This window comes from Blastococcus haudaquaticus (genome assembly GCF_900230285.1).
GTDB classification, from domain to species: Bacteria; Actinomycetota; Actinomycetes; order Mycobacteriales; family Geodermatophilaceae; genus Blastococcus_B; species Blastococcus_B haudaquaticus.
In genome coordinates this window covers 169947-227029 of the sequence record NZ_OCNK01000005.1, presented here as the reverse complement: position 1 = coordinate 227029, position 57083 = coordinate 169947, and the positions used below count along the sequence as shown (strand labels likewise).

At 73.4% G+C, this 57083-nt stretch carries 53 protein-coding genes (2 of these 53 cut by a window edge); 28 read left to right on the top strand and 25 right to left on the bottom strand.

The genetic code is table 11. From position 1 onward, the window contains the following. Positions 1–469: the start of an NAD+ synthase gene (locus CRP30_RS18980; RefSeq protein ID WP_200814856.1), read on the bottom strand. 1382 nt of this gene lie to the left of the window's left edge; only the first 469 of its 1851 coding nucleotides appear in the window; the start codon lies at positions 467–469; its stop codon lies beyond the left edge, outside the window. 131 nt (positions 470–600) lie between these two features. Between CRP30_RS18980 and CRP30_RS18975 the strand changes: the two genes are divergently transcribed. The 8 genes from CRP30_RS18975 (at position 601) to CRP30_RS18935 (ending at position 11629) form a co-directional block, all read left to right on the top strand. Further along, a complete protein-coding gene (locus CRP30_RS18975) occupies positions 601–1827 on the top strand; it encodes a L,D-transpeptidase (protein WP_097185567.1) in 1227 nt (408 codons plus the stop codon). Between the two features lie 2 nt (positions 1828–1829). Then, a complete protein-coding gene (locus tag CRP30_RS22580) occupies positions 1830–2228 on the top strand; it encodes a DUF4345 family protein (protein ID WP_159961801.1) in 399 nt (132 codons plus the stop codon). An 89-nt stretch (positions 2229–2317) separates the two neighbouring features. Beyond that, positions 2318–3658, top strand: coding sequence for a type I glutamate--ammonia ligase (gene glnA, locus CRP30_RS18965; RefSeq protein ID WP_097185680.1), 1341 nt, complete (start codon positions 2318–2320; stop codon positions 3656–3658). 611 nt (positions 3659–4269) lie between these two features. Further along, positions 4270–6327, top strand: a complete 2058-nt coding sequence (locus CRP30_RS18955; protein WP_143278500.1) for an acyltransferase family protein — start codon at positions 4270–4272, stop codon at positions 6325–6327. Positions 6328–6376: 49 nt separating this feature from the next. Beyond that, positions 6377–7117 (top strand): type 1 glutamine amidotransferase, encoded by a 741-nt coding sequence (locus CRP30_RS18950; RefSeq protein ID WP_097185564.1) that lies wholly within the window; start codon positions 6377–6379, stop codon positions 7115–7117. Then, the gene (locus CRP30_RS18945) at positions 7114–10224 is read left to right on the top strand and encodes a bifunctional [glutamine synthetase] adenylyltransferase/[glutamine synthetase]-adenylyl-L-tyrosine phosphorylase (RefSeq protein WP_097185563.1); all 3111 of its coding nucleotides are present in this window, start codon (positions 7114–7116) and stop codon (positions 10222–10224) included. The genes CRP30_RS18950 and CRP30_RS18945 overlap by 4 nt, the downstream gene beginning before the upstream one ends. Before the next feature lie 79 nt (positions 10225–10303). Further along, the gene (locus tag CRP30_RS18940) at positions 10304–10621 is read left to right on the top strand and encodes a CDGSH iron-sulfur domain-containing protein (RefSeq protein WP_200814855.1); all 318 of its coding nucleotides are present in this window, start codon (positions 10304–10306) and stop codon (positions 10619–10621) included. A gap of 123 nt (positions 10622–10744) precedes the next feature. Beyond that, positions 10745–11629 carry a bile acid:sodium symporter family protein gene (locus tag CRP30_RS18935; protein WP_097185562.1) on the top strand — a complete coding sequence of 295 codons (885 nt, stop codon included), beginning with the start codon at positions 10745–10747 and terminating at the stop codon, positions 11627–11629. 9 nt (positions 11630–11638) lie between these two features. Here CRP30_RS18935 and CRP30_RS18930 read toward each other — a convergent pair whose 3' ends face one another. Together CRP30_RS18930 and CRP30_RS18925 are read right to left on the bottom strand one after the other, a co-directional pair. Further along, positions 11639–13159 carry a methyl-accepting chemotaxis protein gene (locus tag CRP30_RS18930; protein WP_235003544.1) on the bottom strand — a complete coding sequence of 507 codons (1521 nt, stop codon included), beginning with the start codon at positions 13157–13159 and terminating at the stop codon, positions 11639–11641. Between the two features lie 143 nt (positions 13160–13302). Beyond that, entirely contained in the window at positions 13303–14316 is a 1014-nt protein-coding gene (locus CRP30_RS18925; RefSeq protein ID WP_097185678.1) for an iron-containing redox enzyme family protein, read from the bottom strand. Positions 14317–14390: 74 nt separating this feature from the next. Between CRP30_RS18925 and CRP30_RS18920 the strand changes: the two genes are divergently transcribed. Then, positions 14391–15236 (top strand): SDR family NAD(P)-dependent oxidoreductase, encoded by an 846-nt coding sequence (locus CRP30_RS18920; protein WP_097185560.1) that lies wholly within the window; start codon positions 14391–14393, stop codon positions 15234–15236. Between the two features lie 30 nt (positions 15237–15266). Here the strand turns inward: CRP30_RS18920 and CRP30_RS22575 are convergent, their stop codons facing one another. Beyond that, positions 15267–17141 (bottom strand): hypothetical protein, encoded by a 1875-nt coding sequence (locus CRP30_RS22575; protein WP_097185559.1) that lies wholly within the window; start codon positions 17139–17141, stop codon positions 15267–15269. A gap of 262 nt (positions 17142–17403) precedes the next feature. Between CRP30_RS22575 and CRP30_RS18910 the strand changes: the two genes are divergently transcribed. The 10 genes from CRP30_RS18910 to CRP30_RS18865 all read left to right on the top strand — a co-directional run bounded on the left by CRP30_RS18910 (position 17404) and on the right by CRP30_RS18865 (position 26753). Beyond that, positions 17404–18327, top strand: coding sequence for an FAD binding domain-containing protein (locus CRP30_RS18910; RefSeq protein WP_097185558.1), 924 nt, complete (start codon positions 17404–17406; stop codon positions 18325–18327). A 2-nt stretch (positions 18328–18329) separates the two neighbouring features. Further along, positions 18330–18800 carry a (2Fe-2S)-binding protein gene (locus CRP30_RS18905; RefSeq protein ID WP_097185557.1) on the top strand — a complete coding sequence of 157 codons (471 nt, stop codon included), beginning with the start codon at positions 18330–18332 and terminating at the stop codon, positions 18798–18800. A 29-nt stretch (positions 18801–18829) separates the two neighbouring features. Continuing rightward, on the top strand, positions 18830–21133 hold the full coding sequence (pucD, locus tag CRP30_RS18900; protein WP_235003543.1) for a xanthine dehydrogenase subunit D: 2304 nt from the start codon (positions 18830–18832) through the stop codon (positions 21131–21133). A gap of 117 nt (positions 21134–21250) precedes the next feature. Continuing rightward, complete coding sequence (locus tag CRP30_RS18895; RefSeq protein WP_097185555.1) at positions 21251–22552, top strand: choice-of-anchor I domain-containing protein; 1302 nt, start codon at positions 21251–21253, stop codon at positions 22550–22552. Between the two features lie 58 nt (positions 22553–22610). Further along, complete coding sequence (locus tag CRP30_RS18890) at positions 22611–23153, top strand: DUF1353 domain-containing protein (protein WP_097185554.1); 543 nt, start codon at positions 22611–22613, stop codon at positions 23151–23153. Between the two features lie 43 nt (positions 23154–23196). Continuing rightward, positions 23197–24321, top strand: coding sequence for a 5-methyltetrahydropteroyltriglutamate--homocysteine S-methyltransferase (locus CRP30_RS18885; RefSeq protein WP_097185553.1), 1125 nt, complete (start codon positions 23197–23199; stop codon positions 24319–24321). Between the two features lie 58 nt (positions 24322–24379). Next, positions 24380–24961 (top strand): hypothetical protein, encoded by a 582-nt coding sequence (locus CRP30_RS18880; protein WP_143278499.1) that lies wholly within the window; start codon positions 24380–24382, stop codon positions 24959–24961. Beyond that, positions 24958–25263, top strand: coding sequence for a transcriptional regulator (locus tag CRP30_RS18875; protein ID WP_097185551.1), 306 nt, complete (start codon positions 24958–24960; stop codon positions 25261–25263). The genes CRP30_RS18880 and CRP30_RS18875 overlap by 4 nt, the downstream gene beginning before the upstream one ends. Positions 25264–25292: 29 nt before the next feature. Next, on the top strand, positions 25293–26021 hold the full coding sequence (locus CRP30_RS18870) for a glutamine amidotransferase (RefSeq protein WP_097185550.1): 729 nt from the start codon (positions 25293–25295) through the stop codon (positions 26019–26021). Between the two features lie 42 nt (positions 26022–26063). Then, the gene (locus tag CRP30_RS18865; RefSeq protein ID WP_143278498.1) at positions 26064–26753 is read left to right on the top strand and encodes a Pr6Pr family membrane protein; all 690 of its coding nucleotides are present in this window, start codon (positions 26064–26066) and stop codon (positions 26751–26753) included. Here CRP30_RS18865 and CRP30_RS18860 read toward each other — a convergent pair. Beyond that, complete coding sequence (locus tag CRP30_RS18860) at positions 26723–27142, bottom strand: hypothetical protein (protein ID WP_097185548.1); 420 nt, start codon at positions 27140–27142, stop codon at positions 26723–26725. The two genes, CRP30_RS18865 and CRP30_RS18860, sit on opposite strands and share 31 nt — an antisense overlap. Positions 27143–27575: 433 nt before the next feature. Here CRP30_RS18860 and CRP30_RS18855 point away from each other — a divergent pair, with 433 nt between their 5' ends. Next, positions 27576–27782 carry a hypothetical protein gene (locus CRP30_RS18855; RefSeq protein ID WP_097185547.1) on the top strand — a complete coding sequence of 69 codons (207 nt, stop codon included), beginning with the start codon at positions 27576–27578 and terminating at the stop codon, positions 27780–27782. Positions 27783–27860: 78 nt separating this feature from the next. Here the strand turns inward: CRP30_RS18855 and glnA (CRP30_RS18850) are convergent, their stop codons facing one another. Then, entirely contained in the window at positions 27861–29294 is a 1434-nt protein-coding gene (gene glnA / locus CRP30_RS18850; RefSeq protein ID WP_097185546.1) for a type I glutamate--ammonia ligase, read from the bottom strand. A gap of 176 nt (positions 29295–29470) precedes the next feature. Between glnA (CRP30_RS18850) and CRP30_RS18845 the strand changes: the two genes are divergently transcribed. Then, a complete protein-coding gene (locus tag CRP30_RS18845) occupies positions 29471–29878 on the top strand; it encodes an RDD family protein (protein ID WP_235003542.1) in 408 nt (135 codons plus the stop codon). 53 nt (positions 29879–29931) lie between these two features. Here CRP30_RS18845 and CRP30_RS18840 read toward each other — a convergent pair whose 3' ends face one another. The 3 genes from CRP30_RS18840 to CRP30_RS22570 all read right to left on the bottom strand — a co-directional run bounded on the left by CRP30_RS18840 (position 29932) and on the right by CRP30_RS22570 (position 33064). Next, positions 29932–30777 carry a DUF4191 domain-containing protein gene (locus CRP30_RS18840; protein WP_097185544.1) on the bottom strand — a complete coding sequence of 282 codons (846 nt, stop codon included), beginning with the start codon at positions 30775–30777 and terminating at the stop codon, positions 29932–29934. 62 nt (positions 30778–30839) lie between these two features. Beyond that, positions 30840–31814 (bottom strand): lipoyl synthase, encoded by a 975-nt coding sequence (lipA, locus tag CRP30_RS18835; protein WP_097185677.1) that lies wholly within the window; start codon positions 31812–31814, stop codon positions 30840–30842. 80 nt (positions 31815–31894) lie between these two features. After that, a complete protein-coding gene (locus tag CRP30_RS22570) occupies positions 31895–33064 on the bottom strand; it encodes a hypothetical protein (protein ID WP_097185543.1) in 1170 nt (389 codons plus the stop codon). 52 nt (positions 33065–33116) lie between these two features. On the opposite strand from CRP30_RS22570, the gene CRP30_RS18825 reads away from it, so the two are divergent. Then, a complete protein-coding gene (locus tag CRP30_RS18825) occupies positions 33117–34046 on the top strand; it encodes an LLM class F420-dependent oxidoreductase (RefSeq protein ID WP_097185542.1) in 930 nt (309 codons plus the stop codon). A gap of 7 nt (positions 34047–34053) precedes the next feature. On the opposite strand, the gene CRP30_RS18820 is transcribed toward CRP30_RS18825, so the two are convergent. Next, positions 34054–36351, bottom strand: a complete 2298-nt coding sequence (locus CRP30_RS18820) for a putative bifunctional diguanylate cyclase/phosphodiesterase (protein WP_235003541.1) — start codon at positions 36349–36351, stop codon at positions 34054–34056. Positions 36352–36622: 271 nt separating this feature from the next. Between CRP30_RS18820 and leuS the strand changes: the two genes are divergently transcribed. Continuing rightward, a complete protein-coding gene (gene leuS / locus CRP30_RS18815; RefSeq protein WP_097185541.1) occupies positions 36623–39514 on the top strand; it encodes a leucine--tRNA ligase in 2892 nt (963 codons plus the stop codon). Between the two features lie 10 nt (positions 39515–39524). Here the strand turns inward: leuS and CRP30_RS18810 are convergent, their stop codons facing one another. The 4 genes from CRP30_RS18810 to CRP30_RS18795 are packed head-to-tail and all read right to left on the bottom strand — an operon-like array spanning position 39525 to position 42562. Further along, the gene (locus CRP30_RS18810) at positions 39525–39911 is read right to left on the bottom strand and encodes a PPOX class F420-dependent oxidoreductase (protein WP_097185540.1); all 387 of its coding nucleotides are present in this window, start codon (positions 39909–39911) and stop codon (positions 39525–39527) included. Continuing rightward, the gene (gene lipB, locus CRP30_RS18805) at positions 39908–40564 is read right to left on the bottom strand and encodes a lipoyl(octanoyl) transferase LipB (RefSeq protein ID WP_235003540.1); all 657 of its coding nucleotides are present in this window, start codon (positions 40562–40564) and stop codon (positions 39908–39910) included. The genes CRP30_RS18810 and lipB overlap by 4 nt, the downstream gene beginning before the upstream one ends. Positions 40565–40586: 22 nt before the next feature. Continuing rightward, positions 40587–41321, bottom strand: a complete 735-nt coding sequence (locus tag CRP30_RS18800) for a Type 1 glutamine amidotransferase-like domain-containing protein (RefSeq protein WP_097185538.1) — start codon at positions 41319–41321, stop codon at positions 40587–40589. Then, positions 41321–42562 carry an NAD(P)/FAD-dependent oxidoreductase gene (locus tag CRP30_RS18795; protein WP_097185537.1) on the bottom strand — a complete coding sequence of 414 codons (1242 nt, stop codon included), beginning with the start codon at positions 42560–42562 and terminating at the stop codon, positions 41321–41323. Before CRP30_RS18795 ends, CRP30_RS18800 begins: the two co-directional genes overlap by 1 nt. A 123-nt stretch (positions 42563–42685) precedes the next feature. On the opposite strand from CRP30_RS18795, the gene CRP30_RS18790 reads away from it, so the two are divergent. Then, positions 42686–44293 carry a serine/threonine-protein kinase gene (locus tag CRP30_RS18790; RefSeq protein ID WP_097185536.1) on the top strand — a complete coding sequence of 536 codons (1608 nt, stop codon included), beginning with the start codon at positions 42686–42688 and terminating at the stop codon, positions 44291–44293. Positions 44294–44303: 10 nt separating this feature from the next. Here the strand turns inward: CRP30_RS18790 and CRP30_RS18785 are convergent, their stop codons facing one another. From CRP30_RS18785 to lpdA, 3 genes are all read right to left on the bottom strand, one after another. Continuing rightward, positions 44304–45215: a TIGR01777 family oxidoreductase gene (locus CRP30_RS18785; RefSeq protein ID WP_200814854.1), complete on the bottom strand. Its 912-nt coding sequence runs from the start codon at positions 45213–45215 to the stop codon at positions 44304–44306. Between the two features lie 87 nt (positions 45216–45302). Next, positions 45303–47183: a 2-oxoglutarate dehydrogenase, E2 component, dihydrolipoamide succinyltransferase gene (sucB, locus tag CRP30_RS18780; RefSeq protein WP_097185535.1), complete on the bottom strand. Its 1881-nt coding sequence runs from the start codon at positions 47181–47183 to the stop codon at positions 45303–45305. Positions 47184–47231: 48 nt separating this feature from the next. Beyond that, on the bottom strand, positions 47232–48611 hold the full coding sequence (gene lpdA / locus CRP30_RS18775) for a dihydrolipoyl dehydrogenase (RefSeq protein ID WP_097185534.1): 1380 nt from the start codon (positions 48609–48611) through the stop codon (positions 47232–47234). A 161-nt stretch (positions 48612–48772) separates the two neighbouring features. On the opposite strand from lpdA, the gene CRP30_RS18770 reads away from it, so the two are divergent. After that, positions 48773–49129 (top strand): oxidoreductase, encoded by a 357-nt coding sequence (locus CRP30_RS18770; RefSeq protein WP_097185533.1) that lies wholly within the window; start codon positions 48773–48775, stop codon positions 49127–49129. Positions 49130–49215: 86 nt separating this feature from the next. Here the strand turns inward: CRP30_RS18770 and CRP30_RS18765 are convergent, their stop codons facing one another. Beyond that, positions 49216–50730: a leucyl aminopeptidase gene (locus CRP30_RS18765; RefSeq protein WP_097185532.1), complete on the bottom strand. Its 1515-nt coding sequence runs from the start codon at positions 50728–50730 to the stop codon at positions 49216–49218. A 36-nt stretch (positions 50731–50766) separates the two neighbouring features. Here CRP30_RS18765 and gcvT point away from each other — a divergent pair, with 36 nt between their 5' ends. Continuing rightward, complete coding sequence (gcvT, locus tag CRP30_RS18760; protein WP_097185531.1) at positions 50767–51885, top strand: glycine cleavage system aminomethyltransferase GcvT; 1119 nt, start codon at positions 50767–50769, stop codon at positions 51883–51885. Positions 51886–51960: 75 nt separating this feature from the next. Here the strand turns inward: gcvT and CRP30_RS18755 are convergent, their stop codons facing one another. From CRP30_RS18755 to CRP30_RS18740, 4 genes are all read right to left on the bottom strand, one after another. Then, entirely contained in the window at positions 51961–53109 is a 1149-nt protein-coding gene (locus CRP30_RS18755) for a YihY/virulence factor BrkB family protein (protein ID WP_097185530.1), read from the bottom strand. Positions 53110–53172: 63 nt separating this feature from the next. Beyond that, a complete protein-coding gene (locus tag CRP30_RS18750; protein ID WP_097185529.1) occupies positions 53173–53475 on the bottom strand; it encodes a DUF4235 domain-containing protein in 303 nt (100 codons plus the stop codon). Continuing rightward, on the bottom strand, positions 53472–53747 hold the full coding sequence (locus tag CRP30_RS18745) for a DUF3618 domain-containing protein (RefSeq protein ID WP_097185528.1): 276 nt from the start codon (positions 53745–53747) through the stop codon (positions 53472–53474). The genes CRP30_RS18750 and CRP30_RS18745 overlap by 4 nt, the downstream gene beginning before the upstream one ends. Next, positions 53744–54193: a phage holin family protein gene (locus CRP30_RS18740; RefSeq protein WP_097185527.1), complete on the bottom strand. Its 450-nt coding sequence runs from the start codon at positions 54191–54193 to the stop codon at positions 53744–53746. The genes CRP30_RS18745 and CRP30_RS18740 overlap by 4 nt, the downstream gene beginning before the upstream one ends. A 108-nt stretch (positions 54194–54301) precedes the next feature. Between CRP30_RS18740 and CRP30_RS18735 the strand changes: the two genes are divergently transcribed. Continuing rightward, a complete protein-coding gene (locus CRP30_RS18735; protein WP_097185526.1) occupies positions 54302–54514 on the top strand; it encodes a hypothetical protein in 213 nt (70 codons plus the stop codon). A 17-nt stretch (positions 54515–54531) separates the two neighbouring features. On the opposite strand, the gene CRP30_RS18730 is transcribed toward CRP30_RS18735, so the two are convergent. The 3 genes from CRP30_RS18730 to CRP30_RS18720 form a co-directional block, all read right to left on the bottom strand. After that, on the bottom strand, positions 54532–55515 hold the full coding sequence (locus tag CRP30_RS18730; protein WP_097185525.1) for an aldo/keto reductase family protein: 984 nt from the start codon (positions 55513–55515) through the stop codon (positions 54532–54534). A gap of 11 nt (positions 55516–55526) precedes the next feature. After that, on the bottom strand, positions 55527–55787 hold the full coding sequence (locus CRP30_RS18725; RefSeq protein ID WP_097185524.1) for a hypothetical protein: 261 nt from the start codon (positions 55785–55787) through the stop codon (positions 55527–55529). A 379-nt stretch (positions 55788–56166) separates the two neighbouring features. Next, a complete protein-coding gene (locus CRP30_RS18720) occupies positions 56167–56784 on the bottom strand; it encodes a DUF3043 domain-containing protein (RefSeq protein WP_097185523.1) in 618 nt (205 codons plus the stop codon). A 154-nt stretch (positions 56785–56938) separates the two neighbouring features. Between CRP30_RS18720 and CRP30_RS18715 the strand changes: the two genes are divergently transcribed. Further along, on the top strand, positions 56939–57083 hold the beginning of the coding sequence (locus CRP30_RS18715; protein ID WP_097185522.1) for a HesB/IscA family protein. The gene runs 227 nt beyond the window's last position; the window shows 145 of its 372 coding nt (coding positions 1–145); the start codon lies at positions 56939–56941; its stop codon lies off the right edge, out of view.

Genomic DNA, 57083 nt, shown 5'->3' with positions numbered 1-57083 from the left:
CGTAGTTGGGCAGGTGGCGCTTGTAGTAGCGGGCCACCACCTCCCCGCCGTGCAGCAGTGCCGCCGCGTTGCGGGGATCGCCGGTCCTCGGGTTGGCGTCCCCGGGCAGCTCGGCGTCGTCCTCCTGCTCGACCGGGGTGCCGTCGCCGGCAGGCGCGGGCGCCCCGTCGGAGCTGTGGGCCAGGTAGCCGACGACCACGGCGACGTCGCCGTGCCCCTGCTCCGCCAGAGTGCGGGCGAGGTCGGTCAGGGCCCGCTCGCTGGCGCGGGCGAAGGACTCCCGCAGCACCAGGTCCTCGGGCGGGTAGCCGGTCAGCGTCATCTCGGGGAAGACGACGAGGTGGACGCCGTCACCTGCGGCCTTCGCCGTCCAGGTGGTCACCAGCTCGGCGTTGCCCGCGAGGTCGCCGACGCGGGTGTCGACCTGGGCCAGGCCGACCCGCAACTGCCGCGGCTGCTGATCGTTCACACCGCACAGTCTCGCCGTCGTCGCATGCCCCCGGCCAGGTGGGCCGGGCGCCGGCGGAGTGCGGCCTGTCACACTCGGGGGCGCCCCGGCCGATACTGAACGTGTCGTTCCCTCTAGACCTGAGGTCCCTCATGCCCGGTGCCCGGCTCTCCCGGTCCTCCTTCGTCCTGCCCTCGGTACTCACCGTGCTCGCGGTCCTGGCGCTGTCCGGCTGCGGCGGCGCAGACCCGACCGAGCAGGCGGCTCCGGCGACCACGTCGGCCGCTCCCTCGGAGCCGGACGTCGTGGAGCCGGCGGTGATCAGCACCGATCCGCCGCTCGGCTCGGTCGACGTCGCACCGGTGACGCCGCTGCACGTCGCCGCAGGGCACGGCACGCTCACCGACGTGACGGTCACCGATCCGGACGGGGCGGTGCTGCCCGGCTCGCTCGACCCTTCGGGCGCGCGCTGGGTCGCCACCGCGGACCTGGACTACGGCACCACGTACACGGTGGCGGCCACCGCGGTGGACGCCGGCGGCACGTCGACCGCCGCTACGGGCTCGATCTCCACCGTCTCCCCGCGCACGCTCACCATGCCCACGGTGTTCCCGACCGAGGACAGCGGCACTGTCGGCGTCGGCCAGCCCGTGTCGATCACCTTCGACGAGGACGTCACCGACCGCGCCGCGGTGGAGCGACGGTTGCGGGTGACGACGACCCCGGCGGTCGCCGGGGCGTGGTCCTGGCTGTCCGACCGCACCGTCCAGTACCGGCCCGAGCAGTACTGGCCGGCGGGCACGCACGTCGTCGTCGACGCGGACGTGTACGGGGTGGACGTCGGCGGAGGCATCCGCGGCCAGGCCAGTCCACACGTGGAGTTCGACATCGGCGCCAAGAAGGTGGCGGTGGTGGACGCCACGGAGCTGGTGCTGCGCCTCTACGTCGACGACCAGCTGGTCCGCACGATGCCGACGTCGCTGGGCAAGTCGTCCAGCCCGACCCCGACCGGCACCTACGTCGTCATGCAGCAGTCGCGGAACTACACGATGCGCTCGGCCAGCTACGGCGTCCCCCTCGACGCCCCCGGTGGCTACGAGACGCCGGTGGAGTACGCCTCGCGGCTGTCGAACTCCGGGATCTTCGTGCACGGCGCCCCCTGGTCGGTGCGCGACCAGGGCCGGCGCAACGTCTCCCACGGCTGCCTCAACGTGTCGGTCGCCGACGCCGGCTGGTTCTACGCGAACTTCGGGCGGGGCGACGTCGTCGAGGTGGTGAACGCCGGCCCGAGGCTGGACGTCGGGGACGGCTTCGGCGCCTGGAACCAGAGCTGGCCGGAGTGGCAGGCCGGCTCCGCGCTGGCCCCGCCGGTGGCCTGATCGTGGGGGAGCGACGCGTCCTGGAACGCTTCGTCGTCGCGGGCTACGCCGCCATCGGCGCCGGCGCGGCAGTGCTGCCGGCGGCCGTGCCCGCGGTCTTCGGCGGCAGCGCGGGCACTCCGGAGGCCCGGACCGAGGTCCGTGCGGTCTACGCCGGCATTCCGCTCGCGTTCGCGGTGTCGATCCTCCGGGCCACCCCGGGGGAGCGGCGCGGAGTGCTGGCGGCCGTCCGGGACGCCAGCGCGGGGATGGCGCTGGCCCGGCTCTGCGGGGCCGCCGTCGAGCGCCGGCTGCCGCTCTGGCCGACCGGCGCCTTCGTGGCGCTGGAGGCGGCCCTCGCTGCCGCCGCCCATCGTGCGGACGACGACGCGGGCAACACGCGGCGACGTCCGGGACGTTGAGCTCCCACAGCAACCCCTGACGAGGCAGGCTGGGAGCAACGGAAGACGCTGTCACATCCCGGAAACGAGCGGACGCGATCATGGCGAGCATGGACCGACAGCAGGAGTTCGTCCTGCGCACCCTGGAAGAGCGCGACATCCGGTTCGTCCGGTTGTGGTTCACCGACGTCTCGGGCTACCTCAAGGCCGTGGCGGTGGCACCGGCCGAGATCGAGGCGGCGTTCGCCGAGGGCATCGGCTTCGACGGCTCGGCGATCGAGGGCTTCGCCCGCGTCTACGAGTCCGACATGCTCGCCAAGCCCGATCCGGGCACCTTCCAGGTGATGCCGGCGACCAAGGGCAGCCCCAGCGACACCGCCCGCATGTTCTGCGACATCACGCTGCCCGACGGGACCCCTGCCTGGGCCGACCCGCGGCACGTGCTGCGCCGCACGCTGGCCAAGGCCGCCGACATGGGCTTCACCTTCTACACCCATCCCGAGGTGGAGTTCTTCCTGCTGAAGAACCTGCCGTCCGACGGCACGCCGCCGGAGCCCGCGGACAACGGCGGCTACTTCGACCTGTCCACGCACAACGTGGCCCACGACTTCCGCCGCGAGGCGGTCTTCGCGCTCGAGGCCATGGGCATCTCGGTGGAGTTCAGCCACCACGAGGTCGCCCCGGGCCAGCAGGAGATCGACCTCCGCTACGCCGACGCCCTGTCGATGGCGGACAACATCATGACGCTGCGGCACGTGGTGCGGGAGGTCGCGCTCGCGCAGGGCGTGCACGCGACGTTCATGCCCAAGCCCTTCACCGAGCTGGCCGGGTCGGCGATGCACACGCACGTGTCGCTCTTCGAGGGCGACCGCAACGCCTTCCACGACGCCGCGGACCCGATGCGGCTGTCCACGACCGGCAAGCAGTTCATCGCCGGGCTGCTCACCCACGCCCGCGAGTACACCGCCGTCACCAACCAGACGGTGAACTCCTACCGCCGGCTGCTGGCGGGCACCGAGGCGCCGACCGCCGCCACCTGGGGGCGGGCGAACCGGTCCGCGCTGGTGCGGCTGCCCTCGTACAAGCCGAGCAAGGCGCAGTCGTCCCGCGTGGAGATCCGCTCGCCCGACTCGGCCTGCAACCCGTACCTGACCTTCGCCGTGCTGCTCGCCGCCGGGCTCCGGGGGATCGAGAAGGGCTACGAGCTGCCGCCCGAGGCCGAGGACGACGTCTGGTCGCTCACCGACACCGAGCGCCGGGCGGCCGGCTACGAGGACCTCCCGGTCTCCCTCGGTGAGGCGCTGTCCGCGATGCAGGGCAGCGAGCTGGTCGCCGAGACGCTGGGCGAGCACGTCTTCGAGCACTTCCTGCGCAACAAGTGGGAGGAGTTCAACTCCTACCGGCAGAACGTCACGCCCTTCGAGCTGCGCCGCTATCTACCCGGCCTGTGAGGCTCGGGCGGCGCCGGGATCCCGCCGAGGAGCCGTACACCTGGCCGTACCGGGGCACTGTGCGGTGGCTGCCGAGTGACGAAGGCGGGCGGACGACGGGGCCACCGCGCCCGGGGCCGGACCGGGAGTCCTTCGCGGCGCCTGCCTTCGTGCGCCGGCATGCCGAGGACGCCCGGACAGACACCTTCCTCGTGCGTGGCTTCGACTCCGACGTGACGTCGTCTCCCGCGACGGGACGGTGGTTGGTGCCTGGCCTGGGCGCCCACCAGGAGATCCGTCCGGGTGACGAGGTCGTCGTCACCGACGGGGGCCGGGCGGTGGCCCACTTCCTCGTCGAGGACGTCGACGACTGACCGCTACTGCGACTGTGCGCCAACCGGCGTGATGCATCGAGTTAGACCACGGTTCGGGCACAGTCGTCCGCTCGTGTCGGGGTCCTGTCCCGCCCCTGGCGAGGGAGCAGCGGCCATCCGGGTGGGTGACGTGCCCGGCGCGGCGCGTTCACCAGGCACCGACGCTCAGTAGTCTTCGTCGCCGGTGATCGGCGCGGGGGTGGACGAGGCGGGGGTGGACGACGTGCTGCGGTGCCGGCCGGGGTGCGGGAGCACCCGATGACGGTCGTGGCCGAGCCGGTCGCTGCCCAGCCGCAGGCGTCGCCGCCCGGGTCACGGGCACGCCGGCCGGAGATCGAGGGTCTGCGTGCCCTGGCCGTCGCGCTCGTCGTCGTCTACCACGTCTTCAGCGGCCGGGTCTCCGGCGGCGTGGACGTCTTCCTCACGCTCACGGGCTTCTTCCTCGTGGTCACCCTGGGGGAGAGGTTCGCCCGGACCGACGGCTTCAACCCGGTGCGACCGATCGCCCGCTCGCTGTCCCGCCTGGCGCCCGCGGCGTTCGTCGTCCTGGCCGCCACCGTGCTCGCGGCGATGTGGGTGGCTCCCCGGACCCGGTGGCGCGAGGTCGTCGACCACCTCGTCTCGTCGGTCACCTTCACCGAGAACCTGCGGCTCGTGGACGAGTCGGTCAGCTACGCCGCCCTGAACGCGGCCACGAGCCCCATGCAGCAGTTCTGGTCGCTGTCGATCCAGGTGCAGGTGCTGCTGGCCGCCCCGTTCGTCGTGGCCGCGGTGGGGCTGCTGCTCCGGGCCACCGGCCGGCTCCGGCACGGCCGCCGCGTGGCGATCGCGCTGGTGGCGGCCGGCACCGCCGCGTCCTTCGTCTGGGCCCTCGTCGCCGTGCGCGCCGACCAGCAGGCCGCCTACTTCGCGTCGCTGCCCCGCCTGTGGGAGCTCGGAGCGGGCGCGCTCGCCGGCCTGCTGCTGGTGGACCGGCGTCCCGGCAGGACGCTCGCGGCGGTGCTGGGCTGGGTGGGGGTCGTGGGCCTCGTCGTGTGCGGGGCGGTGCTCGACGGCGCACGGACGTTCCCGGGCTGGCAGGCCGCCTGGCCGGTCCTCTGCGCGCTCCTCATCCTGTTCGCCGCGGATGCCGGCGGCCGGAACGGTGCGCACCGACTGCTGTCGCTGCGGCCCCTGCAGTGGGTCGGCCGGCGGTCGTACGGCATCTACCTGTGGCACTGGCCGATCCTGGTGCTCTACCTGGTCCGCACCGGAGGGGGCCGGCCGAGCCTGGTCGACGGGACGGCGGTCATCGCGGCCGCCGTCGTGCTCGCGGCGGTCACCTACCGGCTGGCCGAGCGGCCGGCGCTGGACCTGCTGCGCTCCCGTCGTCCGGCCTGGGCCGTGGCCCTGGTCATCGCCTGCGCCGCGCCCCTCGTCGTCGCCGGGGCCACCACCACTGCCCAGCTGGACCGGGAGCTGGCCGGCTTCGTGCCCGCTGCCGACGACCCGGACTACCCCGGCGCGCGGGCGCTGCTCCGACCCGCGCTGATGGCGGAGGCGGGCGACGTCGAGGCCATCCCGCCCCTGTCGGTCATCCGCGACGACTGGGCCCGCCTCTCCGACAGCCGCTGCGTCCTGGAGGGTGACGAGGACGGCGGGACCCCGCTGGAGCCCTTCAGCTGCGTGCGCGGGCCCGCCGATGCCGAGCGCCGCATCGTGCTCGTGGGCGACTCGCACGTCGCGCACTGGCTGCACCCGGTGGCGCAGCTGGTCGACTCCCGCGGCTGGCAGCTCGTGGCCCTCATCAACCCGGGGTGCAACCTGTCGACGGAGTCAGAGTTCCGGGCCGACCGGTCCCTGCTGGAGCAGTGCGAGCAGTGGCGGTCGCGGATCGTCGAGCGGATCGCCTCGGTCAACCCGGGCGTCGTCCTCGCGCTCGGCACGCGCATCGCCGAGGGGGAGCGGGAGGTGCTGCCGAAGGGGTTCGTCGAGGCGTGGCAGCAGCTCTCCGACCTCGACATCCCGGTCATCGGTCTCCGGGACAACCCACGTCACGAGCGGGACGTCCCGGACTGCATGGCCGAGCTCGGGGACCTGGCACCGGAGTGCACGGTGTCGCCCGCCGACATCTACGACGACGCCCTGCTCGAGGCGGACCTGCCGGCGGGCGTGCAGCTGCTGGACACCCGGCCGTACTTCTGCACGAGCACCGAGTGCCCGTCCGTCGTCGGCAACGTGCGGGTGTACCGCGACGACTCGCACGTCACGAACATGTACATGCGCACGGTCGGTCCGGTGCTGGAGCCCGACCTCCTCGCCCTGACCGGTTGGTGAGCCTGCGAGGCGCGGGGGCTCCGATCCTCCGTCAACTAACCTCGTCCGCGTGGCCCGTCTGCTCGTCGTCGTCGTGCACGAGACCGATCCGCCGGCGCGACTCGGCGAGTGGCTGCGGGACGCCGGTGCCGAGCTGGACGAGCGGCGCCTCGGCTCCGGCGACCAGCTGCCGGACGGCCTCGACGGGTTCGACGGGTTCGACGGGATGGTCGTCCTCGGCGGTCCGCAGTCCGCCCTGGACGACGAGGGAACCAGCCCCGAGCTCGTCGGTGTGCGCGGGTTGCTCCGGCAGGCACTGGATGCGGACCTCCCCACGCTGGCGATCTGCCTCGGCGCCCAGCTGCTGGCCCAGGTCGGTGGCGGGCGCGTGCGCGAGGGCATCGACGGCCCGGAGGTGGGCGCCTCGCTCGTCGCCAAGCGCGACGCGGCGGACGGCGACCCGTTGTTCTCCCCGCTGCCGCTGACCCCCGACGTGCTCCAGTTCCACCACGACGAGATCTCCGAGCTGCCCACGGGCGCCACGCTGCTGGCCAGCAGCCCGATGTACGCCCACCAGGCCTTCCGGGTCGGCCGGCACGTCTACGGGCTCCAGTTCCACATCGAGACGGCGCCGGAGATCATTCACGAGTGGGCCGAGCGTGACGTGGTGGGCGTCGCCGCCAGTCCGTACGACCGCGAGACGATCTGCCGCCTCTCCGACGAGGCCCATCCGCACGTGGAGGAGGCCTGGCGCCCGTTCGCCGGCCGGTTCGTCGAGCTGGTCCGCACGCGCGCCCAGCAGCCGGCATGACCGCTGCCGAGGCGGAGGTCCCGCGCCGGGCGGTCGTGCGGCTGATCCGCTTCGGGTTCGAGGACGGCGCCCGCGCGGCGCTGCTCCTGTCCGACCCGGCGCTCGGCCTGTGGGACATGGAGCGCAACGAGCCCGCCGATCCCGAGGCCGGCCCCGTCGTCGCCGCGCTGGCCCGCGCCGGTGACCCCGACCTCGCCCTGCGCTCGCTGCACCGGCTGGTCGAGGCCCTCGACAGCTCCGACCCGCACGGCGGCGCGGCAGCGTCGCTGCTCGCCGGGTTGCGCGGCTCCGGCCTGCTCCGTGGCCGCCTGCTCGCCGTGCTCGGCGCCAGCTCGGGGCTGGCCGACCACCTGGCCGCCCACCCGGCCGACTGGGCCGTCCTCGACGAGGACGGCGACGGCATGCCGCGCGGCCACGACCGGCCGTCCCCGGACGACCTGCGCCGGCAGATGCTGACCGCCGTGGGCGCCGACCCGGACGACCCGCCGTGGGGTGTGCGACTGGGCAAGGGCGCGCCCGACGCCTCGCCCGAGCGCATCCGCGAGCTCCGGCTGGCCTACCGCCGCGCGATCCTGTCCCTCGCCGGGCGCGACCTGGGCGACGGCGTCCCGACCGAGGACGTCGCCGCGGAGCTGGCCGACATCGCCGGGGCCGTCCTGACCGCCGGCCTCGCCCTCGCCGTCGCCGAGCAGCCGGCATCGGCCGCGCCCTGCCGCCTCTCGGTCATCGCCCTGGGCAAGACCGGTGGCCGGGAGCTCAACTACGTCAGCGACGTGGACGTCGTCTTCGTGGCCGAGCCGGTCGACCCCAGCGATTCCGAGAGCGCGGCCCTGTCCAGCGCGACCCGGGTCGCCGCGGCGCTGATGCGCATCTGCCACGAGGCGGCCTGGGAGGTCGATGCAGCGCTGCGGCCGGAAGGGAAGGCGGGCGCCCTGGTCCGCACCGTCGCCGGGCACGAGGCCTACTACCAGCAGTGGGCGAGCACGTGGGAGTTCCAGGCGCTGCTGAAGATGCGGCCGGTCGCCGGGGACCCCGACCTCGGGCTGGCCTACGTCGACGCGCTCTGGCCGCTGGTGTGGAAGGCAGGCGACCGGCCCGGCTTCGTCGGCGAGGTGCAGGCCATGCGGCGGCGGGTGGAGGCCAACATCCCGCCCGCGCAGGCCGAGCGGGAGCTCAAGCTCGGCCGCGGCGGCCTCCGGGACGTCGAGTTCGCCGTCCAGCTCCTGCAGATGGTGCACGGACGCGCCGATCCGACGCTGCGGGTCGGCGGCACCCTGCCGGCGCTGCAGGCACTCTCGGCCGGTGGCTACGTGGGCCGGGAGGACGCCGCCACGCTGATCGCCTCCTACCGCTTCCTGCGCACGGTCGAGCACCGCCTGCAGCTGCTGCGGCTGCGCCGCACCCACCTGCTGCCCACCGACGAGCAGCAGCTGCGGTGGCTCGCCCGCTCGCTGGGCTACAAGCCCGACCACCGTGGCGAGGCCACCGACGTCCTCGACGCCGAGCTGTCCCTGCACACCCGCGAGGTGCGGCGGCTGCACGAGAAGCTCTTCTACCGCCCGCTGCTGTCGGCGGTCGCCCGGGTCCCCGGCGAGCACCTGGCCCTCGGGTCGAAGGCGGCGGGGGACTGGCTCCGCGCGCTCGGCTTCGCCGACCCCGACGGCGCGCTCCGGCACCTGGCCGCGCTCACCGGCGGGGTGTCCCGCTCGGCGTCGATGCAGAAGTACCTGCTGCCGGTCCTGCTCCAGACCTTCGCCGCGTGCCCGAACCCCGACGCCGGCCTGCTGGCCTACCGCCAGGTCAGCGAGGCCCTCGGGGGCAACCAGTGGTTCCTGCGGCTGCTGCGTGACGAGGGCCAGGTCGCCGAACGCCTCGCCCAGCTGCTGGGCTCCAGCCAGTACGTGGCGTCCCTGCTGACCCGCACCCCGGAGGCGCTCCGGCTCCTGGCCGACGACGAGCAGCTGGAGCCGCGCGGGGTCGCGACGCTGGCCGGCGCCTGGCGCCAGGCGGCCGGCCGGGCGCCGGATCCGCAGGCGGGCATCCGGGTGCTGCGCGGGCTCCGCCGGCAGGAGCTGCTGCGGGTCGCCGCGGCGGACCTCCTCGGGAGGCTGGACGTCGTCCGGCTGGGTCAGGCGCTCACCGACATCGCGGCCGCCACCCTGCAGGTCGGACTGGACGTCGCGACGCGGGCGCACGCGCTGGAGGTGGGGCTGGACGTCGCGGACATGCCCACGGACCTCGCCGTCATCGGCATGGGCCGGCTGGGCGGGGGAGAGATGGGCTTCGGCTCGGACGCCGACGTGCTCTTCGTCCACCGGCCGCGGGAGGGCGCCGACGAGGCGAGGGCGACGGCGACCGCGAACGCCGTCGCCCACACGCTGCGGCGTCTGCTGAGCGAGCCGGCGCCGGACCCGGCCTTCGAGATCGACGCCGATCTCCGCCCGGAGGGCCGCCAGGGGGCGCTGGTCCGGAGCTTGTCGGCGTTCCGCGAGTACTACGAGCGCTGGGTGTCGGTCTGGGAGATCCAGGCACTGGTGCGTGCCGTCCCGGTGGCCGGCGACCGGCAGCTCGGCGAGGACTTTGTCGCGATGATCGACCCGATCCGCTACCCCGTGGACGGCCTCAGCGACGAGCAGGTGGCCGAGATCCGGCGGATCAAGGCCCGCGTGGAACGCGAACGGCTGCCCCGGGGGGCCGACCCCGCCACCCACACCAAGCTCGGGCGGGGCGGTCTGGCCGACGTCGAGTGGACGGTGCAGCTGCTCCAGCTGCAGCACGCGGCCGGGGAGAGCGAGCTGCGGGTGCAGCCGACCGTCGAGGCGCTCGGCGCGCTGGGCGACGCCGGGCACCTCACCCCGGAGCAGGCCCAGGTGCTCCGCGCGGCGTGGGAGCTGGCCACGCGGGCCCGCAACGCGATCTTCCTGGTGCGGGGGCGTCCCAGCGACCAGCTGCCGCGCCCCGGGCTGGAGCTGGCCGGCGTCGCCCGGGCCTGCGGCTACGGCCCGGACACCGATCCGGGACAGTTCATCGACGACTACCGCCGGACGACCCGGCAGGCCCGCTCCGTCGTCGAGCACGTCTTCTACGGCCGGGCCACCGACGGCTGAAGACCGCCACCGGTCACCCGTGCGGGCCGGGATCCCCGCCCGGCGTGTGCCGGTCGGAGGTCCGGGGCAGTGCAGGACCGTGTCGCCCTTCCTGTCCGCCGAGCCCGAGCTGCCCGATGACGTCGAACCCGGACCTGACGCGGGTTCGGGCGCGACGATCACGCCGTACCGGGACGGTCCGCTGATCGTGCGCGGGGACTTCCGGCTCCTCGACCAGGACGGCAACGAGATCGATCCCGGCCGGGACACCATCGCCCTGTGCCGGTGCGGGAAGTCCGGTATCAAGCCGTTCTGCGACGGCTCGCACAAGCGTTCCGGATTCTCGGCGCCCAGCGCCCCGAGCCGGCCACGTCCGGCTGCCCAGCTCCTCCGGGAAGCGCGCGCCACCGGCGACTGACCGGCGACGACGATTCACCCGGGCGTGTCCGGTGATCGGCAATGTGACCTGGATGACGCAGGATGCACGCGACGTACTGCTCGACGGCCCGCCGGGCTGTCCGTCGCCTGATCGGAGCGCCCCGTGGATTCCCCGCTCGCCACCGTCCTGTTGCCCGCGGCCCTGGCCATCGTCATGCTGGGCCTCGGCCTGTCCCTGACCCCGGGCGACTTCGGGCGGGTGGGGCGGCAGCCGAAGGCGGTGGTCATCGCGCTGCTGCTGCAGCTGCTGGTCCTGCCGGCGATCTGCTTCGGGCTGGTCCTCGCCTTCGACCTGCCGCCGATCCTGGCCGTCGGCATGCTGCTGCTGGCCGCCTCGCCCGGTGGCACGACGGCCAACCTGTTCAGCCACCTGTTCCGCGGCGACGTCGCCCTCAACATCACCCTGACCGCGGTGAACTCGCTGATCGCCGTCGTGACCCTGCCGGTCATCACCAACCTGGCGATCGAGTACTTCGAGCCCGCCGACGCCGGCTCCCTCGGCCTGCAGTTCGGCAAGACGGCGCAGGTGTCCGCCGTGGTCCTCGTGCCGGTGGCCATCGGGATGCTGATCCGCCGGCGCGCACCGGAGTTCGCCGACCGCATGGACAAGCCGGTGCGGATCCTGTCGGCAGTGGTCCTCGCGCTGGTGATCGTGGGCACGATGGTCGCCGAGCGGGAGAACATCACCGGCTACCTGCGCGACATCGGGCTGCCGGCGGTGCTCTTCTGCGTGCTCAGCCTGACGGTGGGTCTGCTGGTGCCCCGCGCGCTGGGCGTGACGCAGCGGCAGGCGATCGCGAGCGCCTTCGAGATCGGCATCCACAACAGCACCCTCGCCATCGCGGTGGCCATCAGCGTGCTCGGCAGCGTGGAGCTCGCCGTGCCCGCCGCCGTCTACGGCGTGCTGATGTTCCCGGTGGCGGCGGCGTTCGGCTGGGCGATCACGCGCTCGACCCGTCGGGTGGACGAGGTCGCCGCCCGGGGCTGACCCGCCGGGTCAGCGCCCGGTGTCGAACGCCTTCGCCATCTCCACCTGCTGCTCGAGCACCTCGCCGATCCGCGCCTGGACGGCGTCCAGTTCGCCGATGACCTCGCTGGTCGCGTGGATGCCGGCCGACACCGACCGGCTGCTGGACTGGATGCCCGCCACCTGCTCGGAGACCCGCTGGGTGGCGCCGGCGGTCTCCCGGGCCAGGTCCTTGACCTCGCTGGCGACGACGGCGAAGCCGCGGCCGAGCTCGCCGGCGCGGGCCGCCTCGATGGTGGCGTTGAGAGCGAGCAGGTTGGTCTGGTCGGCGATGGAGCCGATGATGCGGATGACGTCGTCGACGGCGGCCGAGGCGGTCCCGAGGGCCTCGACCTCCGCCGTCATCGACGACGCCTGGGCGACGGCCTTCTCGGCCACCCGTCCCGCGTCGTCGGCGGCCTGACGCAGCCGGTCGACCGTCTCCAGCAGCGCGCGCGAGTTGACCGCGTCGGCCTCCGCGCGGCGCAGGATGTCCAGGCGCTGGGAGACCAGCTGGGCCACGTTGCGCAGCGCCGAGCCGCGGGACTCCGACAGCTCGATGGTCGCGGTGGTGAAGAAGTCCATGGTCCCGATGACCCGGCCACCGGCGGTGATCGGGAAGCAGACGCCGGAGCGCACGCCGGCGCGCTGGGCGGCGGGTGCTCGCACGCAGTCGGTCACCTGGGCCAGGTCGCGGACGAAGACGAGGTCCCGCTGACGCCACGCGCGGCCGGAGAGGCCGACGCCCTCGGCGAAGCTGGCGCTGAGCGTCACCTTGCGGAACTCCTCACCCGCGGAGCCCGACTCGACGTCGAAGCGCAGCACGTTCGTCGTCTCGTCCAGCGCCCAGAACGAGCCGTACGCCCAGCCGAAGGCCGTGCGCACCGTCTCCAGCGCGGTCCGCAGGGCGGTCGCCTCGTCCCGTGCCTCGCCGACCTTGCCGACGACGGTGGTGACCGCCAGCCGGTCGTCGAGGTTCTCCCGCAGCTGGGCGGTGGCCAGGGCGCTCCGGCGGGCGTGGCCGACGAGTCGGCCGATGGCGTCCCACTTCTCGGCGCGGCCACCGAAGAACGGCAGCTCCCGGCGGCTGTAGTACTCCAGTACGGCGGTCACCCGGCCGTCCTCGACGACGGGGAGGAAGCAGCCCTGCCGGGCGCCGGCGGCGGCGGCGGTCCGCCACCGGGGGCAGCCGGAGGTGTCCGATGCGCTGTCCATGAGGACGGGGACCCGGTCGCGGAGCGCCTGGCCGCCGTAGCCGGCGCCGGACACCATGACGGTGCCGTCGGTCCAGGCGTCGGCCATGGTCGGGGCGAGGTCGCCCTGCGTCACCCGGATGGTGAAGTCACCCTCGCCGTCGGGCAGCCAGGCGGCGCCGTAGGCGAGGTCGAGCGAGCCGACGAGGCTGCCCAGGATGCGCTCGTGGGCGACCACCTCGTCGCCGACGTCGGTGCCCAGCGCGGCGATCACCCGCTCCAGCGCCTCGACGTCCTTCGGTGCAGCCGTCGCGGCCACCGACACTCGTCCGGCTGTGCCCTGACGACTCCACATATGCACTCCTGCTGTTCCGAGACCGCCGATTCCCGCCTGAGGGGTCTTCGGCATCGGAGCGCCCGACTTCAGTCGTACGCAACAGGTCTGGGGAGCGCTCCGGGGGATCAGGCGGCGAGCCGGCCCTGTCCGCGCAGCGCCGAGTGGCCGGTCTCCCAGGCACCCAGCAGCTGGGTGGCCGCCAGCCCGTCCATGGCGAGCGAGCAGGCGGCGCCGAACAGGACGTCGACGGCGAGCTCCGGCTCCTCGGCGACGAGCGAGCCGCACATGTCCACCGAGGCGATCTGCTCGTGGACGGCGTCGGCCTCCACGTGCTCGTCGTAGAAGACGGTCACCCGTGCGTCGTAGCCGAGCCGGCGAAGGCCGGCCGAGTAGCGCCGGCTCGGCTCGGACGAGGTCATCTCGACGGCGGTCAGGTGGCCGAGCGCAGCTCCGCGCCACCGTCGGTGCAGGCCGAAGAGGGACATGGTGTTCACCGAGGCGAACGCGACGGCCGGAGCGTCGTCCCACAGCGCCCCGTAGGCCGCATCGAGGTCGAGGGAGGTCATGAGCCCGGCGAAGAGCTCGCTGTGCATGCGTGCGGCGCTGCCGCCGCCGTACTCGTCGGCCTGGATCTCCACCATCGCCGCCTTCGCCCGTCCGGACAGCCGGGGGATGGCGAAGGTGTGCGGGTCGGCCTCCTTGAGGTGGTAGACCGACCGCAGCGTGAGGTACTCCCGCCACTGGTCGAGGGTGCCCTGCTTGGCCATGAACGAGGACAGCGACGGTCCGTCGTCGGCGGCGATGAGCGCGGTGAGCTGGCGGTCGATGGCGTCCTCGCCCACCTGGATCGGGCCGACCAGCTCGCGCAGCGCGGCCAGGTGGCGACGCTCGAGCCCGGCGCGGACGCTGAGCAGCGCCGGGTCCCACTCCCAGTCCTCGGAGACGCCGTCGAAGCCGCGGTAGTGCAGCTCGTACAGGATCGCCAGGCTGATCTGCAGGTCTTCGTCGGTGAGGGCGTCCGAGCCGCCCGCGGCGACGCGGTCGGCCTGCTCGGTCGTGGTGGCGGACGGCGAGGTGCGGTCGAGCAGGTCGCGGCAGAGCGATTGGCTCAGCGGGCCACGGGGTTCGGGCAGGCGCATGGTTCCGATCATGCCCGGTGAGCCGGCTTCGATGCCCTCGGGAATGTGATGTCGCCCGTGGGTAGTAGGCAGCCATGACCGCTCCGGAGAACCGCGTCGTCCTCGTCACCGGCGGCAGCGCCGGTATCGGCCGCTCGACGGTCACCCGGCTCGCCGGAGAGGGCTACCGGGTGGTGACCTGCGCCCGGGGCGGGGACCGGCTGGACGAGGCCGTCGGCAGCCTGCCCGGGGTCAGCACGGTGGTGGCCGACGTCGCGGACGCCGCCGATCGGGCCCGGTTGCTCGAGCGGGTCCTCGCGGAGCACAGGTCCCTCGACGGGATCGTCCTCAACGCGGGGCTGGGCTGGGCCGGTCTGCTCGAGGACATGCCCGGAGAGGTGGTCGAGGGGATCGTGGCCCTCAACCTCACCGGCGTCATCGAACTGACCCGGCTCGCGTTGCCGCACCTGCTCACCTCGGCGCGCGAGCACGGCCGGGCCGACGTGGTGGCGGTGTCCTCGGCGGCGGCCTGGTCGCAGGTGCCCCCGCTGACCGTCTACTCGGCCACCAAGGCCGGGGTGCACGGGTTCGTCAAGGGTCTGCGCCGCGAGGTCACCGCTCGCGGGGTGCGGGTGCACACGGTGAACCCGTTCTTCGTCGAGACCGAGTGGCTGGCCCGCGGGCACGGGCACCCGCCCGAGTCCGACGCCGATGCCGCCGGTCGGCTCTCCCGGGGCATCGCGCCCGACCGGGTCGGCGAGCAGATCGCCCGGTGCCTCGACGCCCGCGGTTCCCGCACGGTCGCCGTCCCGCGGTGGGCCGGACTGGCCCGCCTCGGGGAGCTGCCGCCGATCGGCCGGACCCTGGACCGGGTCCTCTCGGCGCGGTCCGGGGGGATCCGTCGCCTGGCCGCCCGGTCCGTGGAGCGGCGCACCCGCTGAGGGTCCCGGTCGCGCACCCCGTCGGTCCGGTCAGTCCGCGGCCTCGAGGACGCCGACCATCGCACGGTCGATGCACAGCGCCATGCCCGGCGTCTCACCGCTGACGCGCAGCCGGTCGCCCTCCCCGCGCAGCGACAGGTAGACGGCGTTGACGCCCTTGCGCACCGGGGCCACCTCTCCCTCCCCGCTCCCGAGCGAGACGAGGATCCAGCCGTCGCTGCCGGCGAGGTAGTTCAGCTGGACCGTCCAGTCGGCCTCCCCGGCCGGATCGGCCAGGGGGACGTCCGTCGTCCCGAGGGGGCGGACACGGTGACCGCACGCGGGCTCGGGGCCCGGCACTGACGCGTATCCGCCGGCCACCCGGGCGTCGACGAGGTGGCCACCCGCGCCCAGCACCTTCGGGTCGTCCGTGCTGGCCGACGTCCGGACGCCCGCCGGGGCGAAGACCCACGAGACCCGGTTGTAGGGAGCGGACAGCCCCCAGACGACGGAGCTCGCGACGGCGTGGTCGAGGACGGGTGCCTCGGCGGTCAGCAGGCTGCGCTGCGCGGTGGCCAGGTAGTCGCGTGCCGGCTGGGTGTTCCGGGTCTGGTCGTAGCTCGCCGTCGACCACAGGCTGAGCCCGACGAAGAAGATCGTCAGCAGGACCGCGGCGTCCCGGCGTTCGGTGCGGTCGAGGAACCCCGTCCGGGTCCCGTCCCGCACCGGTGCGCGAACCAGGAGCGCGACCGCGATCGCGGTCACGAGCGCGATGTCGGCGAAGGAACGCAGGTCGAGCGCGAACTCGGCCGTCGCGCCGCTGGTGAGCCGGCCGACGACGAGCACCAGCACGCTGAGGAGGATGTAGCCGGCGAGCAGCAGCCAGACCAGGCCGCCTCCCTCCCGCCGCCGCGCCAGCCAGCCCGCGACGGCGACGACGACCACGGCGGCCGCGACGAGCGCGGTCGGCGGATCGGCCCAGGTCCCGAAGTCGCGCCAGAACAGCGGCCCGCCCAGGAGCGCGGGCAGGATGCCGTCGGTGAGGGTCGTGCCCACGGCGTCGACCGCGGTGGCCAGTGTCCCGGACTGGTCGTCCGGGACGGTGCGCGGCAGCACCGCGGAGCCGGACCGCCACACCAGCGCGGCGGACGTCGCTGCCAGGCCGATCCACAGCCACAGCCCCCGGCGGGCGGTCGCCAGGACGGGTGTCGTCTCGCCGGACTGGCGGAGGACGACGGCGAGGACGGTGAACGCGACCACCGGGATCGCCGCGACCGCCGGGATCACCACGGCCTGCTCACCGAAGGAGAGCGCGATGCCGAAGGCGAGGGTGCCCGACACGGCGTACCGGATCCGCCGCCCGGTGCGGTGCAGGGCGAGGGCGTCGCCGCAGACCCAGGCCAGGCCGGCCTGGAACGGCACCGCGGTCACCGCGGCGGACCAGTTGTCGAACGCGGCGAGGGACAGGGGCGAGAACAGGTAGAGCGCGAGGGGGAGCAGGAGGACCGGGCGGTCGCCCAGGAGCAACCGCAGCAGGCGGAGCACGGCGAGCAAGGCCAGCGCCTGCAGGACGACGAGGGCCGCAGCCATCGGCCAGTACTCGAGGGGAGCCATCCGGGTGAGCGCGGCGGTGAGCAGGTCGGCCAGCGGGGCGAAGCGGTCGGCGTCAGGGAAGAGGAACTCCGCCGAGAAGAGCGGCAGCCGGGCCGAGCGGCCGGCGACGACGAGGTCGTCCTGCGAAAGCGCGCCTGCGAGAGCGATCCAGCCGCGCACCAGCAGTTGCCCCACGATCAGGACCGCTGCGGCCAGCTGGACCCGGTGCGACGGCGACAGCCGGCGCCGGGGACGCGGCTCGGGGGACCTCGTCGACCCCTGCGTCTCGGCGACCACGTGCGGCGCCGTGGGCGCCTCCACGACCTCGGTCACGCGATCCTCTCCTGACGCACGGGCGAGATCGTAGGCGTCCGGACACGGGGGCCCGTCCGCCGCGCGGGAAGTGCCCCCGGACGGGTAGGCCGCCCTCGGCGCACGGACCGGCCGTCGCCTGTCGATCCAGCGGAAACAACGGCGTCACATACGCGGGGCAGGTTGACCGGCAGTCGGGTAACAGAGGTCGCGGCGCCCTTGCCACGCCCGGTCCGGCGCGGTTGTCTCCAGGAAGACTGCCGGTGCGCGGCGAGGAGGATCGATGGACTTCCTGCAACCGACGTCGTGGGCCGACGCCCTCGCCGTACGGGCCGAGCGGTCGGACGCCGTCCCGATCGCCGGCGGTACCGACGTCATGGTGGACCTGAACTTCGACCGCAGGCGTCCCGGCGCGCTGCTGGATCTGGGGCGGGTGCCGGAGCTCCGGGAGTGGACGGTCGAGGACGGCACCGGTGGGGTGGGTGCCACCGGTGGGGTGGGTGGCAGCACGGTCCGGCTGGGTGCCGGCGTGCCGTACTCCCGGATCATCGACGACCTGGGCGCCCGGCTGCCCGGGCTGGCGATGGCCGCCCGCACGGTCGGGTCCCCGCAGATCCGGATCCGGGGCACCGTCGGCGGCAACCTCGGGTCGGCGTCACCGGCGGGCGACGCCCACCCGCCGCTGCTGGCGGCCGGTGCCGTGGTCGAGGTCGAGTCGGCCGCCCGGGGCGTGCGCCGGATCCCGGCGGCGGAGTTCTTCACCGGGGTGAAGCGCAACGCGCTGGAGCCGGACGAGCTGATCGCGGCGGTGCTGGTGCCGGAGGCGGTGGGGCCGCAGCAGTTCTGCAAGGTGGGGACGCGCAACGCGATGGTCATCGCGGTGTCGGCGTTCGCCTGCGCGCTGCACCCCGACCGTCGGGCGGTCGGCACCGGGATCGGCTCGGCCGCACCCACGCCGCGCCGGGCGCCGGAGGCTGAGGAGTTCCTGGCCGGCGAACTGGAGTCCGCCGGCCTCTGGGAGTCCCGGGGCGACCTGCCGGACGGCCTGGCCCGCGCTTTCGGCGAGCGGGTGGCCGCCGCGGCGTCCCCCATCGACGACGTCCGGGGGAGCGCTGCCTACCGGCGGCACTCCCTCGCGGTGATGGCGCGGCGCTCGGTGACCTGGGCCTGGGCCGAGTACCAGCAGGACCTGCGGAAGGCGGCCTGAGCATGCGCATCACCACCACCGTGAACGGGACCGAGCACGAGGTCGACGATGTGTGGGCGGGCGAGAGCCTGCTCTACGTGCTGCGCGAGCGGATGGGCCTGCCCGGGTCGAAGAACGCCTGCGAGCAGGGGGAGTGCGGGTCCTGCACGGTCTACCTCGACGGGGAGCCGGTCTGCGCCTGCCTGGTCGCGGCCGGGCAGGCGATCGGCCGGGAGGTGACCACGGTCGAGGGGCTGGCCACCGAGGGGGAGCTGCACCCGGTGCAGGAGGCGTTCGTCGAGGCGGGCGCCGTCCAGTGCGGGTTCTGCACGCCGGGTCTCCTCGTCGCCGCCCACGACCTTCTGGAACGGGTGCCCGACCCGTCCGACCTGGAGATCCGGGAGGCGCTGGCCGGCAACCTCTGCCGCTGCACCGGCTACGAGAAGATCCTCGACGCGGTCCGCCTGGCCGCTGCCCGGCAGGCCCGGCCATGAGGGGCCGAAGTGGCCACTCCGGCCCCTCCGTGAGCACCGACGCCGGCACCCGTCCCGCGACGACGGCGACCACCACGCCGGGGCGGATCGGCGACAGCCCGCTCCGCCCTGACGGGACGCTCAAGGTCACCGGCGAGTTCGCGTACGCCAGCGACCTCTGGCACGACGACATGGTCTGGGGGGTGACGCTGCGCAGTCCGCACCCGCACGCCCGCATCCGCGGCATCGACATCACGGAGGCGCTGACGGTCCCGGGCGTCACCGCGGTGCTCACCGCCGATGACGTCCCCGGCGAGAACGCCTTCGGGCTCGAGCACGCCGACCAGCCGGTGCTGGCCGTGGAGTTCGTCCGGTACGAGGGGGAACCTGTCGCGCTCGTGGCGGCCGACCACCCGGAGACCGCCCGTCGGGCGGCCGCGCGGATCCGGGTCGAGTACGAGGTGCTGCCCGCCGTCACCGACCCGCGGCACGCCATGGACGACGACGCCCCGGCCGTGCACCGCCCCGGCAACCTGGTCCGGCACCTGCAGCTGCGTCGGGGCGACCAGTCGGTGACCGCGCCGGTGGTCGTCTCCCTCGACGTCGAGGTCGGCATGCAGGACCAGGCCTTCCTGGGCCCGGAGTCGGGGCTCGCGGTACCGGCCGAGGACGGCGGCGTCGATCTCTACGTGGCCACCCAGTGGCTGCACGTCGACCAGCGGCAGATGTGCCTGGCCCTCGGGATGCCGCCGGAGAAGGTGCGGCTGCACCTCGCCGGGGTCGGGGGCGCGTTCGGCGGGCGGGAGGACCTCTCGGTCCACGTGCACGCCTCGCTGCTGGCCCTGCGCACCGGGAAGCCGGTGAAGATGAGCTACAGCCGCGAGGAGTCCTTCTTCGGGCACGTGCACCGGCACCCGGCCTGGCTCACCTACGAGTTCGGCGCCGAGCGCGACGGCACGCTGGTGTACGCGCGGGCGAGGGTCCTCCTGGACGGCGGCGCCTACGCGTCGTCCACCGCCGCCGTCGTGGGCAACGCCGGCACGCTCGGCCTGGGCCCCTACCGGATCCCGAACGTCGCGGTCGACGCCTACGGGGTGTTCACGAACAACCCGCCCTGCGGCGCCATGCGCGGCTTCGGCTGCGTGCAGGCGGCGTTCGCCCACGAGGCGCTCATGGACGAACTAGCCGACGCCGTCGGCCTCGATCCGGTGACCGTCCGGCAGCGCAACGGCATGCGCGAGGGCGACCGCAACATCACCGGGCAGCTCATCGACTCGGCGGCGCCGGTGGCGGAGCTGCTGCAGATCGTGGCCGACCTGCCGCTGCCGCCACAGCGGGACGCGGACGCCGACCTACGGGCGCTGCCCGGCTCGGTCGGGAACACCACGCACGGCGAGGGCGTGGTCCGGGGGGTCGGCTACGCGGTGACCTACAAGAACATCGGGTTCTCCGAGGGCTTCGACGACTACTCGACGGCGCGCGTCCGGTTGGAGATGACCGGTGGCGAGGCGGTGGCCACCGTGCACACCGCGGCCGCCGAGGTGGGGCAGGGCCTGATCACCGTCGAGCAGCAGATCTGCCGCACCGAGCTCGGCGTCGAGCGGGTCGTCGTCCATCCGAAGAACACCGCCGTCGGCTCCGGGGGGTCGACGTCGGCGTCACGGCAGACCTACGTCACCGGGGGAGCGGTGCAGGCGGCCTGCGTCGCGGTGCGGGACGTCGTCCTGGCGCGGGCTGCCGCGTCGCTCGGCCGCGAGGTGTCCCAGCTGCGACTGGACGGCGAGAAGATCGTCGGCGCCTCGGGCGAGGTGCTGACCGGACTGGCGGAGGTGCTCGGCGAGGACGCGGTCGAGGAGACGAGGGAGTACCGCCACCGGCCCACCCACGCGATCGACCCGGAGACCGGGCAGGGTGACGCCCACGTGCAGTTCGCCTTCTCCGCGCACCGTGCCGTCGTCGACGTCGACGTCGAGCTCGGCCTGGTGAAGGTGGTCGCGCTGGACACCGCGCAGGACGTCGGCAAGGCGATCAACCCCGACGCCGTCGTCGGCCAGATCCACGGCGGGTCGGCGCAGGGCATGGGCCTGGCGCTGATGGAGGAGATCGTGGTGACCGACGGGCACGTGCGGAACCCGTCGTTCACCGACTACCTCATCCCGACGATCCTCGACATGCCGCCCATGCAGGTGAAGGTGCTGGAGTACGCCGATCCGCACGCGCCGTACGGCGTCCGGGGGGTGGGGGAGCCGCCGACGATCTCGTCGGGTCCCGCCGTCGCCGCCGCCGTCCGGGCCGCGTGCGGCAGGCCCCTGCGCCGGGTGCCGATCCGTCCGGAGCACATCACCGGCACCTGACCGCGCAACCTGGAGATCACCGCCGGGACCCCGGTTGTTCTCCTGCGCGCCGTCGGGAGGTCGGCGGACCGCACCAGGGTGAGCGCGCCACGATCCGCTCCCACCCTGAGGTGACCTGTGCTCCGTCGTCCCGTCCTTCCCGTCGCCGGCGTCCTCGCCGCGGCCCTCCTCGTCGGCGCTGCCGGCCCCGCCGCGGCTCACGATGACCGGGACCGGCCCAGCTCCTTCGCGTCGATCGCGACCTTCGACGTCGCCGGCGAGGTCGCGGAGATTCTCGCGGCGACGCCGGACGGCCGAACGGTGCTCTACACCGACTCGGCGCTGCGCCAGGTCGGACTGGTAGACATCTCGCGCCCCGACCGTCCGCGCCAGCTCGGCGTCATCGCCGTCGGGGGCTCGCCGACATCGGTGACGGTCACCAAGGACGGCCGCTACGCGCTCGTGGGCGTCGACACCACCACGGACCTGACCGCCCCGTCGGGTGTGCTCGCGGTCGTCGAGCTGCGCAGCAGGCAGATCGTCCGGACGATCGACCTCGGCGGGCAGCCGGACTCCGTCGCCCTCTCGCCGGACGGCCGGTACGCCGCGCTCGCCATCGAGAACCAGCGGGACGAGGAGCTCGTGGTGGGCGGGATCGAGGGCGGGCTGCCCCAGCCGCCCGCGGGCTACCTCTCCGTGGTGGAGCTGCGCGGACAGGTCCGGGCGTGGACCGAGTCGCGCGTCGCGCTGACGAACCTGCCCGGCATGGCCTATCCCACGGACCCCGAGCCGGAGTTCGTGGACGTCGACCGGCGCAACGTCGCGGCGGTCACCTTGCAGGAGAACAACGCAGTGGCGCTGGTGGACCTGGCGAAGCGGCGGGTGGTGCACTCCTTCTCCGCCGGCACGGTCAGCCGCACCGACGCCGACATCGTGGACGACGACGTGGTCGCGTTCGACGACGCCCTCGTCGCCCCGCGTGAGCCCGACGCCGTCCAGTGGACTCCCGGCGGCAACCTGATCACCGCCGACGAGGGCGATCTCGCCGCAGAGCCGAGTGGTGGCCGCGGGTGGACGGTGTTCCGCCCCGACGGCGCGGTGCTGTTCACCGCGGGAGGGTCCGCCGAGCAGGCGCTCGCCGCCGCCGGCGCCTACCCGGACGGTCGCAGTGACGACAAGGGTGCGGAGTTCGAGGGGGCGGAGGTCGCCCGGTTCGGCGGCGACACGTACGCCTTCATCGGTGCCGAGCGCGGGGACGCCGTCGTCGTCTACGACATCGACCGGGAGACCCGCCCCGAGCTGCGGCAGGTGCTGCCCACCGGGGACGCTCCGGAAGGACTGCTGGCGCTGCCGGCGCAGGGCCTGTTCCTCGCCAGCAACGAGGACGACGGCTCCATCTCCGTCTTCGCCCTGCAGCGGCCGCGCGGCGGCCACCGCTGAGCGTCGGGCCGCGCCGGGCGGCGGTTCACCGCCGACCGGTGCGGGCACCGGGTCCGCCGTGCCTTTCGAACCAGGTCTGCTGACCGTCCGCCGCGTCGACGCCCACCGGTGGGCCTTGGTGGACGAGCTGGTCTACCTCGGACGCCGGGACCGGTTCGTCGTGCCGGCCGGCTTCCGCACCGACTTCGCGACCGTGCCGCGGGTGGTCACCTGGCTGGTCCCGCGGTTCGGCGCCTACACGCTGGCCGCGATCCTGCACGACTGGCTGATCACCGAGGGTCTGCGCACGCGGGTGGTCACGTCTCGGGACGCCGATGGCATCTTTCGCCGGGTCCTGCGGGAGAGCGGGGTGCCGGTGCTGCGGCGCTGGCTGATGTGGACCGGTGTGCGGTGGGGTGCGCTGACCGACGAGCGGCGTTGCCAGGGCTGGCTGGTGGGCGCTCCCGGCGTGCTGACGATCTCGGTGGTGGCCGCCCCGCTCGTGCTCCCACCCGCCCTCGCCATCCTCCCGGCCCTCGCCGTCTACACGGTGGCCGAACGGCTGGTGGCCCGGTTCGTCCCCGCCCGCCCAGAGGAACTGGTGCTGCCTTCCATGAGGTGAGAAGAGGCTGCGCCACGTCGACCGCTGCGCCAAGCTGCCTGGCATGACCGATTCCTCCGGCCCGCCGTTCCGCGCCGACCACGTCGGCAGCCTGCTCCGTCCCAAGAACCTGCTGGACGCCCGCGCCCGGCACGCCGCCGGCGAGATCGACGACGCGGAGCTGCGGGGCATCGAGGACGAGGCGATCGCCGACGTCGTCCGGATGCAGGCCGACGTGGGGCTGCGGACGGCGACCGACGGGGAGTTCCGCCGCGCCTCGTGGCACATGGACTTCATCTACGCGATCGACGGCATCACGAAGGTCACCGACCAGAACATCGTCGTCCACTTCAAGAACGCCGACGGGAGCCTGGACTACACCCCGGCGGGGCTGCACGTGGACGGCCCGCTGGGCATCGAGCGGCCGATCTTCGGCGAGGACCTCGCGTACCTGCAGTCGGTCGTGGCGGAGGGGCAGACGCCGAAGCTGACGATCCCGTCGCCGTCGATGGTCCACTACCGCGGGGGAGCGGCCGCCATCGATCCGGCCGTCTACGCGGACGAGGACGAGTTCTGGGCCGCGCTGTCGGCCGCCTACGGCCAGCAGGTGCAGGGCATCGCGGCGCAGGGCTGCACCTACCTGCAGTTCGACGACACGAGCCTCGCCTACCTCAACGATCCGCAGCAGCGCGCCGAGCTGGCCGCGCAGGGGCGGGACGCCGACCACCTGCACGAGCGCTACATCCGGCAGATCAACGCGTCGCTGACCGGCCGGCCGGACTCGCTGACGGTCACCACGCACCTGTGCCGGGGCAACTTCCGTTCCTCCTGGGTCGCCGAGGGCGGGTACGACTTCGTCGCCGAGGCGCTGTTCGGCGGGCTGGAGGTCGACGGGTTCTTCCTCGAGTACGACGACGACCGGTCCGGGGGCTTCGAGCCGCTGCGGTTCGTGCCGCCGGGCAAGCGCGTCGTCCTCGGCCTGGTGACGACGAAGCGGCCGGAGCTGGAGCGCAAGGACGACCTCAAGCGGCGCATCGACGAGGCGGCGGCGTTCGTCCCGCTGGAGCAGCTGGCCCTGTCCGGGCAGTGCGGCTTCTCCTCCACCGTCGAGGGCAACTCCCTGACCCGGGACGAGCAGATCGCGAAGCTGGCCCTGATCGTGGAGACCGCCGAGGAGGTCTGGGGCTGACCGGTGACCCGGCCGCACCGGTCTTGACCGCCGCGACTTTGCAGCGCAAAGTGAGTGCATGAATCCTGCGACGAACGTCAACGGGGACGTCGAAGCCGCGCGCCGATTGATCGGTGACGCGGAGGCTCTGGGGGAGCGGGGCTGGCGGCTGGCGTCGCCGGTGTGGTTCCCCCAGATCGTCACTGCGCTCGCCGTGCTCGCCTCGGTCCCGGTGGCGCTGCTCCTGGACCAGGACAACGGGGCGGGCTGGTACTGGACCGTCATGACGCCGGTGGCGGCGGTCGCGAGCGGCTGGTTCTTCGCCAGTCGGGGAGTACGCGCACCCGATCGGGTCGGTCTGGTGGTGCTGGCCACCGGGGTGGCCATGCTGATCGGCTCGCTCCTCGTCGTCCGGCTGGCCGCCGGATCGTGGGACATGGCGCCCTGGCTCATCCTCGGCATGGGGTTCGCGGTCTTCGCCGCGGCGTGGCGCTCGGTGTCCACGGCCGTGATCGCCCTCGCCGTCCTCGGCGCGGTGGTCGCCGTGACGCTCACCGACGCGGCGGACAGCTATCTGGTCCTCGCGCTCGTGGTCGGCGTGGTGGCCGGCGGAGCAGCGGTGGTGGAACTCGTGCGCGCGGACCCGGCCCGGGCCCGGTGACCGACCCCCACCCCACGGTCGGCCTGGACGACACCGTGCACCAGCGCTCCCGACTCGGCATCCTCGCGCTGCTGCGGAGCGGCGTCGGAATCGAGTTCGCGTCGATCAGGAACGAGCTGCACCTCACCGACGGCAACCTCAACCGCCACCTCAAGGTCCTGGAGGACGCGGCGTTCATCAGCAGCCGCCGGGAGACCGGCCGGGGGCGGCCACGGACGTGGGTCACGATCACCGCCGCCGGGCAGGCCGCGCTGGAGCAGGAGCTCGCCGCCCTGCGGGCGCTGATCGCCGCTGCGGAGTAGCGCTGCGCGGCCCGCCTAGGCTTCCCGTCGTGCGGCCCTTCCTCCTCCTCTCCTCGCGCGGCGAGGACGTCGCCGCCGACGGCGAGTACGAGGCCTTCCTGCGCTTCTCCGGTCTACCGCCCGAGCGGCTGCGGCGGGTACGCATGGAGGCCGGACCCCTGCCTGCCATCCGGCTGGACGACTACGCCGGCGTCCTCGTCGGGGGCGGGCCGTTCAACTCCAGCGACCCTCCGACGGAGAAGTCGGCCGTGCAGCACCGGGTGGAGCGAGAGCTGTCGGCGCTGCTCGACGAGATCGTGGCGCGCGACTTCCCGTTCTTCGGCGCCTGCTACGGCGTCGGGACCCTCGGCGTGCACCAGGGCGGGATCATCGATCGGACCTACGCCGAGCCCATCTCCGCGGTGCGGATCCGGCTCACCGACGAGGGGCTGGCCGACCCCCTGCTCGACGGCATGGCGCCGGAGTTCGATGCCTTCGTCGGGCACAAGGAGGCGTGCCGCGTGCTGCCGCCCGGCGCCGTGCTCCTGGCCAGCTCGGCCGACTGCCCGGTGCAGATGTTCCGGATCAAGCAGAACCTCTACGCCACCCAGTTCCACCCCGAGCTCGACGTCGCCGGCATCGTCACGCGGGTGCACGTGTACCAGCACGCCGGATACTTTCCGCCCGAGGAGCGCGACGAGCTGATCGGCCGTCTCACCCCGGCCGTCATCACCGAGCCCGGGCGGATGCTGGCGAACTTCGTGGCGCGCTACGGCTGACCGGCGGCGGTTGATCATCAGCGGCCGGGCATGATGCCCGCCGTGACCGAGACCCGGCAGGACCGTTCCCGCCTCGCCCGTGCCTGGTGGGCCGCGCTGTTCGCCGTCGTCGCGGTCTCGGTCTCGATCGAGTTCGTGCAGAACGTCGTCGATCCCGCCGACCCGGCGACCAGCATCGTCACCCGGATCGTCCGCTTCTTCAGCTACTTCACGATCCAGAGCAACCTGTTGGTGCTGGCCGCCGTCCTGCCGCTGGTGCGCGACCCGGGCCACGACGGTCCGCTCTGGCGGGTGGTCCGGCTGGCCTCACTGCTCGGGATCACGATCACCGGGCTGGTGTACGCGGTGGTGCTCGCGCCGCTCTACGACCCGCAGGGCATCGACGCCTGGACCAACGCGGGGGAGCACTACGTGTCGCCGGTGATGACCCTGCTCGGCTGGCTGGTGTTCGGTCCGCGCCCGCGGATCACCGCAGGCGTCGTGGCCCGGGCGCTCGTCTGGCCGATCCTCTGGATCGCCTGGATCCTCGCCCAGGGCCCCGTCACCGACTGGTACCCCTACGACTTCATGTCCGTGGCCGTCCACGGCTACGGGACCGCCTTGCGCAACCTCGCGTTCGTGGTCCTGCTGGCGCTGGCCTTCCTGCTGGCGTTCCGGCTGGTCGACCGGAAGCTGTCGGCGACCGACGGCGCCCTGCCGGCTCAGGCCGAGCGGTCGTCCCTCGCGCGGTAGGGCGAGCCGGCGTTGAAGACGTCGAGGGTGTAGCGGTCGAACCGCTGCAGCGACTCGCGGGTCAGCCGGCCCAGGCGGGTCGTCCGGCCGGGCCCCCGGTCGTCCCGGCTGCGGGTGGGCGTGCCCCGGCCGGCGCTGCGCCGGCCGCCGTGGTGCACGTCGGCGGTGTGGATCGCGGAGGCGGACTCGGCGTCGAAGGCGTCGGCCAGCTCGGAGGTGAGGTCCTCGCGACCGGCCTCGACGAGGGCGTTGGCCTTCGAGACGTAGGCCGCATGCATGCGCACCAGGCGCTCATCGGCCCCCGGCGTGCGGAGGGTGCTGCTGGCGGGGACGGCGCCGGGGAAGCGGTCGCCGTTGTCCTCGAGCGTGGCGGGTCGTACTGACGTCATGATGACTCGTCCTCTGTGTGGTGCGTACGTTCAGGTCTGGTGAGCGGGCGCAGGCCTGGGTTCGCAGCTCTGCGAACCGGCGGCGTCGCCGGAACCGGCCGGCGCGTCCCGCGGCTGTGCGGGTCGCGCTCGTGGGCGGCCGTGCCTCCGCGGGCACGCATCCGAGTCTACGAAGGACCCGGTTGCCTGCTCGTGTCAACGCGGGCAACCTCCGGTGACATTCCTCGCCACGATGTGACGCGCGGCGCCTCCCGGAAATGGGGTGAGCCCGCACGGCGAGCCACCGAGGGCGCCTCCTCGTAGACCGAGACCGAGACCGAGCAGGCGGACCGCTGCGAGCTGTGCGGTCAGCCGTGCGAGGAGGCGGACGGCGGCCGGGGGAGAACTGCGGGTCGACCTCACGCGCGAGGAGCAGGGTGAACTCCTGTACTGGGTGGGCGACTTCTGCTCGCAGGAGCATGCCGCCGAGTGGCTGCGCCGGCCGCTGCCGAAGCCACTCGCGCCGTCGCCGCCTCCCGGGCCCACCTCGTGGTCCCACCGGCTCGCGATGGGTGGCTGCTTCGCCGTCTTCCTCGTCCTGGTCGCGTGCCTCGCGATCGGTGGCTGGACGGTGGTGCGGTTCCTGCTCGACCACGTCTGAGCCCGGGACGCACGGCGGCCCCCGACCTCGCTGAGGTCGGGGGCCGTCGTGTCAGCCGTCGCGATCAGATGTCGAGCATCAGATGTCGTAGTACATCGCGAACTCGTGCGGGTGCGGGCGGAGACGGATCGGGTCGATCTCGTTCTCCCGCTTGTACTCGATCCACGTCTCGATCAGGTCGGGGGTGAACACCCCGCCGTCGATGAGGTACTCGTGGTCGACCTCGAGCCGGTCGAGGACGGCGTCGAGCGACGCAGGCACCTTCTCGATGCCGAGGGCCTCCTCGGGCGGCAGCTCGTAGAGGTCCTTGTCGACCGGGGCCGGCGGCTCGATCTTGTTCTTCACGCCGTCGAGGCCGGCCATGAGCATCGCCGAGAAGGCGAGGTAGGGGTTGGCCGACGGGTCGGGCACGCGGAACTCGATGCGCTTGGCCTTCGGGTTGTCGCCCGAGATCGGGATCCGGGTGCAGGCCGAGCGGTTGCGGGCCGAGTAGACGAGGTTGATCGGCGCCTCGTAGCCGGGCACCAGGCGGTGGTAGCTGTTGACCGTCGGGTTGGTGAAGGCGAGCAGCGACGGGGCGTGCTTGAGCAGACCACCGATGTAGTGCCGGGCCATGTCGGAGAGGCCCGCGTAGCCGGTCTCGGCGTGGAACAGCGGCTGGCCGTCCATCCAGAGGCTCTGGTGGCAGTGCATGCCGGAGCCGTTGTCGCCGAACAGCGGCTTGGGCATGAAGGTGACGCTCTTCCCCTCGGCCCAGGCGGTGTTCTTGATGATGTACTTGAACAGCATCAGGCTGTCGGCCGAGCGCAGCAGCGTGTCGAACTTGTAGTTGATCTCCGCCTGACCGCCGGTGCCCACCTCGTGGTGACCGCGCTCGAGCTCGAGGCCCGCCTTCGTCAGGTTGCTCATCATGGTCGAGCGCAGATCGCTCTGGTGGTCGTAGGGCTCGACCGGGAAGTAGCCGCCCTTGGGCCGGGTCTTGTAGCCGAGGTTCGGACCACCGTTCTCGCCGGTCAGGGAGCCGGTGTTCCACGATCCCTCGACCGCGTCGATGTGGTAGTAGCCCTCGTTGATGCCGGTGCCGTGCCGGATGGAGTCGAAGATGTAGAACTCCGCCTCGGCGCCGAAGTACGCGGTGTCGGCGATGCCGCTGGAAGCCAGGTAGGCCTCGGCCTTCTTCGCGACGTTGCGCGGGTCGCGGCTGTAGGCCTCACGCGTGATCGGGTCGTGGATGAAGAAGTTGACGTTCAGCGTCTTGTGGCGGCGGAACGGGTCGAGGAAGGCGCTGTTGGCGTCGGGCAGCAGCAGCATGTCCGACTCGTTGATCGCCTGGAAACCGCGGATCGAGGACCCGTCGAAACCCAGACCTTCGGAGAACGTGTCCTCACCGAAGGTCGACGCCGGGATGGTGAAGTGCTGCATGACGCCGGGAAGGTCGCAGAAACGGACGTCGACGTACTCGACGTCGTTGTCGCGGATGTAGGCGGCGACCTCGTCGGGGCTGGTGAACATCGATCCTCCGGGATTGGGCGGACTACCGAACCGAAAGTTACGAGCGGGGAGTTGCCCTCCCGTGTCCCGAGTGTTTCGGGGCGGTAACAACGATCCCGGCGTGTCGCCGGGCGGCCGCTCCGGTGCCCCGGGCACTGCTCGAACCGCGTCTTACGCTGGCGTGCATGGTGAGTGATGTGCAGCCACCCTCTCAGGACCGCGTCCGCGGCGCCTCTCTGGGGCTACCGGCGGAGGGCCCCGGATCGCTGGCCTCCTTCAGCACCCGCGTCGTCGCCTTCGTCGTCGACGCGGTGGGATCCGCCCTGGTCGCCGGGTTGTTCACCGCACCGGACCTGCCGGGCAACTGGGCGCTGGCCGCCTTCGCCGTCATCACTGTCGTGACGCTCGTGCTCGTCGGGCAGACCCCCGGCATGCGGCTGCTGGGCCTCCGGCTGGCGCACCCGCGGCCGGGTCAGCGCCTGGCCCCGTGGCGGGCCGTGGTCCGCACCGCCCTGCTGTGCCTGCTGGTCCCGGCCCTGCTGGTCGACGCCGACGGGCGGGGCCTGCACGACCGGCTCACCGACACCGCCGTCGTCAGGGGCTGAGGACGAGGAAGGCCCAGCCCGGAACCGGACTGGGCCTTCCTCGCGCCATCGGTTCAGCCGCGCCGGCGGACCTGCCGCTGGCTGATCGACATCTGCTTGCCACCGGGCATCGGCCCGCCGGGGACGGGCATGCGGGCGCCACCCAGGGCGCTCATCCGCCGGCCGAGCGCGTTGACCTCGGCCGCGGACAGGTTGCGCGGGAGCTTCATCACGTGCGCGCTCAGCTTGCGCAGCGGGATCTGCCCCTCGTCGTCACCGACGACGATGTCGTAGATCGGGGCGTCGCCGACCACCCGGGCGACCTTCTTCTTCTCCTGGGCGAGCAGGCCGCGGACCCGGCCGGGGACGCCCTCGGCGACCAGGATCACGCCGGGCCGGCCCAGCACCCGGTGGACGGCGTCCATCTGCTGGGTGCCGGCGACACCGGAGGTGACCCGCCAGTCACCGCGCATGCCCTCGAGCACCCATGCTGCCGCGCCGGGCTGCCCCTCGACCTGCCGGTACGCCGACCCCTGGGCCCGGCGGCCGAACACGATGAGGGCGGCGAGGGCACCGGAGACCAGCGCCAGCGGCAGGAAGATGAACGGCGAGCTCAGCAGGATGCCGATGAGCTCGACGACGGCGGCCACCGCCACGAACCAGATCAGCATGATCCAGGGCAGCTTGGGGTCGTTCTTGCGCGTCAGCGTGTAGGCCTGCTTGATCATGCGGGCCTGGCCGGTCAGCTTCTTCAGCCGGCCCACCTTCGGCTGCCCGTTCTTGTCGAGCTTCGGCGGCTTGCCGCCACCCTGGGCCACCGAGGCGGCCGTCGAGCCCGAGCGACCTCGCCCACCGCTCTGGGGCCCGGTGCCGGCCTTGCCGCTCGGAGCGGTCGCGTCTGTGGGCTTGCTGCGTGCCATGCCCCCCACGATACGGGCGTCCGGGGCGCACACCCCGTACCTACCGGCGCGGACGTCCGGAGTCAGCCCTGCCGGGTGAGGCCGCGGGCCTCGACGGCCTGCTGGTAGAGCCGGCCGGCGCGGTAGGAGCTGCGCACCAGGGGACCGGCCAGCACGCCCGGGAAGCCGATGCGCTCCGCCTCGGCCTGGAACCCGACGAACTCGTCGGGCTTCACCCAGCGGACGACGGGGTGGTGCCGCGGCGACGGACGGAGGTACTGCGTGATGGTGAGCAGGTCGCACCCGGCGTCGTGCAGGGCCTGCATGGTCTCCACGACCTCGTGTGGCTCCTCGCCCATCCCGAGGATGAGGTTGGACTTGGTCACCAGGCCTGCCTCGCGGGCGGCGGTGATCACGGCGAGGGAGCGGTCGAACCGGAACCCGGGCCGGATGCGCTTGAAGATCCGCGGCACGGTCTCGACGTTGTGCGCCAGCACCTCGGGGCGGGAGGAGAAGACCTCGGCCAGCTGGGCCGGGTCGGCGTTGAAGTCGGGGATGAGCAGCTCGACACCGCAGCCGGGGAGCTGGGCGTGGATCTGCCGCACGGTCTCGGCGTAGAGCCATGCACCGCCGTCGGGGAGGTCGTCGCGCGCGACGCCGGTCACCGTGGCGTACTTCAGGCCCATCGTGGCGACGCTCTCGGCGACGCGCCGCGGCTCGTCGGCGTCGAAGTCGGCGGGCTTGCCGGTGTCGATCTGGCAGAAGTCGCACCGCCGTGTGCACTGGTCGCCGCCGATGAGGAACGTGGCCTCCCGGTCCTCCCAGCATTCGTAGATGTTGGGGCAGCCGGCCTCTTCGCAGACGGTGTGCAGGCCCTCGCGACGCACGAGCGACTTGAGCTCGGTGTACTCCGGGCCGGTCTTCAACCGGGTCTTGATCCACTCGGGCTTGCGCTCGATCGGCACCTGGCTGTTGCGCACCTCGAGGCGCAGCAGTTTCCGGCCGGCCGGCTCGAGCGGAGATCCCGAAGAATGCGCCGGAGCGGCCGTCTCACTCATGATCTCCACGGTACTCCCGGACGAACGACGCCCCCGTTGCTCAGGAGCAACGGGGGCGTCGGACGTGACGAGGAACTCGGTCAGACCTGTCGGTCGGCCGGTCCCGCGGTCGGGCCCTCGGTGGCGCCGCCACCGGAGGTGAAGGGCTCCGGGGCGTCCGAGCCGTTCACGGTGGCGCTGTCCGGGCCGTCGCCGTCCACGAGCTGCGCGTCGCGCACGCCCATGTCGGACTCGGCCGGAGCGGAGTCACCGGTGGTGTCGGCGGTGGACACGGTCTTGCCGGAGGTGCTGTCGGAGCTGGGCACGGGGTCCTCTCGGTAGCTGGGCACCGGACCGTCGCCCGCGGGGGCGGGGGTCCAGGCGTCGTCCTGCTTGCGACGGAGCAGGGCGAACACAGCCGTACCCACGGCGAGGGCCAGGAACACCCACGGCCAGCGGCGGCGCGGCTCCGGCTCGATGCCGACCTTGCGCTTCACGGTCTTCGCCGTGGCCAGCGCCGACTTCTCGAACTCCCGGTGCTTCTTGACGGCCTGCTTGCGGGCCTTCTTCGCCGTCTTGCGGGCCTTGCGGGTGGACTTCTCCGCCGCGGCCACGAACTCGGCGCGCCGCGCGTCCAGCTCGCTGCGGGCGCTGTCGACCCCGGCGGCCAGGGTGTCGCGGGCGCTCTCCAGCGCCGGCGTCACTGCGTCGCGGGCGGCGGCCACCCGCGGGACGGCGTAGGCGGCCGCAGCGACCTGGGCGGCCTCGAGCCGGGGGACGACGTCGTCCTTGAGCGCCTTCTGCGCTGCCTTCTGGGCCGCCTCGACCCGGGGCGCCAGATCGGCCGCGGCCTTGGCCGCCGCGACCTGCGCCGCGGCGACCCGCGGCGCGGCTGCCTCGCGAGCCGCCTCGACCCGGGGCGCGATGGCCTCACGGGCCGCCTCCACCCGCGGCGCGATCGTCTCGCGGGCGGTGGCGACCGCCGGAGCCGCCGCTGCCACGGCGGCGGCCACCTTGGGGGCCACCTTCAGCGCGACGGCTGTCTGCGCAGCGTCGAGCGCTGGGCCGGCGGCGTCGCGGGCCGCGACGACGCGCGGGCCCAACTGCTCAGCGGCGAGGGCGCCTGCCTCGGTGGCCGCCACCCCGATGTGGGCGAAAGCCTCCTGGAGCTCGGCGCCGATGACCTGACCACGCGTCTTCTTGCGGAACACGAGCTGCACCTCCGAGTAGATCGTCTCGCGATCATCCTGCCCGGTCCCGGCTGCGAGCACACCCCCGAGGGTTCGGTCAGCGGGAGCGACCGGTGCTGGCTAGCGTCGGGGCGTGCTGCTGCGGATCTTCACCGAGCCCCAGATGGGCGCCACGTACGACGACCTCCTGGCCGTCGCCCGGCGCACCGAGGAGACCGGCTTCGACGCCTTCTTCCGGTCCGACCACTACCTGACGATGGGCGGCGACGGGCTGCCCGGCCCGACCGATGCCTGGGTCACGCTGGCCGGCCTCGCCCGCGAGACCAGCCGGATCCGGCTGGGCACCCTGATGACGGCGGGCACCTTCCGGCTCCCCGGCCCGCTGGCCATCTCCGTCGCGCAGGTCGACCAGATGAGCGGCGGCCGGGTGGAGCTCGGGATCGGCTCCGGCTGGTTCGAGCAGGAGCACAGCGCCTACGGCATCCCGTTCCCGTCGCTGGGGGAGCGGTTCGACCGCTACGAGGAGCAGCTCGCCGTCATCACCGGGCTCTGGAGCACGCCGTCGGGGGAGACCTTCGACTTCGCAGGGGAGCACTACCGGGTCTCCGGCTCGCCGGCGCTGCCCAAGCCCGTCCAGGAGGGCGGCATCCCGGTCCTGGTCGGCGGCGCCGGCAAGAAGCGCACCCCTCGTCTGGCGGCCCGCTACGCCAGCGAGTTCAACGTGCCGTTCATGTCGGCCGGTGACAACGCCCGCCTGTTCGCCGGTGTCCGCGAGGCGTGCGAGGAAGCCGGCCGCGACCCCTCGTCCATGGTCTACAGCTCGGCCCTGGTGCTCTGCGTGGGCAAGGACGAGGCCGAGCTCGCCCGCCGGGCCGCCGCGATCGGGCGGGAGGTGGAGGAGCTTCGCGAGCACGGTGTCGCCGGAAGCCCAGCCGAGGCCGTCGACACCCTGGGCCGTTACGCCGAGGCCGGAGCCGAGCGGGTGTACCTGCAGGTGCTCGATCTGGCCGACCTCGACCACCTGGACCTGGTGGCGAGCGAGGTGGCGCCCCAGCTGCGGTGAGCCCGCGTCAGCGCCGGATGCGCTCCGGTCGCCGCGACCGCGCGAGCCAGTCGAGGAACTCGGGAACCGGCATCGGGCGGGCGATCGCGTAGCCCTGCGCGATGTCGCACCCCAGCCGCCGCAGCGCCTCGCCGGTCGCGTCGTCCTCCACGCCCTCGGCGACCAACCGCAGGCCGAGCGCGTGGGCCAGCGCCGCCGTGTGCTCCACGATCGCGCCGGCCCGGGAGTCGCTGCCGACGTCGGCGGTGAGGCTGCGGTCGAGCTTGAGCTCGTCGGCGGGCAGGTGACGGAGGTAGGCCAGCGAGCTGTAGCCGGTGCCGTAGTCGTCGATGGACGTCCGCACGCCGAGGTGGCGCAGCTCGGCGAGCACCTGCCGCCCGCGCTCGGGGTCGGCCATGAGGGTGTCCTCGACCAGCTCCAGGGTGAGGGCGGCCGGGGGCAGCCCGTGCCGGCGCAGGGCGGCCAGCACCTTGCTGGGGAGGTCGAGGTCGGTGACGTTCGCCGCGGCGAGGTTGACCGAGACCGGCACGGCGTCGGTCGGCCACCAGCGCGCCGCCGCGGTCAGCGCCAGCTCGAGGACGGTGGCCGTGAGCGGACGGAGCAGGCCGGCCTGCTCGGCGGCCGGCAGCAGGTCGCCGGGGTAGAGCAGCCCGCGCGTGGGGTGTGCCCAGCGCACGAGGGCCTCGACGCCGACGGGACGCCCGTCGGCGAGGTCGATCTGCGGCTGCAGGTGGACGACGAGCTGGTCGTCCACCTGCAGCGCCGTGCGGAGCTCCTCCATGGTGCGCAGCCGGTCGCCGCTGCCGCCGTGCGGATCGGGGACGTACACGTGCACGCCTTCGCGCGCGGCCTTGGCCGCGTACATGGCCACGTCGGCGCAGCGCAGCATCTCCTGCACGGTGGCCGCCGGGACGGGCGCGGTCGCGACGCCGATGCTGACGCCGACGTGCAGCCGGATGTCCTCGACCGCGAACGGCTGGAGCACCAGCATGCGGAGGCGCTCGGCGCGGTCCTGGGCCTCGTCGAGCGACGCCTCGGGGAGCAGGACGGCGAACTCGTCGCCGCCCAGCCGGGCGAGGACCTCGCCCGGGCGCAGCGCGGGCAGCAGCCGCGGCCCGATCTGGCGCAGCAGCTGGTCGCCGGCCGTGTGGCCGAGGCTGTCGTTAACCTCCTTGAACCCGTCGAGGTCCAGCAGCAGCAGGGCGGCGGGGGTACGGGCCGTGGCCGACGCGAGTACCCGCTCGGTCCTCTCCAGCAGCGCCCGGCGGTTGGCCAGGCCGGTCAGCTCGTCGGTGCGGGCCTGCTCGCTGACCTCGTTGAACGCGCTGACCTCCCGGAAGGTGATGCCGGTGCGCGCGATCGCCGCGAGGACGCAGCCGATCGCCAGCCACGCGGCGGCCGCGGGCAGCTCGTCGCCCCAGCCCAGGGCGAGGACGACCAGGCTGGCGACGTTGCAGGCCAGCGGGAGCGCCAGCAGGCGCCAGCCGAGGCGGGTCCGGCTGCCCTCGGCGTCGGCCCGCGGCTGCGGGCGGGGCCGGGCGAGGTGCGCCGCCGTCGCGACCAGGCAGATCGCGGCCAGCCAGGTCAGTTCCAGCGGGGTGCCGTCGACGTAGGTGCCGAGGACGGTCCGGGCGAAGAGGACGAGGTCGCCCACCATCATCAGCGCCAGGGCCGAGGCGACGATGACGAGCGTGCGGTCGAGCCGGACGCCGAGGATCGAGCCGACGGCGACCAGCAGCGCCATCAGCAGCAGGTCCGTGGCGGGCATCCCCAGCTGGATCAGCGGGACCGGCTCCCGCCCCGGCGCGGCGTCCAGGTACGGACCCAGCAGGAAGGCCACGCCGACCGCCGTCGCGCCGAGGGCACCGATGATCCCGTCCAGCCACATGCTCGGGTGGAAGCGCGGCACGCGGGCGCGGATGAGCCCGACCAGCGTCCCGTACAGGGTCAGGTAGGCGGCGAGGGACAGGGCATCCACGGTGGCCGACGAGTTGGCCGCGCCGTCGATGCCGGCGCCGAGGGTGCGGATCGTGTTCGCGGAGGCGCTGAGGACCAGGGCGATGCACAGCGCCCGCCAGGCCGTGCGCTCCTGCGGGACCCGCCGGGCGGCCCGCCAGCACAGCGCCGCGGCGGGCACGTAGGCGGAGTTGTAGAGGACCACGTCGTAGAAGCGGTCCCAGCCCAGGCCGTCCGGGCGGGGGCCGAGACCGGTCGCATAGAGCGCGACGGCGGCCACGGACAGCACGAGCAGGACGCGCGAGGTCCGCACACCGTCCCGGTACGTCGTCGGCTGCTGCGTCGTCACGGGGATGTCATCGGCGTCCGGTCGCCGGTACCGGAGCCGAATGCGGGCGAATACAGGCGGAGGGGTGAAGCCCGGACGGCGGGGCGCACCCTGCCCGGCGAGATCCCGGGACGGCGCGTCGCGGTAGGCTGCCGGGGTGACCGGGCGGCTCCTGCTTCACCGGCCGTGCTGACGCTGAGACCCTCAGACAGCACGGCGACCCCTCCTGCGTGAGGGGTTTCTTCATGTTCGCCGTCGGTACGAGCGTTGCGATCACCCGGGAGCACCAGCGATGAGCCAGACCGCCGACCAGCCCGACGTCGAGCAGCACACGGGTGACGTTCCCCCGCACCGCTACACGCCCGCGCTGGCCCAGCAGATCGAGCTCGCCTGGCAGGACCGCTGGGAGGCCGAGGGCACCTTCCACACGCCCAACCCGACCGGCCGGCTGAGCGAGGGCTTCGAGCGGGTGGCCGACCGGCCGAAGTACTTCCTGATGGACATGTTCCCGTATCCCTCGGGTGCCGGGCTGCACGTCGGCCACCCGCTGGGCTACCTGGGCACCGATGTCACCAGCCGGTTCCGCCGCATGGACGGCGACAACGTCCTGCACCCGATGGGCTACGACGCCTTCGGCCTGCCCGCCGAGCAGTACGCCGTCCAGACCGGGCAGCACCCGCGGGTCACGACCGAGGCCAACATCGCGGCCATCAAGGCGCAGCTGCGCCGCCTGGGCGTCGACCACGACGACCGCCGCAGCTTCGCCACGATCGACCCGGGCTACTACAAGTGGACCCAGTGGATCTTCCTGCAGCTGTTCGGCTCCTGGTTCGACGAGTCCGCCGGCAAGGCCCGCCCGATCGAGGACCTGGTCGCCGAGCTGGACGCCGGGACGCGCACGCCCACCGCGGGCACCAATCCCTCCGGGCTGCCCTGGGCCGAGCTGGACGACGTCGCGCGCCGCACCGTCGTCGACGCGCACCGGCTGGCCTACCTCAACGAGGCGCCGGTGAACTGGTGCCCGGGGCTGGGCACCGTGCTGTCCAACGAGGAGGTCACCGCCGACGGCCGCTCCGAGCGCGGCAACTTCCCCGTGTTCCGGCGGCCGCTCAAGCAGTGGATGATGCGGATCACCGCCTACGCGGACCGGCTGATCGACGACCTGGACCGCATGGACTGGTCGGACTCGCTGAGGCTCATGCAGCGCAACTGGATCGGCCGATCCAACGGCGCGAAAGTCCGGTTCGCTGCCGGCGCCGAGACCGTCGAGGTGTTCACGACCCGGCCGGACACGCTGTTCGGCGCCACGTACATGGTGCTGGCACCGGAGCACCCGCTGGTCGCGACACTGACGGCGGACGCCTGGCCCGACGGCACCGACCCCCGCTGGACCGGGGGAGCGGCCACCCCCCGCGAGGCGGTCGCCGCGTACCAGCGGCAGGCCTCCCGCCGGTCGGAGCTGGACCGTCAGGACGCCGGCCGGGAGAAGACCGGCGTGTGGCTGGGCGTCACCGCCGTCAACCCGGTCAACGGGCGCGAGCTGCCGGTGTTCATCGCCGACTACGTGCTGACCGGCTACGGCACCGGCGCGATCATGGCCGTGCCGGGGGAGGACACCCGTGACTTCGAGTTCGCGGAGGTCTTCGGGCTCCCGGTCGTGCGCACCGTGCAGCCGCCGGAGGACTTCGCGGGCGGTGCGTACACCGGCAGCGGCCCCATGATCAACTCCGCCAACGACGAGATCTCGCTGGACGGCCTCGAGAAGGCGGATGCCATCGCGCGCATCACCGAGTGGCTGGTGCAGCACGGGCACGGCGAGGCGACGACCACCTACAAGCTGCGCGACTGGCTGTTCAGCCGGCAGCGCTACTGGGGCGAGCCGTTCCCGATCGTCTACGACGAGAACGACCTGCCGATCCCCGTCCCGACGTCGATGCTGCCGGTGCTGCTGCCCGAGGTCGACGACTACTCACCGAAGACCTTCGCCGACGACGACGCCGACTCCGCACCTGAGCCACCGCTGTCCCGGGCCACCGAGTGGACGACGGTCGAGCTGGACCTGGGCGACGGCCCGAAGAAGTACCGCCGCGAGACCAACACCATGCCCAACTGGGCGGGCTCGTGCTGGTACTACCTGCGCTACCTGGACCCCGCCGACGACGAGCGGATGGTCGACCCGGAGCTGGAGAAGTACTGGCTGGGCCCGCGCGAGCCGGGCGACGTCGGCGGTGTCGACCTGTACGTCGGCGGCGTCGAGCACGCCGTCCTGCACCTGCTGTACGCCCGGTTCTGGCACAAGGTCCTGCACGACCTGGGCCACGTGTCCAGCGAGGAGCCCTTCCGCCGCCTGGTCAACCAGGGCTACATCTCCGCCTTCGCCTACACCGACGAGCGCGGCTTCTACGTGCCCGCGGCCGAGGTGGTGGAGAAGGACGGCCAGTTCCTCTACGAGGGCAAGCCGGTCAACCGGGAGTACGGGAAGATCGGCAAGAGCCTCAAGAACATGGTCACGCCGGACGAGATGATCGGCGCGTACGGGGCCGACACCTTCCGGGTGTACGAGATGTCGACCGGGCCGCTGGACCAGTCGCGGCCGTGGGAGACCAAGGCCGTCGTCGGCTCGCAGCGCCTGCTGCAGCGCATCTGGCGGGTCGTCGTCGACGAGCAGACCGGCCAGGTCCGCGCGGCCGAGGACGTCGAGCCGGGTGAGGAGACGCTCCGCGCGCTGCACCGGACCATCGCCGGCGTGCGCGACGGGTTCTCCACGCTGCGGTTCAACATCGCGATCGCCCGCATCACCGAGCTGACCAACCACCTGACCCAGGCCTACGGGGCCTCGTCGCCGGTTCCGCGGTCGGTGGTCGAGCCGCTGGTCCTGCTGGTGGCACCGCTGGCGCCGCACCTGGCTGACGAGCTGTGGACCCGGCTGGGGCACGAGGGGTCGTCCGCCTGGCACGCCTTCCCGGTGGCCGACGAGCGATGGCTGGTCGAGGACACCGTGCAGGTCGCCGTCCAGGTGAACGGCAAGGTGCGGTCGCAGGTCAGCGTGCCTGCGGACGCCGACGCCGCGGCCCTGGAGGCAGCGGCGCGGGCCGACGACAAGATCGCCGGCTACCTGGACGGCGCCACCGTGCGCCGCGTCGTCGCCGTCCCCGGACGTCTGGTCAACTTCGTCCTCGGGTGACGGCGACCGTTCAGGTCGCGGGGGAGATGCGGATCAGCTCGTGCCGTCGGCCGGGACGGCGGAGCGCGCGGTGCCACAGCCGCGAGGTCGTGTCGCCGAGCGTGAACTTTAGCCCGTAGGCGCGACGGAGGGCAGCCCGCGCCTGCGCGTGCGCGGCGGTGGGCAGGAGCTCCGCCGTGCCGTCGACAGCGGGGCCTTGTACGCGGCCGCGGATGTCGCTGGGCGCGACGGTCACCCGGCTGGTGTGACGCAGCCGCTTCACCTTTCCGGAGTCGGCGCGGGTCCACACGACCAGCGAGTCACCGTCCGGCGCGGCCCACACCGGCGTCGCCACGGGCACACCGGTCCGCCGGAAGGTGGTGAGGCTGACGTACTCGCTGCGGGGGAGCGGGGTCATGCGGGAGCGGGCGTGCCGGCGAGGACCCGGGTCATCGCCGCCTCGACCGGGCCGATCGCCTCGGCCGTGGTGATGTCCCGGCCGAGCTCGACCGACAGCGACGTCACACCGGCGTCCGGGATCCCGCACGGGATCATGTTGCCGAACGCCGTCATGTCCGGGTCGCAGTTGAGCGCGAAGCCGTGCATCGTGACGCCCCGGGCCACGCGGATGCCGATCGCGGCCACCTTCCGCTCCGGCCGGAAGCCCTGTCCCGGTTCGTCGGCCGGCACCCAGACGCCGCTGCGTCCCGCCACCCGGCCGGCCGCCAGACCGAAGCCGGCGCACACCTCGATCAGGGCCTCCTCCAGCCGGCGGACGTGGGCCACGACGTCGACGGGGTCGGTCAGGGCGACGATCGGATAGCCGACCAGCTGCCCGGGGCCGTGCCAGGTGATCTTGCCGCCGCGGTCGACGTCGATGACCGGCGTGCCGTCGAAGGGGCGCTCGTGCGGCTCGGTCCGCTTGCCGGCGGTGTAGACCGGGGGGTGCTCCAGCAGCAGGAGGGTGTCGGGACCCTCGCCGGCCACCCGCTGGGCGTGCAGCTCGCGCTGCTGCGCCCACGCGTCCTCGTAGGGAACGGTCCCCGCCCGGATGATCCGCAGCTCGCTCACGCCCATCAGCGTAAGCCGCCGCTCAGGCGAGACGCCGCGGTTCGAGGCGGGTCTCGACGGCGGCGCCGTCCGGCCCCCGCTCCACGCGGTAGGCGGCCGCTCCGGAACGGTCGGACACGGCCTCCACCAGCTCGGTCCCGCGGTAGACCAGTCCGACGCCGTCGTCGGTGGCGTGGCCGCCGGGGAGCGTGCCGTCGGCGACCAGCCGGTGGTAGAGCGGGCGCCGCTGCTCCTCGGAGTCGTAGTGCACGCCGTTGGAGGTCGGGATCAGCGCCAGGCCGTTCGTCACCGGGCGGAGGTCCGGCCCGTAGGAGTCGGTGGTGCCGCCGACGTGCCAGCACAGGGAGCCCGCTGACACCCCGCCGAGCACGACGCCGGCCTCCCACACCTCGCGGAAGATCTCGTCCAGGCCGTGCACCCGCCAGACGGCGAGCAGGTTCGCCACGCTCCCGCCCCCGACCCAGACGACGTCCTGGGCGAGCAGGTGGGCCCGCATGTCGGGCACCGTCGGCATGGTGAACAGGCTGAGGTGGCTGACCTCGACGGCGCTGCCGGCGAACGCGCCGTAGACGCCGGCGATGCGTACCGGGTCGTCGCCGGTGGCGGTGCCGAGGTAGCAGAGCCTCGGCCGCTCGGGGGCGCCGGCCAGCTCCACGGCCAGGTCGAACACCGGTCCCGGTCGCCAGTCGTACGGGCCGCGACCGCGGGAGGCGAAGCCCATGCTGGTCGCGAGGACGGTCGGCTGCGAGGCGGGCATCAGGAGGCTCTCCGGTCGTCGGACGGGCGCAGTGCGCGGAGGACGGCGCGGGCGGTACGCGCCCCGCTCGCCATGGCGCCCTGGATGGACGGGGTGTCGCGGTGGTCACCGCAGACGTAGACGCCGTCGCCCAGGTCCACCGGGCGTCGAAGCTGCAGCGGCGGGACGGCCGTCGGCTGCGCGCCGATCACGGTGACGGTGGTCAGGTGGTCGAGGTCCGACGGCGCCACCCCGTGCGCGGCCGCGACCTCGGCGCGGACCTCGTCCTCCCGGGCCGGCGACAGCGTGGAGCTCGCGACGAGGGCGCGGCCGTCGGGGCTGTACCGCGGCTGGGCGTCGGACAGGACGACGCTGTTGACCAGCCTCCCGCCCGGTTGCCCGAGGACGATCAACGGTGCGTCCCACGGTGACGTGGGCAGCACGTGGAAGTGGGTCGTGACCCGCCGGGGCGCCGACGCCTCGACGTCGGGCAGCAGCCGCGCCGCCGTGTCCGGGTCGGTCGCGACGACGACGGCGTCCGTGTCCCACCGGCCGGAGTCGGTGACCACCGTGCCCGGCGCGATCGCACGCACGCAGGTGTGCAGGAGGACCCGATCGGCTCCCAACCGGCCGGCCAGCTGCTCCCCGACGGCCTGCATGCCGGCGGCGGGGAGGCCGATGCCTCCGCGGACGAAGCTGCGCCAGAGCAGGTCCAGGTAGCGGCTGGACGTCGCGAGCTCGTCCTCCAGGAGCACGCCGGCCAGGAAGGGCCGGAAGAACCGCTCCAGGGCGGTCTCGCCGATCCCTGCCCGGCGCAGGGCCTGCTCCGCCGTGCGCTCCTGCGCCGCGAGCAACCGCCCCACCGGGGAGTATCCGGCGCGCAGCGAGAAGCCGGCGAGGGCCGCCTTGTCGCGCAGCGAGCCGATCGGTGCGGTCGCCGTCCCCACCACGCCGGTCGGGCGCTGCCGCGGGTCGACGACCCGGTGAGCGGTGCCGTCGACCCGGACCACCGCGCCCCGCTCGAACCAGCCCATCTCCAGGGCGTCGAGGTCGAGGTCGGCCGCCCGGGGGTAGCCGGTGTTGAGCACCTGGAAGCCACGGTCGACGACGAACCCGTCGATGCGCTCGGTGGCCAGCCGTCCGCCGGCATGCCCACCGGCCTCGAAGACCCGGACGTCGATCCCGGCCTCGGACAGCCGGGTGGCCGCCGACAGGCCGGCGAGACCTGCTCCGACCACCACGACCTCGGCCCGCGACGACATCGGCCGACGGTAGCCCGGACACCGGACGGTCGCGCCGAGGCCCCTGAGCGAGAGGAGGCCCGGGAGAAGAGGCCCTGTGGACAAGCGGAGCGGATCCGGCTCCGGACGCCCTACCGTCCCGGCATGCCTCCCGTCCCGCCCGCGTCGATCGTCCCGCCCGCGGTCCCCGGATACGTCCTGGAGACGCTCCTCGGTCGTGGCGGGTCGGGGGAGGTGTGGCGCGCCGTCCCACGACGCGGCGGGGACGCCGTGGCCGTCAAGGTGCTCGTGGCGGGAGAGCCGGAGCGCCAGGCCCGCGAGGCCGCGCTGCTCGGCGCGCTCGACCACCCGCACCTCGTCCGCCTCATCGAGGTCGTGCACCAGCCGCGTCGCGGCAGTGCGGCACGGGTCGCGCTCGTCCTGGAGCTCCTCGCCGGCGGCAGCCTCGCGTCGCTCCTGGCCAGACGCGGCCGGCTGCGTCCGGGGGAGGTCGTGACGGCGATCGCGCCGGTGGCCGCGGCGCTGGCGCACGCCCACGGCAACGGCGTGGTCCACGGCGACCTGTCGCCGGGGAACATCGTCTTCACCGCCGAGGGCCGCCCCGTGCTCACCGACCTGGGCGTGGCCCGGGTGCTGGGCGAGACCGCCGCGGCGGAGGTGACGCCGCCCTACGTCGACCCCACCGTGGCGCGCGGTGGGGCCCCCGGCCCCGCCTCCGACGTCTTCGGCGTCGCCGCCGCGGCCTTCCACGCCCTCACCGGCATCGCGCCGTGGAACGCCGCGACTCCCGCGGACACGCTGGCGGTCGCGGCCGGCGGCCACCTCCCTGACCTCGCCGAGCTGGCTCCGGACGCACCTGCCGAGCTCGTCACGGTCATCAGCCGCGGCTTGGCGGCCGACCCACATGATCGAGGCTCGGCGGCAGCCTTCGCGCTGGACCTGCGGCACGCGTGCCGGCCCGAGCCCGTCCGGCTCCCCGTGGACGGCGTGCCGGACGCCGAGCTCAGCCGGACGGGTGCGGGACCGCGCACCGAGCTCACCCATCAGGTGCCCGGACGGCGCGCCCGTCCCGCTCCCGTCGTCGTGGCACCGCCCGGGCGGGGAGAGCTGTGGCGCGACCGGCTCCGGGAGGGGGCGCGAACCGTCTCGCCCCGGGCCGGCGTGCTGGCGGGGGCCCTGGCCGTCCTCCTCGCGGTCGGTTGGTTCGGGCTGCGCTGGGCGGAGGACGGCGGAACCCCCGGCGGTGCCCCGACGGTGGCCGCCGCGGTGGGTTCGGACCTGCCCGAGGCGGCGGCCGGTGCCCCGCCGGCCCCCGGCCCGGGCGCGTCGGCAGCCGACCGGCAGGAGGCGCCGTCCTCGGCCCAGGAATGGTGGGCGCTCGTGACCGAGCTCTACGACCGTCGGGCGGCTGCCTTCACGGCCGGCTCACCCGAGCGCCTGGGCGACGTCTACACCGACGGGAGCCCGCTGCGGATCGCCGACGAGGAGCACGTCCGTGGGCTCACCGCCGCCGGTGAGGTGGTGCGCGGCTTCGACCCGACCGTCGCCGCCGTGACCGCGGCCGCGGAGGAGGGGGGAAGGGTCGAGATGGATCTGGTGGACCGGTGGCCCGCCTACGACGTCGTCGCCGCCGGTGATCCGGACGGGCCGGCGGTCAGGTCCGTGGCGGGGCGAGCGGAGGCGACCGTGCGGATGGTGCTGTTGCGGACGGAGGCGGGCTGGCGGATCGAGAGCGCGCGGCGGCTCGCCTGAGTCGCGCTGGTCACCGTCGACGGGCGGTGGCCGCCCGGAGCGCCGAGGGCAGGTCGGGATGGGTGAACCGGTAACCGGACTCCTCCAGACGCACCGGCATGGCGCGCTGCCCGGCGGTCACGCTGGACCGGCCGAACTCGCCGAGCGCGAGGTTGATCGCGAAGGCCGGCACGGGGAGCACCGCGGGACGGTGCAGCTGCCGGGCGAACTCCCGGGTGAACTCGGCGTTGGTGACCGGGGCGGGGCCGGTGAGGTTGACCGGGCCGGAGACGTCTGCGGTGAGGAGATGGCGCATCGCCCCGATCTGGTCGTCCAGGCTGATCCAGGGCCAGTACTGCCGGCCGCTGCCCATCCGGCCGCCCAGCCCGAGCCTGAAGACCAGGCCCAGCACCCGAACCAGCATGGCCCCGCGGTCGAGGACCAGGCCGGTGCGCAGGTGAACCACCCGGACGCCGGCCGCCTCCGCCGGTGCGGTCGCCGCCTCCCACTGGAGGCACAGCTGGGCCAGGAAGTCCGAGCCCGCGCGGTCCTTCTCGGTGACGGTCCGGGAGCCGGTGTCGCCGTAGTAGCCGACCGCCGACGCCGAGAGCAGGACACGGGGGCGGCCCGGGTCCGCGGCCGCGGCGGCGGCGAGGGCCTCGCTGATCGTCGTGGTCGCATCGAGCCGACTGCAGACGAGCCGCTCCTTGTAGCCGGCGGTGAACGGCCTCGGCCGGATCGGCGTGCCGCCGAGGTTGACGACGGCGTCGACGTCGGCCAGCAGCGACGGGTCGATGCGGCGGTGCTGCGGATCCCACCGGTGCTCGTCCGCCGTCCGCGGGGTGCGCCGGACCAGGGTCATGACCTCGTGCCCGTCGGCGCGCAGCGCGGGCAGGAGGGCGCCGCCGATCAGCCCCGACGCGCCGGACACGGCGATCTTCACGGCAGGGGTCCTCTCGCGAACGTGGATCGGCGGGTGCGGAAAGCGATCGGGGCCCCGGCGTCCGCCGGGGCCCCGATCAGGGAAGGACTACGCGAGCCCGAGCTCGCCGTGGAACTGCCCGGCTTCCAGCCGCTCCCGCACGGTGGTGAGGAAGCGCGCGGCGTCCGCGCCGTCGACGATCCGGTGGTCGTAGGTCAGGGCCAGGTAGACCATCGACCGGACGGCGATGACCTCCCCGAGCTCCGGGTCGTTGACGACGACGGGGCGCTTGACCACCGAGCCGACGCCGAGGATGGCCACCTGCGGCTGGTTGATGATCGGGGTGTCGAAGAGCGCCCCACGGCTGCCGGTGTTGGTCAGCGTGAACGTGCCGCCGCCCAGTTCGTCGGGCGTGACCTTGTTCGTCCGGGTGCGCTCGGCCAGGTCCGCGATCTTGCGCGCGATCCCGCCCAGGCTCAGGTCACCGGCGTCGTGGATGACCGGGACGAGCAGCCCGCGCTCGGTGTCCACCGCGATGCCGAGGTTCTCGGTGTCGTGGTAGGTGACCGTGCCGGCCTCCTGGTCGATCGAGGAGTTCACCGACGGGTGTGCCTTCAGCGCCTCGATGGAGGCCTTGGCGAAGAAGGGGAGGAAGGAGAGCTTGACGCCCTCGCGTGCCTCGAAGTCCTTCTTCGCCCGCTGGCGCAGGTTCGCGATGCGGGTGACGTCGGCCTCGACGACCGTGGTCAGCTGGGCGCTGACCTGGAGCGACTCGACCATGCGCCGCGCGATGACGGTGCGCAGCCGCGACATCTTCTCGGTGCGGCCCCGCACCGAGGTGTCCGGCGTGGCCGCCGGCGACGGGGTGCGAGCGCCACCCGAGGACGCGGCGGGGGCGGCGGCGGGCGCCGGCGCGGCGGCCTTCTCGGCCGCGGCGAGCACGTCCTGCTTCCGGATGCGGCCACCGACGCCGGTGCCGGACACGGAACCGAGGTCGACGCCCTTGTCCGCGGCCAGCCGGCGCACGAGCGGCGTCACGTACGCGCCGCCGCCGTCGCCGGACGACTGCTGCGCGGCGGGTGCCTGCGGAGCCACCTGCGGCGGCGGAGCGGAGGTCGGCGACTGCGCGGGCTGCGCCCCGCTGGCGCCGTAGTCGCCACCGGGCTGGGTGGTCGCGGTGGCGGCCGGCTTGGCCTCCGGCGCGGCCTGGGGCTGCTCCTCGGCGGGGGCCTCCTGCTTCGGGGCCTCCTGCTTCGGCGCCTCCTGCTGGGGGGCTTCCTGGGCCGGCGCCGGGGCCGACGACCCACCACCGGAGCCGCTGCCGATGAGGGCGAGCTGTGCGCCGACGTCGACGGTCTCGTCCTCGTTGACCGTGATCTCCAGGAGCGTGCCGCTCACCGGTGACGGGATCTCGGTGTCGACCTTGTCCGTCGAGACCTCGAGCAGCGGCTCGTCGGCGCTCACCTCGTCGCCGACGGCCTTGAGCCACCGGGTCACGGTGCCCTCGGTGACGCTCTCGCCCAGCGCCGGCATGGTGACCGGGGTGCCCTCGCCGCCGCCCGAGCCGCCACCGTCGGAGCTGGTGTCGGCCGAGGCGGGTGCCGGCTCTTCCTGCTGCTGCGCGGGCTGCTCGGACTCCGACGACCCCGGGCCGGCGTCCTCGACCTGCTGGTCGGGGGACTGCGGCGTGGTGTCCTCGTCCTCTGCGGACGCCGGCGGGGCGGACTCGCCCCCACGATCGTCCCCGCCGCCGTCGCCGCCGATGACGGCCAGCTCGGCGCCGACGTCCACGGTCTCGTCCTCGGCGACGAGGATCTTCGTCAGCACACCGGCGGCGGGCGACGGGATCTCGGTGTCCACCTTGTCGGTCGAGACCTCGAGGAGGGGCTCGTCGGCCTCGACCTGCTCACCCTCCTGCTTGAGCCAGCGAGTGACCGTGCCCTCGGTGACGCTCTCGCCCAGGGCGGGCATGGTGACGGACGTCGGCATCGGGGCAGTGCTCCTTCTGGCGCTGGGTGGGTGGGGGTGGAGCGGAGATCAGCCGTGCACGTGGAGCGGCTTGCCGGCGAGGGCGAGGTGGGCCTCGCCGAGCGCCTCGCTCTGCGTCGGGTGCGGGTGGATGAGGCTGGCGACGTCGTCGGCCTCGGCCTCCCAGTTGTAGATGAGCTGGGCCTCGGCGATGAGCTCGCCTACCCGGCTGCCCACCATGTGGATGCCGACGACCGGGCCGTCCTCGGCCTGGATGAGCTTGACCGCGCCCGTGGTCTTCAGGATCTGGCTGCGGCCGTTGCCCGCCAGGTCGTAGGTCAGCGTCTTGACCTCGCCGTACCGCTCCTTGGCCTGGGCCTCGGTGAGGCCGACCGAGGCGACCTCGGGGTCGGAGTACGTGATCCGGGGGACCCCGGCGTAGTCGATCGGGGCGGGCGTGAGCCCGGCGACCCGCTCGGCGACGAGGATGCCCTCGCCGAAGCCGACGTGGGCCAGCTGCAGCGTCGGGATGAGGTCGCCGACGGCGGAGATGGTCGGCACGCTCGTCTGGCAGTTCTCGTCGACGAGGACGTAGCCGCGGTCCATCTGGACGCCGGCCTCCTCGTAGCCGAGACCCTGGCTGACCGGGCCGCGGCCGACGGCGACGAGCAGCAGCTCGGCCTCGATCTCCTTGCCGTTCTCCAGCGAGATCTTCACGCCGTTCTCGGTGTTCTGGACACCGGAGAACCGGCTGCCCAGCTCGAAGGCGATCTTGCGACGGCGGAACGCGCGCTCCAGGAGCTTGGAGGAGGACTCGTCCTCCAGCGGCACCAGGTGGGGGAGGGCCTCGACGATGGTGACGTCGACGCCGAAGGACTTCCAGGCGCTGGCGAACTCGCAGCCGATGACGCCGCCGCCGAGGATGATCGCCGACGCCGGGACCCGGTCGAGGTTGAGGGCGTGGTCGCTGGTGATGACCTTCTTGCCGTCGACCTCGAGCCCCGGCAGCGAGCGGGCGTAGGAGCCGGTGGCCAGCAGGATGTGCTTGCCCTCGTAGGTCTGGCCGTTCACCTCGACGGTGGTGGGGGAGGTGAGCCGGCCCTCGCCCTCGACGTAGGTGATCTTGCGGGCCTTCACCAGGCCCTGCAGACCCTTGTAGAGCTTCGCGATGACGCCGTCCTTGTAGGCGTTCACGCCGTCCATGTCGATGCCGGCCAGCGACGTCTTGACGCCGAACTGCTCGCCCTCGCGGGCCAGGTCGGCGACCTCGCCGGCGTGCAGCAGCGCCTTGGTCGGGATGCAGCCGCGGTGCAGGCAGGTTCCGCCGACCTTGTCCTTCTCGATCAGGACGACGTTCAGGCCCAGCTCGGACGCCCGGAACGCTGCGGCGTAGCCACCGGAGCCACCACCGAGGATGACCAGGTCGGCGGGGGAGGTGGGTGAGCTCACGAGATCTCCTCGATGCAGTCGTCGGCCTCCGCTCGTGCGGGCGGGGGCTTGCTCTCATCCTGCCACTCCGGGAACGACCCGGCCCGGAGCGCCGTTGCCTACCCGGACGTGCCGATGATCACGAAGCTGCAACGAAGGGTTCCCGACGAGGGGAGAGCGCCATGGGGTTGTTCGACCGGCTGCGTGGCCGCAGCCGCCCGGGCCGGGCCCGCGACGACGGACGCCGGGGCACGCTGGACCGCGGATCGCAGCGCACCGACCTCAGACACCTGGAGCAGTTCGTGGCCAGCCGCCGCGGTGTCGAGGGGTACGTCGAGCCCAGGACGGCCGTCACGGAGACCACGATCGTGCTGGTCGCCGCCGACGGCGAATGGACCCGCCGGCGCATCGACGGCCCCGACGTGGCTCGGAAGCTCTCCCGCGACCTGTCGATCCCCGTCTACGACGCCCAGGTGACCGGCTACCCCCAGCGCATGCGTGACTGGAGCAAGGACCACAGGCCCCCCACCACTCGCTAGGAGAAGGACCCCGTCCTCCTCACCCCTCGCACGCTCGGGGCGAGCCTCGGGACGGGGCCGACCCGGGGCCGTTCCATCCCGTCACGTCAGCCTTCGGCGATGAGGCCCTCGATGGTGGCGAGGAGGGTGCGGACGGGGACGCCGGTGCCGCCCTTGGGCGTGTAGCCCCACGGCGAGCCGGTGTTGTAGCTCGGGCCGGCGATGTCGATGTGCGCCCAGGGCAGACCGTCGGGCACGAACTCCTTGAGGAAGTGGCCGCCCACCAGCATCCCGCCCATCCGGTCGGGGTTGGCGTTCACGAAGTCGGCGATGGGGGAGTCGAGGCCCTTGCGCAGCTCCGGCGGCAGGGGCATGGGCCACATGCCCTCGCCGCTGCGCTTCGACGCGGCCACGACGGCGTCCCGGAGGTCGTCGCTGCCCATCACACCGGCGGTGCGCGAACCCAGCGCGACCATCTGTGCGCCGGTGAGCGTCGAGGTCTCCAGCAGCACGTCCGGCCGGTCCTCGGCGGCCCGGGCGATGGCGTCGGCGAGCACGACCCGGCCCTCGGCGTCGGTGTTGGTGATCTCGGCCTTCTTGCCGTTGCGGAACGTCACCACGTCGGCGGGCCGGTAGGCGGTGCCGCTGGGGAGGTTCTCGGCGATGGGCACGGTCGCGACGACGTCGACCGGGAGGCGGAGCTGGGCCACGAGGCAGACGGTGGCGATCACGGCGGCGGCGCCGGCCATGTCGCTCTTCATGTCCTCCATCTTCAGCGCGGGCTTGATCGAGAGGCCGCCGCTGTCGAAGGTGATGCCCTTGCCGACCAGCGCGACCTTCTTGCGCGCGCCGGGCCCGGAGTAGGCGAGGCGCAGCAGCCGCGGCTTGCGGGTCGATCCCTGCCCGACGGCGAGGATGCCGCCGTAGCCACCGGCCAGCAGCGCGTCCTCGTCGAGGATCTCCGCGGCCAGCCCGACCTTCTCGCCCGCCGCGGCGCCGCGGGCGGCGAGCTCGGCGGGGAAGAGGTCGTTGGGCGGGGTGTTCACCAGGTCGCGGACCAGGGCGACCGCGTCGGCCACGGCCCGGACCCGCCGGAGCGCGTCCTCGGCGACACCGGCGTCCGGGACGACGACGGTGAACTCGCTCGGCGGCGTGGGCCGGCCGGCGGGCAGGTCGGACTTGTAGGCGGTGAACTCGTAGGCGCCCAGCAGGGCGCCCTCGCCGACGGCGTGCAGCCGCCCGGCGTCCGGGGCGCCGCCCACGGCGGCGAGCAGGCTGACGACCGATCGCCGGCCGCCGAGCGCGCGACTGGCGGCGCCGGACGCCCGCCGGACGGCCTCGGCCGGGTAGGCGCCGGTGGCATCCGGAGCGCCCAGACCGACGACGGCGACGACGGGGAAGGGGCCCTGCCCGAACGTCGGCATCCGGGTGACCTCGTCCTCCGTGCCTCGGGCGCCCAGGTCGGCGAGCGCCGGGAGCAGGCGGCCACCGAGCAGGCGGTCCACGGCCTCCGCACCGGGCGTGGGCAGCGGGCCGTCCGGTCCCTTGCCCACGGCGACGACGACGGCGTCCCCGGTCAGCTTCTCCAGCGGGTGGTCGGTGGCGGTGATCGTCGGCGGCACCGCTCGATCCTAAGGGCCGCACTAGCGTGACCCCCCGTGAGCCCGCTGACCTCCCCCCTCCACGACCGGCACGTCGCGGCCGGCGCCAAGCTCGCCGATTTCAGCGGCTGGTCGATGCCCATCGAGTACGCGGGCGGGGGCGTCCTCGCCGAGCACACGGCGGTCCGGACCGCCGTCGGCCTCTTCGACGTGTCCCACCTGGGCACGGCGACGGTCCGAGGCCCGGGGGCCGCGGCGTTCGTCGGCTCGTGCCTGACCAACGACCTCTCCCGCATCGGCCCCGGGCAGGCGCAGTACACGCTCTGCTGCCTCCCGGACGGCGACCCGCAGGCCGGCGGCGTCGTGGACGACCTGATCGTCTACCTGCACGGCCCGGACGACGTCCTCCTCGTCCCGAACGCCGCCAACGCCGCCGACGTGCTGGCCCGGTTGGCCGACGCCGCACCCTCGGGCGTCACCGTGACGGATCGGCACGCCGAGGTGGCCGTCCTCGCGCTGCAGGGGCCGCGGGCGCTGCAGGTGCTCGAGCTGCTGGGCCTGCCCGGCGAGCTCTCCTACATGTCCTTCGTGACCGGCACCGGTGGGTCCGGCGCCGAGGTCACCGTCTGCCGGACCGGGTACACCGGCGAGCACGGGTACGAGCTGCTGGTCGCCGCCGAGCACGCCGGCGAACTGTGGGACGCGGTGCTCGAGGCGGGCCAGGACCAGGGGATCCGGCTGTGCGGCCTGGGCGCCCGCGACACGCTGCGCACCGAGATGGGGTACCCGCTGCACGGCCACGAGCTGTCGCGGGACATCACGCCCAACCAGGCTCGCTCGGGCTGGGCCGTCGGCTGGCAGAAGCCGGCATTCTGGGGTCGCGAGGCGCTGCTCGCCGAGAAGGAGGCCGGTCCCGCCCGCCTGCTCTGGGGGCTGCGCGCCGACGGCCGGGGGATCCCGCGGCCGGGCATGCCGGTCCTCGACGGCGAGGGCACGCGGGTCGGCGAGGTCACCAGCGGCACGTTCTCCCCGACGCTGCGGACCGGGATCGCCCTCGCCCTGGTCGACGCGACCGCCGCAGTGACCGCGGGCACCACGCTCGCGGTGGACGTCCGCGGACGCTCGCAGGCCGTGGAGGTCGTCAAGCCGCCGTTCGTGGAGTCCCACGTCCGTTAGTAGACGGACCCCCTCCTCCCCAGCCCTCGCAGGTCCGGGCCGAGCCTCTGGAGGGGGCCGAGGGGACGGGGTCCTTCATTTCTTGGTGGGGTCGCTGTCGCCCTTCTCGGGTTCCGGCTTCTCCGGGAGCGTGTCGGCCATCTTCGCGTCGCGCTCACCCATGGGTTGGGGCTCGCCGGTGGTGGTGTCGTGCGCCGTCTGGTGCTCGGCCTCGGAGTTGATCTCGGCGCCGAGCAGCACCAGGTAGCAGGTGAGGTACAGCCACAGCATCAGCACGATGACGCCGGCGATCGTGCCGTAGGTCTTGTCGTAGGACCCGAAGTTGTTGACGTAGAGCGCGAAGCCCACGCTCACGATCGCCCACACCACGGTGACGACGACGGAGCCGAGGCTCACCCAGGTGAGCCGGGGTGCGTCGCGGTCCGGTGCGACGCGGTAGAGCACGGCGAGGCCGCCGGCGAACGCGGCCAGCAGCAGCACCCATCGGGCTGTCTGCGCCAGGACCGTCCCGACGACCCCGAGACCGAGGGCCTCGATGACCGCGGGCACGACAGCCAGCAGTCCGAAGGCGACCAGGACGAACGCGATCGCCCCGAGGGTGAGCGCGAGCGAGGTCAGCTTCAGCTTGACGAAGCCGCGGGCCTCCACCTCGTCGTAGGCGATGTTGATCGCCGTGACCACGTTGCCCACCCCACCGGAGGCGCTCCAGAGCGCGGCGAGGATGGACACGACCAGGCTGATGCTCAACGCGCTGCCGCTGTTGGCGACGATGGCGGTCAGCTGCTCCTCGATGAGGCTCGCCGCGTCGTCGGGCAGCTGGGCCGAGAGGTCCCCGACCTGCTGGGCCACGGTCTCCGGCGAGGCGACCAGCCCGTAGATCGAGATCAGTGCGATGAGGGCGGGGAAGATCGACAGGAAGCCGAAGAACGCCACGCCGCCGGCGATGATCGGCATGTTGTCGGCGCTGTTCTCCGCCCAGGCCCGCTTGACGATCTGCTTCCACCCCGCCCAGGGGATCTGGGTCGGCGTCTCCGCGTGGATACCGGGCAGTTCGCTCGGCGAGGGCGACCCGGGTGGCGGGCGGTCGGGGTCGCCCTGGGGGCGTCCCGGCCCACCCTTCGCCTCGGCGGCGGCCTTCGCGGCCGCGGCCCGACGGGCGGCCTTCTCCTCGACCCGCTCACGGATCCGGTCGACGGCGCTCTCGCGCTGCCTCGTGCCACTCACGTGCGTGCTCCCTCTGTGGCGCGACGGTGACGACGTCCGGCCCTCACGCGAGAGGGCCTTCGTTCAGTCGCCCGGCCAGGCCCCGGTCAGCTGCTTGAAGCCGCGGGCCCCCGCGCGGTCGACCGCGGCCTTCGTCGCGGCGAAGATCGCGCCCTGGAGGGCGGCGGCCAGCACGACCACCCCCATCGGGTACTCGCTCTGCAGCGCCGAGGGGGCCTCCTCCTCCTTGGCGACGACCTTCCAGACCTGCTTGAACACGATCCCGCTCAGCGAGCCGGCCACCAGCCCGCTCACCAGGCCGATCGGCCGGTAGGCGATCTTGGCCCCGGTGTTCTTGCGGGCCTCACCCTTGTTGCGCTTGCTCAACGCTTCCTCCCTCGGCCTGGCGACGACGCGCGCTTCCGGCGCAAGATGATCACCCCGAGCACCAGTCCCGCCAGTGCGACGGCGGCGCCGATCACGGCGGGCGGGCTCTCCCGGTAGGTCTCCACGGCGGTGTCCTTGGCGCGGGCCGCCTTCTCCTTCGCGCGGGCCGGGACGTCGAGGCGGGCACTCAGCTCGTCGACGGTCCGGCCCAGCTGTGCGCGGGTGGCCTCGATCTCCGCCTGGATCTGCTCCGGGTCGTTGGCGGCGGTCACCGGGACAGCCCCTGCTTGACGGTGGCGACGTCGGCCTGCACCCCGGCGATCGCCTGCGTGGGCAGCGGGGGAGAGGCCTGGGCGACGTCCTTCTTGCCCACGAGGGCCAGCACGCCGGCGACGACGAACAGGACGACGGCCACGATCAGCGCGGCCAGCCAGCCGGGCATCAGCTCGGCCAGTCCGAGGACGGCGGCGCTGAGGAGGACGGCGACGCCGAAGAACGCCGTCAGGCCCGCGCCGCCGAACAGCCCGGCGCCGGCGCCGAGCTTCTTGGCCTTCTGGGTCACCTCGGCCTGGGCGAGCCGCGCCTCGTTGCGGACCAGCGAGCTGAGCTGCTCGGTCAGCTGACCGATGAGCTCGCCGGTGGAGGCGTTGGCGGGGTCGGGCGTCACCTGCACGCGGGTGGCTCCGCGCGTGTCGGGCTCGTGCGAGGGTGCGGTCATCGGTCCTCCGGCTGGGGCGGTCGATGGACTCCCATGCCCGCCGCCCCGCGTGCGTAACCGGCCGGTCGATCACAGCACGGGAACGACCGGCTCACTAACCTGCACCGCATGACCTGGCACTGGCGTCTCGAGGATCCCTCCGGAGCGGCCGTCGAGCCGTCGTCGATCGGCGTGGAGATCCCGGCCACGGACAACCAGGGCGACGCCGAGTCGTGGCTCGGGGAGAACTGGCGGGAGCTCCTCGACAAGGGCGTCGCGACGGTGACCCTGCTCGACGGCGAGGACGAGGTCTACGGCCCGATGGGCCTCGCCGCCCCCTGAGCGGGGGCGGCGAGCCGTCACCCGCGGGCGGTCTTGGTGGGGTCCCGCTCCACGACGTCCCCGAGGACGTCGTCGATCCGCCGCAGGACGTCGTCCTCGAGCCGGACGCCGGACGCCTTGACGTTGTCGTGCACCTGCTCCGGGCGGGTGGCGCCGATGATCGCCGCACCCACGTTCGGGTTCTGCAGGACCCAGGCGATGGCCAACTGCGCCATCGACAGGCCCAGGTCGTCGGCGATCGGACGCAGCCCCTGGACGGCGGTCAGGATGTCGTCGCGCAGGAACCCACGCATCGAGTTGCCGGCCTCCGCGTGCCCACCGCGGCTGTCGGCGGGTGGCTGCTGACCCGGCAGGTACTTGCCGGTGAGCACGCCCTGCGCCAGCGGCGACCAGACGATCTGGGAGAGACCCTCCTTCTCCGACGTCGGCACGACCTCGGGCTCGATGACCCGCCAGAGCATCGAGTACTGGGGCTGGTTGCTGATCAGCTGCACGTTCAGCTCGCGGGCCAGGGCAGCGCCGGCGGCGATCTGCTCGGCGTTCCACTCCGAGACGCCGATGTAGAGCACCTTGCCGGCGCGCACGAGGTCGGCGAACGCGGTCATCGTCTCCTCGAGCGGCACCGTCGGGTCGTAGCGATGGGCCTGGTAGAGGTCGACGTAGTCGGTCTGCAGCCGCTTCAACGAGGCGTGGCAGCTCTCGACGATGTGCTTGCGGGACAGGCCGCGATCGTTGCGGCCCTTCCCGGTGGGCCAGTAGACCTTGGTGAACAGCTCGTAGGACGAGCGGCGCTGTCCCTCCAGGGCCCGACCGAGGACGGTCTCGGCGCGGGTGCCGGCGTAGACGTCGGCGGTGTCGAAGGTGGTGATGCCGGCGTCGAGGGCGGCCCGCACGCAGGCGAAGGCGGCGTCCTCCTCGACCTGGCCACCGTGGGTGAGCCAGTTGCCGTAGGCGATCTCGGAGATGTTCAGGCCGGAGCGGCCGAGGCGTCGGAATTCCACGTACGGCGACGTTAGGCGCCGTACCGGAGCTCCGCGCGTCGGGCCCCGACGGCGACTGTCGCTCCGTCGAACACCGAGCGGGCGCCGGGGGCGGCCAGGCGCAGCGCCAGCTCGGCGGCCGGCGGGTTGTGGTGGCTCAGGTGGACGGCGACGACATCGGTGTCCGGGGTGACGGCGCCGACCGCGCGCAGGCGATCGAGCTGGCCGGGGAACGACACGAGGTCCAGGTGCGACGTCCCGCCCGACGTGGTCGCCGCAGCGCAGCGCGTCACCGGGGGAGACCTCGGTGAGACGCACCCGGACGTCGGGGGCCAGCCAGGGCCGGCATTCGTCGAACACCGACGCGGGCCCGACCACGGTCAGCGGCCCCGGCAGCCCCGCCCAGTGCCGCCACAGCAGGGAGAAGGGCGAGCAGTGGTCGGGGTGGGCGTGGGTGACCAGCACCGTGTGCACGCTCGCCGGCGAGATCCCGCGCGGTGGCAGGCCCGGCGCGAGGTCGAGCAGCAGGACGTCGTCGACGAGGGCGGACGTCGGCTGCCGGTGCTCACCGCGCCGGCGGGCGTCGGTGCACGACGCGCAGGCCTACCGGCGTCGGCCCCGTCCAGGGCACCGCCCCGAGCGTGCGAGGGGTGGGGAGGACGGGGTCCTTTCTCAGACGTCGGCGCCCAGGGCGACGTCGGGCTTGGGGAAGCGCCACCGGCGGATCATGGTGGCCCGGCTGATGCCGTACCAGACCAGGCCGCGGGTCTTCTTCGCCTGCGGGTCGTCGGGGAACCGCTCGACGAGCTTCTTCTTGATCTTCCGGCTCAGGATCACCGAGTCGACGATGAGCAGCAGGAAGAAGCCGAACAGCAGGAAGCTCGCGTAGTTGCGCACCACGAGGCTCGGGACGACGGTGCCGATCAGGGCGACGCCGGCGATGGCGAGGAAGAAGCTGCCGATGTTGCGCCGGGAGTCCACGACGTCCCGCACCAGCTTGCGCACCGGACCGCGGTCGCGGGCGGGCAGGTAGGCGTCGTCGCCACGGGCCGCGCCCTGGCGGGTCTCGGCCCGCCGGGTGGCCTGCTGCTCCCGCATGCGCTTGTAGGCCTCCTTCCGCGTGGTGGGAGGCGGCGGCGGGGGCCCGGGACGACGTCCCTGCGCCTCGGCGCGCTTGGGAGTGGGCCGGCCCTTGCCGGAGGCCCTCACCAGCTGCTCGGTGAGGTCGGACTCGGCGGGGGTGTCGGTCGTCTCGACGCGGTCGCGGCGGCCGGGCAGGCGGAGCTTCACGGGCTCGAAGTCTACGTGTGTGGGGAAGGAGACCCGGGAAAGCGCAATCCGCGCCGTACAGTGGTGGCCAGCAGGGGAAGAGCCACCGCCACGGCGGTGTTGGTCCGCTGCAGGAAGTGCCGCAGCGGGCACCTCGTATCTGGGAGGACACAACATGTCGGTGCAGGACACCACGACCCTCGACGGTGGGGCGCCCGGCGTCACCGGCGTCGTGCTCAGCGACCCCGCGGCCTCGAAGGTGAAGGCGCTGCTGGACCAGGAAGGTCGCGACGACCTGCGACTGCGCATCGCCGTCCAGC

Bases quoted from the DNA above. Each gene is read 5' to 3' on its own strand.
- CRP30_RS18975 (WP_097185567.1), top strand. From the start codon at position 601: ATGCCCGGTGCCCGGCTCTCCCGGTCCTCCTTCGTCCTGCCCTCGGTA.
- glnA (WP_097185680.1), top strand. From the start codon at position 2,318: ATGGACCGACAGCAGGAGTTCGTCCTGCGCACCCTGGAAGAGCGCGAC.
- CRP30_RS18955 (WP_143278500.1), top strand. From the start codon at position 4,270: ATGACGGTCGTGGCCGAGCCGGTCGCTGCCCAGCCGCAGGCGTCGCCG.
- CRP30_RS18945 (WP_097185563.1), top strand. From the start codon at position 7,114: ATGACCGCTGCCGAGGCGGAGGTCCCGCGCCGGGCGGTCGTGCGGCTG.
- CRP30_RS18925 (WP_097185678.1), bottom strand. From the start codon at position 14,316: ATGCGCCTGCCCGAACCCCGTGGCCCGCTGAGCCAATCGCTCTGCCGC.
- CRP30_RS18920 (WP_097185560.1), top strand. From the start codon at position 14,391: ATGACCGCTCCGGAGAACCGCGTCGTCCTCGTCACCGGCGGCAGCGCC.
- CRP30_RS18910 (WP_097185558.1), top strand. From the start codon at position 17,404: ATGGACTTCCTGCAACCGACGTCGTGGGCCGACGCCCTCGCCGTACGG.
- CRP30_RS18905 (WP_097185557.1), top strand. From the start codon at position 18,330: ATGCGCATCACCACCACCGTGAACGGGACCGAGCACGAGGTCGACGAT.
- CRP30_RS18885 (WP_097185553.1), top strand. From the start codon at position 23,197: ATGACCGATTCCTCCGGCCCGCCGTTCCGCGCCGACCACGTCGGCAGC.
- CRP30_RS18880 (WP_143278499.1), top strand. From the start codon at position 24,380: ATGAATCCTGCGACGAACGTCAACGGGGACGTCGAAGCCGCGCGCCGA.
- CRP30_RS18860 (WP_097185548.1), bottom strand. From the start codon at position 27,142: ATGACGTCAGTACGACCCGCCACGCTCGAGGACAACGGCGACCGCTTC.
- glnA (WP_097185546.1), bottom strand. From the start codon at position 29,294: ATGTTCACCAGCCCCGACGAGGTCGCCGCCTACATCCGCGACAACGAC.
- CRP30_RS18840 (WP_097185544.1), bottom strand. From the start codon at position 30,777: ATGGCACGCAGCAAGCCCACAGACGCGACCGCTCCGAGCGGCAAGGCC.
- lipA (WP_097185677.1), bottom strand. From the start codon at position 31,814: ATGAGTGAGACGGCCGCTCCGGCGCATTCTTCGGGATCTCCGCTCGAG.
- leuS (WP_097185541.1), top strand. From the start codon at position 36,623: ATGAGCCAGACCGCCGACCAGCCCGACGTCGAGCAGCACACGGGTGAC.
- CRP30_RS18810 (WP_097185540.1), bottom strand. From the start codon at position 39,911: ATGACCCCGCTCCCCCGCAGCGAGTACGTCAGCCTCACCACCTTCCGG.
- CRP30_RS18800 (WP_097185538.1), bottom strand. From the start codon at position 41,321: ATGCCCGCCTCGCAGCCGACCGTCCTCGCGACCAGCATGGGCTTCGCC.
- CRP30_RS18795 (WP_097185537.1), bottom strand. From the start codon at position 42,562: ATGTCGTCGCGGGCCGAGGTCGTGGTGGTCGGAGCAGGTCTCGCCGGC.
- CRP30_RS18790 (WP_097185536.1), top strand. From the start codon at position 42,686: ATGCCTCCCGTCCCGCCCGCGTCGATCGTCCCGCCCGCGGTCCCCGGA.
- sucB (WP_097185535.1), bottom strand. From the start codon at position 47,183: ATGCCGACGTCCGTCACCATGCCCGCCCTGGGCGAGAGCGTCACCGAG.
- CRP30_RS18770 (WP_097185533.1), top strand. From the start codon at position 48,773: ATGGGGTTGTTCGACCGGCTGCGTGGCCGCAGCCGCCCGGGCCGGGCC.
- CRP30_RS18740 (WP_097185527.1), bottom strand. From the start codon at position 54,193: ATGACCGCACCCTCGCACGAGCCCGACACGCGCGGAGCCACCCGCGTG.
- CRP30_RS18735 (WP_097185526.1), top strand. From the start codon at position 54,302: ATGACCTGGCACTGGCGTCTCGAGGATCCCTCCGGAGCGGCCGTCGAG.